The sequence below is a fragment of the Litchfieldella qijiaojingensis genome, from assembly GCF_014651875.1.
GTDB lineage: Bacteria > Pseudomonadota > Gammaproteobacteria > Pseudomonadales > Halomonadaceae > Litchfieldella > Litchfieldella qijiaojingensis.
The window spans coordinates 1-57,671 of the sequence record NZ_BMXS01000008.1 but is presented as its reverse complement, the minus strand read 5'-3'; the positions used below and the strand labels follow the sequence as shown (position 1 = coordinate 57,671).

Annotated in this window: 49 protein-coding genes and 2 tRNA genes (1 of these 51 running past the window's edge); 34 read left to right on the top strand and 17 right to left on the bottom strand. The window is 61.7% G+C overall.

Annotated features, from left to right (window positions below):
* Positions 1-652 carry the 3' portion of an aminotransferase-like domain-containing protein gene (locus IE093_RS09570; RefSeq protein ID WP_189468545.1) on the top strand. 551 nt of this gene lie to the left of the window's left edge, so only the last 652 of its 1,203 coding nucleotides appear in the window; its start codon lies off the left edge, out of view; it ends in the stop codon at positions 650-652.
* Between the two features lie 13 nt (positions 653-665).
* Here IE093_RS09570 and dusA read toward each other — a convergent pair whose 3' ends face one another.
* Entirely contained in the window at positions 666-1,661 is a 996-nt protein-coding gene (dusA, locus tag IE093_RS09565) for a tRNA dihydrouridine(20/20a) synthase DusA (RefSeq protein ID WP_189468543.1), read from the bottom strand.
* A 316-nt stretch (positions 1,662-1,977) separates the two neighbouring features.
* Between dusA and IE093_RS09560 the strand changes: the two genes are divergently transcribed.
* On the top strand, positions 1,978-2,571 hold the full coding sequence (locus IE093_RS09560) for a hypothetical protein (RefSeq protein ID WP_189468541.1): 594 nt from the start codon (positions 1,978-1,980) through the stop codon (positions 2,569-2,571).
* Between the two features lie 8 nt (positions 2,572-2,579).
* Here the strand turns inward: IE093_RS09560 and IE093_RS09555 are convergent, their stop codons facing one another.
* A complete protein-coding gene (locus IE093_RS09555; protein WP_189468539.1) occupies positions 2,580-3,173 on the bottom strand; it encodes a helix-turn-helix domain-containing protein in 594 nt (197 codons plus the stop codon).
* A 415-nt stretch (positions 3,174-3,588) separates the two neighbouring features.
* Between IE093_RS09555 and IE093_RS09550 the strand changes: the two genes are divergently transcribed.
* The 4 genes from IE093_RS09550 (at position 3,589) to IE093_RS09535 (ending at position 6,445) form a co-directional block, all read left to right on the top strand.
* Positions 3,589-4,485 (top strand): LysR family transcriptional regulator, encoded by an 897-nt coding sequence (locus IE093_RS09550; RefSeq protein ID WP_189468537.1) that lies wholly within the window; start codon positions 3,589-3,591, stop codon positions 4,483-4,485.
* A 139-nt stretch (positions 4,486-4,624) separates the two neighbouring features.
* Positions 4,625-6,103 carry a glutamate--tRNA ligase gene (gene gltX, locus IE093_RS09545; RefSeq protein ID WP_189468535.1) on the top strand — a complete coding sequence of 493 codons (1,479 nt, stop codon included), beginning with the start codon at positions 4,625-4,627 and terminating at the stop codon, positions 6,101-6,103.
* Positions 6,104-6,269: 166 nt separating this feature from the next.
* A tRNA-Ala gene (locus tag IE093_RS09540) sits at positions 6,270-6,345 on the top strand.
* A 24-nt stretch (positions 6,346-6,369) separates the two neighbouring features.
* Positions 6,370-6,445 (top strand) — tRNA-Glu (locus tag IE093_RS09535).
* A gap of 611 nt (positions 6,446-7,056) precedes the next feature.
* On the opposite strand, the gene gltA is transcribed toward IE093_RS09535, so the two are convergent.
* A complete protein-coding gene (gene gltA / locus IE093_RS09530; RefSeq protein ID WP_189468533.1) occupies positions 7,057-8,343 on the bottom strand; it encodes a citrate synthase in 1,287 nt (428 codons plus the stop codon).
* A gap of 405 nt (positions 8,344-8,748) precedes the next feature.
* On the opposite strand from gltA, the gene sdhC reads away from it, so the two are divergent.
* From sdhC to IE093_RS09480, 10 genes are all read left to right on the top strand, one after another.
* Positions 8,749-9,126, top strand: coding sequence for a succinate dehydrogenase, cytochrome b556 subunit (sdhC, locus tag IE093_RS09525; protein ID WP_189468531.1), 378 nt, complete (start codon positions 8,749-8,751; stop codon positions 9,124-9,126).
* Positions 9,120-9,467 (top strand): succinate dehydrogenase, hydrophobic membrane anchor protein, encoded by a 348-nt coding sequence (gene sdhD, locus IE093_RS09520; RefSeq protein WP_189468529.1) that lies wholly within the window; start codon positions 9,120-9,122, stop codon positions 9,465-9,467. Before sdhC ends, sdhD begins: the two co-directional genes overlap by 7 nt.
* A gap of 3 nt (positions 9,468-9,470) precedes the next feature.
* Positions 9,471-11,243 (top strand): succinate dehydrogenase flavoprotein subunit, encoded by a 1,773-nt coding sequence (sdhA, locus tag IE093_RS09515; protein WP_189468528.1) that lies wholly within the window; start codon positions 9,471-9,473, stop codon positions 11,241-11,243.
* A gap of 10 nt (positions 11,244-11,253) precedes the next feature.
* A complete protein-coding gene (locus tag IE093_RS09510; protein ID WP_189468526.1) occupies positions 11,254-11,964 on the top strand; it encodes a succinate dehydrogenase iron-sulfur subunit in 711 nt (236 codons plus the stop codon).
* 269 nt (positions 11,965-12,233) lie between these two features.
* On the top strand, positions 12,234-15,068 hold the full coding sequence (locus IE093_RS09505; protein WP_189468524.1) for a 2-oxoglutarate dehydrogenase E1 component: 2,835 nt from the start codon (positions 12,234-12,236) through the stop codon (positions 15,066-15,068).
* A gap of 41 nt (positions 15,069-15,109) precedes the next feature.
* Complete coding sequence (gene odhB, locus IE093_RS09500) at positions 15,110-16,687, top strand: 2-oxoglutarate dehydrogenase complex dihydrolipoyllysine-residue succinyltransferase (RefSeq protein ID WP_189468522.1); 1,578 nt, start codon at positions 15,110-15,112, stop codon at positions 16,685-16,687.
* A gap of 53 nt (positions 16,688-16,740) precedes the next feature.
* Positions 16,741-18,180 carry a dihydrolipoyl dehydrogenase gene (gene lpdA / locus IE093_RS09495; protein ID WP_189468520.1) on the top strand — a complete coding sequence of 480 codons (1,440 nt, stop codon included), beginning with the start codon at positions 16,741-16,743 and terminating at the stop codon, positions 18,178-18,180.
* A gap of 157 nt (positions 18,181-18,337) precedes the next feature.
* Positions 18,338-19,504 (top strand): ADP-forming succinate--CoA ligase subunit beta, encoded by a 1,167-nt coding sequence (gene sucC, locus IE093_RS09490; RefSeq protein ID WP_189468518.1) that lies wholly within the window; start codon positions 18,338-18,340, stop codon positions 19,502-19,504.
* Positions 19,504-20,376: a succinate--CoA ligase subunit alpha gene (gene sucD, locus IE093_RS09485; protein WP_189468516.1), complete on the top strand. Its 873-nt coding sequence runs from the start codon at positions 19,504-19,506 to the stop codon at positions 20,374-20,376. Before sucC ends, sucD begins: the two co-directional genes overlap by 1 nt.
* Before the next feature lie 142 nt (positions 20,377-20,518).
* Positions 20,519-21,385, top strand: coding sequence for an urea carboxylase-associated family protein (locus tag IE093_RS09480; RefSeq protein ID WP_189468514.1), 867 nt, complete (start codon positions 20,519-20,521; stop codon positions 21,383-21,385).
* A 10-nt stretch (positions 21,386-21,395) separates the two neighbouring features.
* Here the strand turns inward: IE093_RS09480 and siaD are convergent, their stop codons facing one another.
* From siaD to IE093_RS09440, 8 genes are all read right to left on the bottom strand, one after another.
* The gene (gene siaD, locus IE093_RS09475; RefSeq protein ID WP_189468512.1) at positions 21,396-22,190 is read right to left on the bottom strand and encodes a biofilm regulation diguanylate cyclase SiaD; all 795 of its coding nucleotides are present in this window, start codon (positions 22,188-22,190) and stop codon (positions 21,396-21,398) included.
* Positions 22,187-22,576, bottom strand: coding sequence for a biofilm regulation phosphoprotein SiaC (gene siaC / locus IE093_RS09470; protein WP_189468510.1), 390 nt, complete (start codon positions 22,574-22,576; stop codon positions 22,187-22,189). The genes siaD and siaC overlap by 4 nt, the downstream gene beginning before the upstream one ends.
* Positions 22,577-22,596: 20 nt before the next feature.
* Positions 22,597-23,130: a biofilm regulation protein kinase SiaB gene (siaB, locus tag IE093_RS09465; protein WP_189468508.1), complete on the bottom strand. Its 534-nt coding sequence runs from the start codon at positions 23,128-23,130 to the stop codon at positions 22,597-22,599.
* 8 nt (positions 23,131-23,138) lie between these two features.
* Positions 23,139-25,214, bottom strand: coding sequence for a biofilm regulation protein phosphatase SiaA (gene siaA, locus IE093_RS09460; RefSeq protein ID WP_189468506.1), 2,076 nt, complete (start codon positions 25,212-25,214; stop codon positions 23,139-23,141).
* A gap of 138 nt (positions 25,215-25,352) precedes the next feature.
* Entirely contained in the window at positions 25,353-26,345 is a 993-nt protein-coding gene (locus IE093_RS09455) for a glucosaminyl phosphatidylglycerol flippase (RefSeq protein WP_189468505.1), read from the bottom strand.
* A 45-nt stretch (positions 26,346-26,390) separates the two neighbouring features.
* Positions 26,391-27,509 carry an N-acetylglucosaminyl phosphatidylglycerol synthase gene (locus tag IE093_RS09450; protein ID WP_189468503.1) on the bottom strand — a complete coding sequence of 373 codons (1,119 nt, stop codon included), beginning with the start codon at positions 27,507-27,509 and terminating at the stop codon, positions 26,391-26,393.
* 127 nt (positions 27,510-27,636) lie between these two features.
* Complete coding sequence (locus tag IE093_RS09445; protein ID WP_189468501.1) at positions 27,637-29,577, bottom strand: exoribonuclease II; 1,941 nt, start codon at positions 29,575-29,577, stop codon at positions 27,637-27,639.
* A 63-nt stretch (positions 29,578-29,640) separates the two neighbouring features.
* Positions 29,641-30,270, bottom strand: coding sequence for an SDR family oxidoreductase (locus tag IE093_RS09440; protein ID WP_189468499.1), 630 nt, complete (start codon positions 30,268-30,270; stop codon positions 29,641-29,643).
* 157 nt (positions 30,271-30,427) lie between these two features.
* Between IE093_RS09440 and IE093_RS09435 the strand changes: the two genes are divergently transcribed.
* The 14 genes from IE093_RS09435 to IE093_RS09370 all read left to right on the top strand — a co-directional run bounded on the left by IE093_RS09435 (position 30,428) and on the right by IE093_RS09370 (position 48,614).
* A complete protein-coding gene (locus IE093_RS09435; RefSeq protein WP_189468498.1) occupies positions 30,428-31,162 on the top strand; it encodes a GntR family transcriptional regulator in 735 nt (244 codons plus the stop codon).
* A gap of 155 nt (positions 31,163-31,317) precedes the next feature.
* A complete protein-coding gene (gene nagA / locus IE093_RS09430) occupies positions 31,318-32,439 on the top strand; it encodes an N-acetylglucosamine-6-phosphate deacetylase (protein WP_189468496.1) in 1,122 nt (373 codons plus the stop codon).
* The gene (locus IE093_RS09425; protein WP_229803436.1) at positions 32,420-33,439 is read left to right on the top strand and encodes an SIS domain-containing protein; all 1,020 of its coding nucleotides are present in this window, start codon (positions 32,420-32,422) and stop codon (positions 33,437-33,439) included. The genes nagA and IE093_RS09425 overlap by 20 nt, the downstream gene beginning before the upstream one ends.
* Positions 33,440-33,485: 46 nt before the next feature.
* Positions 33,486-36,032, top strand: a complete 2,547-nt coding sequence (ptsP, locus tag IE093_RS09420; protein WP_189468494.1) for a phosphoenolpyruvate--protein phosphotransferase — start codon at positions 33,486-33,488, stop codon at positions 36,030-36,032.
* Entirely contained in the window at positions 36,029-37,726 is a 1,698-nt protein-coding gene (gene nagE / locus IE093_RS09415; protein WP_189468492.1) for an N-acetylglucosamine-specific PTS transporter subunit IIBC, read from the top strand. The genes ptsP and nagE overlap by 4 nt, the downstream gene beginning before the upstream one ends.
* Before the next feature lie 91 nt (positions 37,727-37,817).
* Positions 37,818-38,621 carry a Cof-type HAD-IIB family hydrolase gene (locus IE093_RS09410; protein ID WP_189468490.1) on the top strand — a complete coding sequence of 268 codons (804 nt, stop codon included), beginning with the start codon at positions 37,818-37,820 and terminating at the stop codon, positions 38,619-38,621.
* 50 nt (positions 38,622-38,671) lie between these two features.
* Complete coding sequence (locus IE093_RS09405) at positions 38,672-40,507, top strand: PHA/PHB synthase family protein (protein WP_189468488.1); 1,836 nt, start codon at positions 38,672-38,674, stop codon at positions 40,505-40,507.
* A 196-nt stretch (positions 40,508-40,703) separates the two neighbouring features.
* The gene (locus IE093_RS09400) at positions 40,704-41,426 is read left to right on the top strand and encodes a response regulator (protein WP_189468486.1); all 723 of its coding nucleotides are present in this window, start codon (positions 40,704-40,706) and stop codon (positions 41,424-41,426) included.
* Between the two features lie 83 nt (positions 41,427-41,509).
* Positions 41,510-42,895, top strand: a complete 1,386-nt coding sequence (locus IE093_RS09395; protein WP_189468732.1) for an ATP-binding protein — start codon at positions 41,510-41,512, stop codon at positions 42,893-42,895.
* A 114-nt stretch (positions 42,896-43,009) separates the two neighbouring features.
* Entirely contained in the window at positions 43,010-44,209 is a 1,200-nt protein-coding gene (locus IE093_RS09390; RefSeq protein ID WP_189468484.1) for an AGE family epimerase/isomerase, read from the top strand.
* 131 nt (positions 44,210-44,340) lie between these two features.
* On the top strand, positions 44,341-45,615 hold the full coding sequence (locus IE093_RS09385) for an ABC transporter substrate-binding protein (RefSeq protein ID WP_229803434.1): 1,275 nt from the start codon (positions 44,341-44,343) through the stop codon (positions 45,613-45,615).
* Positions 45,616-45,673: 58 nt separating this feature from the next.
* Positions 45,674-46,603 carry a carbohydrate ABC transporter permease gene (locus tag IE093_RS09380; protein ID WP_189468482.1) on the top strand — a complete coding sequence of 310 codons (930 nt, stop codon included), beginning with the start codon at positions 45,674-45,676 and terminating at the stop codon, positions 46,601-46,603.
* Complete coding sequence (locus IE093_RS09375) at positions 46,596-47,474, top strand: carbohydrate ABC transporter permease (protein WP_189468480.1); 879 nt, start codon at positions 46,596-46,598, stop codon at positions 47,472-47,474. The genes IE093_RS09380 and IE093_RS09375 overlap by 8 nt, the downstream gene beginning before the upstream one ends.
* Positions 47,475-47,492: 18 nt before the next feature.
* Positions 47,493-48,614: an ABC transporter ATP-binding protein gene (locus tag IE093_RS09370; RefSeq protein ID WP_189468478.1), complete on the top strand. Its 1,122-nt coding sequence runs from the start codon at positions 47,493-47,495 to the stop codon at positions 48,612-48,614.
* Positions 48,615-48,657: 43 nt separating this feature from the next.
* On the opposite strand, the gene IE093_RS09365 is transcribed toward IE093_RS09370, so the two are convergent.
* The 6 genes from IE093_RS09365 to IE093_RS09340 all read right to left on the bottom strand — a co-directional run bounded on the left by IE093_RS09365 (position 48,658) and on the right by IE093_RS09340 (position 54,312).
* Positions 48,658-49,098, bottom strand: a complete 441-nt coding sequence (locus tag IE093_RS09365; RefSeq protein WP_189468476.1) for a universal stress protein — start codon at positions 49,096-49,098, stop codon at positions 48,658-48,660.
* A 132-nt stretch (positions 49,099-49,230) separates the two neighbouring features.
* A complete protein-coding gene (locus IE093_RS09360; protein ID WP_189468474.1) occupies positions 49,231-50,283 on the bottom strand; it encodes a YcjF family protein in 1,053 nt (350 codons plus the stop codon).
* On the bottom strand, positions 50,280-51,683 hold the full coding sequence (locus IE093_RS09355) for a YcjX family GTP-binding protein (RefSeq protein WP_189468472.1): 1,404 nt from the start codon (positions 51,681-51,683) through the stop codon (positions 50,280-50,282). The genes IE093_RS09360 and IE093_RS09355 overlap by 4 nt, the downstream gene beginning before the upstream one ends.
* A 26-nt stretch (positions 51,684-51,709) precedes the next feature.
* Positions 51,710-52,888 carry an MFS transporter gene (locus IE093_RS09350; RefSeq protein WP_189468470.1) on the bottom strand — a complete coding sequence of 393 codons (1,179 nt, stop codon included), beginning with the start codon at positions 52,886-52,888 and terminating at the stop codon, positions 51,710-51,712.
* 10 nt (positions 52,889-52,898) lie between these two features.
* Positions 52,899-53,909: a GlxA family transcriptional regulator gene (locus IE093_RS09345; RefSeq protein ID WP_189468468.1), complete on the bottom strand. Its 1,011-nt coding sequence runs from the start codon at positions 53,907-53,909 to the stop codon at positions 52,899-52,901.
* Positions 53,910-54,096: 187 nt separating this feature from the next.
* Positions 54,097-54,312, bottom strand: coding sequence for a hypothetical protein (locus IE093_RS09340; protein ID WP_189468466.1), 216 nt, complete (start codon positions 54,310-54,312; stop codon positions 54,097-54,099).
* Between the two features lie 121 nt (positions 54,313-54,433).
* Here IE093_RS09340 and IE093_RS09335 point away from each other — a divergent pair, with 121 nt between their 5' ends.
* The 4 genes from IE093_RS09335 to IE093_RS09320 all read left to right on the top strand — a co-directional run.
* Positions 54,434-54,982: a DUF924 family protein gene (locus IE093_RS09335; protein ID WP_189468464.1), complete on the top strand. Its 549-nt coding sequence runs from the start codon at positions 54,434-54,436 to the stop codon at positions 54,980-54,982.
* A 57-nt stretch (positions 54,983-55,039) separates the two neighbouring features.
* A complete protein-coding gene (locus IE093_RS09330) occupies positions 55,040-55,282 on the top strand; it encodes a GlsB/YeaQ/YmgE family stress response membrane protein (RefSeq protein ID WP_189468462.1) in 243 nt (80 codons plus the stop codon).
* 175 nt (positions 55,283-55,457) lie between these two features.
* Complete coding sequence (locus IE093_RS09325; protein ID WP_229803432.1) at positions 55,458-57,173, top strand: ShlB/FhaC/HecB family hemolysin secretion/activation protein; 1,716 nt, start codon at positions 55,458-55,460, stop codon at positions 57,171-57,173.
* A gap of 236 nt (positions 57,174-57,409) precedes the next feature.
* On the top strand, positions 57,410-57,671 hold a 262-nt coding region (locus IE093_RS09320; RefSeq protein WP_189468460.1), incomplete at its 3' end, for a two-partner secretion domain-containing protein.

Here is a 57,671-nt window from a genome sequence, read left to right as displayed (position 1 = left end):
TGAAGCTCTTGCGGCTATTGCCCGCGAGCATGACTTGCCGATCGTCGAGGACGATCCATACGGTGACCTCGACTACCAGGGGGAGCGGCTGGCCAGCCTGCGCTCGCTGGCGCCGAAGCAGGTGATTCATTTAGGGTCGTTTTCCAAAGTGTTGGCACCGGGGCTCCGACTTGGGTATGTCATCGCTGATGACCCCTTGATCGCCAAGCTGGTGCAGATCAAGCAGGCGGCTGATCTGCATACTCCGAGTTTCACCCAGCAGGTGATCTACGAGATTGTGAGTCAAGGCTTCCTGAAGGGGCACATCCCGGGAATTCGCGCGCTCTATGCCGAACGTTGTCAGGCCATGCTCGCGGCGTTGGGGCAATACATGCCCGAAGGCGTGCATTGGAACCGGCCTGAAGGGGGAATGTTCATTTGGGTGACGCTGCCCGAGTCACTGGACAGTACTGAGCTATTGACCGAGGCGATTCGTGAACGAGTGGCGTTCGTGCCGGGGGCTCCGTTCTATGCGACGGCGCCCCAGTCCAACACGCTGAGACTTTCCTTCGTTACCGTCGAACCAGCACGCATCGACGAGGGGATTCAGCGCCTCGGGCGGCTTGTCGCCAGGCAGTTGGGTGGCACGTCGGAGCATCTGCCGCTGGTTTGATTCCGAGGCGGAGTCAAGCAAGCTCCGCCTCTCGCTGCTCGACAACCAGACCCAGGGCATCGTCGAACACGGCAAGGCCGGCACCGTCACGGTGGGCGTTTTCCGACAGATGGCGACGGAAGCGGCGCCCGCCGGAGCAGCCCTGGAACAAGCCGAGCAGGTGGCGGGTGATATGGTTGAGTCGAGCGCCTTCGGCCAGCCGTTCAGCGATATAGGGTCGCAGGGCCCGTGCCGCGGCATGGCGATTCTCGACCGGTCCTGGTTCACCGTACAATGCTTCATCCACTTGGGCCAGCAGCCAGGGGTTCTGGTAGGCCTCGCGACCCACCATCACGCTGTCGACGTGGGTGAGCTGAGCCTGGCACTCCTCCAACGTCTTGATGCCGCCGTTGATGCCAATATGCAGTTCGGGGTGATTGGCTTTCAGGCGGTACACGCGAGCATAGTTGAGCGGCGGCACCTCGCGGTTCTCCTTGGGGGAGAGGCCCTGCAGCCAGGCCTTGCGGGCATGCACGATGAACGTCTTGCAGCCGGCATCCGCCACCATTGAGATGAAACGCTCCAAGTCGGCATCTTCATCCTGGTCGTCGATCCCGATACGACATTTCACGGTCACCGGAATCGATACCGCATCATTCATCGCCTGTACCGCCGCTGCAACCTTCTCGGGATGGCCCATCAGGCAGGCTCCGATCAGGTTGTTCTGCACCCGGTCGCTGGGGCAGCCGACATTCAGGTTGACCTCGTCGTACCCCCACTCCTCGGCGATGGATGCGCATTCGGCCAACTCTCCGGCATCGCTGCCGCCAAGTTGTAACGCCAGCGGGTGCTCCACCTCGTCGTAACCCAGGAACCGCGCCCGTGGGCTACCGTACAGAATGGCCCCGGTCGTCACCATCTCGGTATACAGCAACGCGCGCCGTGTCAGCGTGCGTGCGAAGGCACGGTAATCGCGAGTGGTCCAATCCATCATCGGCGCGACGGAGAAAGCACGGTCAAGCACAGGCATAGCGAATCACGGAAGTTTACGGGCTGTAAATTCTACCAGCCCGAGCGCATGGTGCGCGATACCTTTGGAAAGGTCTCATCGTGTCTTCGGTCTAATGTCATTTTCAGTTGAAAAAGCCAGAGATAATGGGGTTGTCCCGCTAGTAAGCACTTACCGGGGCACGTTACCCTGCTTCTGGTATCGCTTCGCTTCTCTTGGCGAAGCCCCATTGCGATCTGATTGTCCTACTGTGTGAATGATAGTATTCAGGGACTTGAAGCGTTTCGTATGAGGCAAGACGGTGGCAGTGGTCCATCATGGCGCATGGAGGACACGAATGAGAGCTTGGAGCGGCTGGCTGCGTAGCCTGGGTATCCTCATGGTGGCGTCCTGGACGCTTTCCGCCTGTGGTGGTAACGGCGAAACCGGCGATTCGCTTTCAAGCGCACCTGCGGAAACCGCCGAGTCGGTGGTGGGCCCATCCGAAGAGGTCGAATCTGCTGCCTCTGAGGCGAATACTGATACTGAAGTATCCCCCTTCCCTGAGCCTGTCGATGTCACGGCAACAGGAGTGCAGCGCCCCGACGGTCGACTGAGGGTGGAAGGCCGGACCAACCTGCCGGATGCTACTGAGCTGGTGGTCATTGTCGAGCGTCGGGCAAGCGGGGTGCGCTGGCGTATCCGTACCAGCGTCAATGATGGACATTTCCTGGCTGAGCCTCTTGGACCTGGCAGCGGCCTACCTCGTGGCGAGTACTCGATCACGGTATCCATGCAGCCGGCTAGTGTTCAGCCTGGGAAAGTTCGCGCAGTGATTGGTGAGCAAGGAGAATATCTCAGAGGGCCGCTGACATCCGAGTCGAGGCATCAGGGCACCATCGTTGAGTACTCCACTCCCTTTACCTTTGACCCCAATACCGGATCGGGCTGAGTGACTGGTCACTGCAAGCGCCAACGAGCTTCCACCTTGCCGTGCACCCGCAGTGAGGCATCGACGACGATAGTGTCGCTATCGGTCTTTGATTCCCCCCTCATGCGCAATTCGCCGGTGGGGTCCTGCTGGAGGTGGCGAACCTGGATCTTGTCCCGGTGCTCGATGACGTAGAGACCGATATGCTGAAAAGTCGTCGTGGGGCTGACAGCCGCAAGATCGCCGTGGTGTAGAAAGTCGAAATCTTGGTCAGGTCCCGGTGTCACCAGGTAACAATCCCTTTGGAGTTCGGTCGCGGAGAAAAGCAACTCGAGCGGCAGTGCGATGCTGTGCTTCGCGGCCTCGTGCCACGGGACTGGCGGAGTATCGGCAAGTTGAAGCACTTTCGGCGATGGTGGGGGACGATCGTCGAGCAACTCGCTTAGGGGACACCCAAGTGCATCAGCCAGCGCGACCAGACGTTCATGTCCGATCTGCTTGATGGCGCCGGACTCCCAATAGGAAATGGTGACATCCGATACCCCCACCCGGCGTGCCAAGGCCGCCTTGTTGAGGTTGGCCTGTTGGCGTAACTGCTTGATTCGGGGACCTAGGGCATCCATCGCTACATTTCTCTAGAGTGGGTCCATGATGCTCCAGTATCCCGCTGGGATTGTGCAAGATCACGCATCAAACGCTGTGACAACTTTTTTTCACGGGAGTGCCCCATTATGGTGCGCGAGCACTCTCTTGGGGAGAGGATAGGGAGAAGCAAAAAGAAAAGCGGGCCGGATGTCTAGGTAACAACCGGCCGCGCGCAAGCAGAAATGCACTGAAGGCGTCATCCAGGCCTTGGCGGTATTGCCTTGGCCTGATGGCGTTGACGCTCGGGGGAGCTCTCATCCGAGTCCAGCACCGAACGCACAAGCAGTATAGGCAGTCGGCTTTTGCGGAATAAGTGGGTACAATCGAAAACTAGTGTTTCCAATGTGGAAACATGCTTGAATTCTCTGCCGTCGTTTGTGTAAGGAGTCCGGTGTGGCAACTCTGGATGCGTTGCGAGTCTTCGTCGAGGTAGTGCGAAGTGGAAGCTTCACCGCGGCCGCCCGGCGCATGGGAATCTCCAAGTCGCTGGCTTCCAAGCGGGTCGCCGCTCTCGAGGAGGAGCTTGGGGTGAGCCTGCTCAATCGTTCGACTCGCTCGCTGCATCTCACCGAGGCCGGGCAGATCTACTACGAGCATGGGTTGCGGATTCGCGAGGAACTCTCGGCAGCTGAAGCGCAGGTTCAATCAGTCACCGCTCGACCGCGAGGGCAACTCAAGGTCAGCGCCCAAGTCAGTTTCGGCTTCATGTACCTGGCACCACCCACCACCGCCTTCATGCGCCGTTATCCTGATGTGGCCGTGGAAATCCTGCTCGAGGATCAGCGTTTCGAGCCCATCGACGATTCGGTGGACCTGGCCATCCGCATGGGACCGTTGCCCCCCTCGAGCCTGGTGTCGCGTCCCCTTTGCAAGGTGGTATATGGCCTGTATGCCGCGCCCGAGTACCTGGCACGCGTCAACCGGCCGTTACACCCTCGGGATATCCATGAATATGACAGTATCTTCTACGGCAATTACGATCTGGGCGCCCACTGGCGTTTCTCGCTCGATGGGCAGCCGCTGGACATCGAGCCGAACTCGCGGCTGGTGATCAACAACCTGCTGGGGGTGGTGGAGGCAGCGAAGGCTGGCTTCGGGTTGGCTTACCTGCCGACCTTCGCCGCGCGTGCCGCGGTGGCCTCGGGGGAACTGGTCCCCTTGCTGCAACCCTACTGGAACGAGCACGGTAGCATGCTGGTGCTGTTTCGCTCGCGCAAGTACCTGCCCGACAAGACCCGTGCTTACCTGGACTTCATCACCGACTGGTTCCGTGAGCACTTGGTGCTATAGGCACCCAACCAAGCCGCAAGCTGCATGAGGTAAGGAGCACGCAGCGCCGATCTTCTGTCTTCTCGCTCAAAGCTGATGGGTGGCGGCCGAGTGCGTATAATGCCGGCAAGCTCATTCACCCAACGGATCTGGCAAGACAATGACCGTACGTACTCGCATCGCTCCGTCGCCGACCGGCGATCCTCATGTAGGCACCGCTTATATTGCCCTGTTCAACCTGTGCTTTGCTCGACAGCACGGCGGGCAGTTCATCCTGCGCATCGAAGACACTGACCGAGCGCGCTCAACCGATGAGTCGGAACGGATGATCCTCGATTCACTGCGTTGGCTGGGAATGGAGTGGGACGAAGGGCCCGACGTGGGTGGTCCCCATGGCCCCTATCGGCAGAGCGAGCGCAGCGAACTCTATGGTGAATATGCGCGTCAATTGATCGAGGCAGGTCATGCCTTCAAATGCTACCGCACCAGTGAAGAACTCGACGAGTTGCGCGAAGCGCGCAAGGCGGAGGGGTTGCACCTGGCGCTGAAGCCTGCTGACCTGGCTCTGCCGGAAGGCGAGGTGGCGCGTCGCGAGCGCGAAGGCTGGCCCTATGTGGTACGTATGCAGGTGCCCAACGAGGGTGTCTGTGTAGTAGAGGACATGCTGCGTGGCACCATCGAGGTGGACTGGGCGCAGGTCGATGCCCAGATTCTGCTAAAGTCCGACGGCATGCCGACCTACCATCTGGCCAACGTGGTTGACGACCATCTGATGGGCATCAGCCACGTGCTGCGTGGCGAGGAATGGATCAATTCCGCACCCAAGCATCAGTTGCTCTATGAATACTTCGGCTGGCAGATGCCGGTGCTCTGCCATATGCCGCTGCTGCGTAATCCGGATAAGTCCAAACTTTCCAAGCGCAAGAACCCGACGTCGATCAACTATTACCGGCGCATGGGCTTCCTGCCCCAGGCCGTGCTCAACTATCTGGGGCGTATGGGGTGGTCGATGCCCGACGACCGCGAGAAGTTCAGCCTCGACGAGATGATGGCGCATTTTGATATTCAACGTGTCTCGCTGGGTGGGCCGGTGTTCGACCTGGAGAAGCTGACTTGGCTCAATGGCGTCTATATCCGCGAGGACCTCGACGACGATGCCTTTCTGGAGGCGCTCAAGCAGTGGGCGTTCAACGAGGAGTACGTGCGTCAGATCCTGCCCCAGGTGCGCCCACGAGTCGAGACGCTCTCCGACGTGGCACCGCTCGCCGGTCACTTTTTCTCTGGCTTGCCGAAGATCGACGAGGGCAGTTTCGCCGACGTCAAGCTCGAGCGCGAGGAACTGCTCAAGCTGCTGCAATTCCTGACATGGCGCCTGGAAGAAGTGCGTCGCTGGGACAAGGACGCGCTACTGGCCGAGGTCAAGGCCCTGGCTGAGCTCTTCGAACTGAAAATGAAAGCCTTTCTGGCTCCCGTATTCATCGCCGTGACCGGATCCCCGAGCTCTACCTCGGTGTTGGACGCCATGGCCATTCTCGGCTCGGACATGACTCGTGCGCGCCTGCGTCATGCCATCGCAGTGCTAGGCGGCGTCTCGAAGAAGCAGGCCAAACGCTTCGAGAAGGAATACAAGCAGCTATAAGCTGGAAGACGCGGCTTCGCCGCTTGAAGCTGGAAGAAAAATCTTGACGGAAGAGTAGGTGAGAGCGAGCCTGCTCTTCCAGCTTCCAGCTTCCAGCTTCCTTTCCCGAAAAGTGTTGACGGACCCGAAGCGAATCAGTAATATGCGCTCCGTCTTCACGAGATGTGGGGCCTTAGCTCAGCTGGGAGAGCGCAACACTGGCAGTGTTGAGGTCAGCGGTTCGATCCCGCTAGGCTCCACCAATTCTCGTCTTCGATGACAGATGCGTCCCATTCGTCTAGTGGTCTAGGACACCGCCCTTTCACGGCGGGAACAGGGGTTCGAACCCCCTATGGGACGCCACTCACTCACCCTGGCTCCCGGGGTGTACCAAAGACGCCTGAGGCGTCTTTTTTTGTCGCTGCCGATTAGATTTCTCATACCCGAATCCAGCGCCGTTTCTCTATCTCCTGTGGAAGCTGCGTAGGCAGATTTTCCCCCTGTTACCCTTGACATGCCTTTCAAGTTGTCCACGTCGAAGCGTTTGGCGACGAGGCTTGTGCACAAGCCTGAGATGAGCCGCGTGGCTGTGGGCTCTGTGAAATATATCGTTTAAAATCAATGAGTTATTTTTGATTAAAAAATGATCAATCTAAGCGTAACCCGCTTGTCACGGTGATTGATGAGGGTTTTCTCAGGGTTTTGAACAGGGTTATCCACAGAAAGTGTGGAAAACGAAATATACCCGGAGCGAGCGGCCAAAACGGGGGCTGGCCTTGTTGTGATGCAGCATGAAATCGACGGATTCGTGATCACAAGGATGGGGGTGGGGAGGAAAAAAGGATGAGCGGTATCAGACTTCGGTAGCGCTGCCGAGAGGCGATCGTGGCAGACATGAGCAGGTTGTGTTCCTGACCCGCGATAAGGTTATCCAGAAAACGAACGAGGCCGCCCGTGGGCGGCCTCGTAAGCTATCACTTGGCGGGGTAGTCGCGCTGAGTGTGGCCAGTGTAGAGCTGGCGTGGGCGACCGATCTTGTAATCGCCGCTGATCATCTCGTTCCAGTGCGAGATCCAGCCGATGGTACGGGAAACGGCGAAAATCACCGTGAACATGTTGGTGGGGATGCCGATCGCCTTGAGGATAATGCCCGAATAGAAGTCGACGTTGGGATAGAGCTTGCGTTCGACGAAGTACTCGTCTTCCAAGGCGATCTGTTCGAGGCGCTTGGCAATCTTGAGCTGTGGATCGTCGGCCATACCCAGTTCGCTCAGCACCTCGTCGCAAGTTTCCTTCATCACCTTGGCGCGGGGGTCGAAGTTGCGATACACGCGATGGCCGAAGCCCATCAGGCGGAACGGATCATCCTTGTCCTTGGCACGGTCAATGAAGCGTTGAATGTTCTCCTCGGACTCATCGCCGATCTCGTCGAGCATATTGAGCACCGCCTCGTTGGCGCCGCCGTGCGCCGGTCCCCACAGGGCGGCAATGCCGGCGCTGATACAGGCGAACGGGTTGGCCCCAGTGGAACCGGCCAGACGCACCGTGGAGGTGGAGGCGTTCTGTTCGTGGTCGGCGTGGAGCATGAAGATTCGGTCGATGGCCTTGGCGAAGACCGGGTTGATCTTGTACTCCTCGCACGGGTTGCTGAACATCATGTAGAGGAAGTTTTCCGCATAGCTCAGGTTGTTACGCGGATAGTTGAACGGCTGGCCGATGTTATACTTGTAGCTCATCGCCGCCAGAGTGGGCATCTTGGCGATCAGGCGAATGGCGCTGATGAATCGATCTTCATCGCGTGTAATGTCCAGGTGGTCGTGATAGAAGGCCGCGAGGCCGCCGACCACGCCGCACAGGATGGCCATGGGGTGGGCGTCGCGACGGAAGCCTTTGTAGAAATTGGCCAACTGCTCATGAACCATGGTGTGGTTGCGAATGGTCCTCTCGAACTTGGCGTACTCGTCTGCGGACGGAAGTTCGCCGTTGAGCAGTAGATAGGAGAGTTCGACGAAATTGGAGTGATTGGCCAACTGGTCGATGGGGTAGCCACGGTGCAACAAGACACCCTTGGCGCCATCGATGTAGGTAATGGCGGATTGGCAGGAGGATGTGGCCATGAAGCCGGGATCATAAGTGAAGAGGCCTTCGGCGGTCAGGCCTCGGACGTCGATGACGTCGGGACCGACAGTGCCGGAATAGACAGGAAACTCGATTACCTTGTCTAGCCCTTCGATCGTCAACTGTGCTTTCCTGTCAGCCATGCTGGCCTCCTATATATGTATCTGGTGTCAGGCGATAAGTCGTTGTCTCGCTTGCCATGCCGGCGAAAAGGTTCGCCCACTATAGAAGCGTCCCGGCGATTGTCAATTAGCCCATGGGGCAGTTGTCTTGTACGGGGCGTGGGGTCTTTTACAAGGTTTGTATAATAGATGATGCTTTGCACCATTGTCCCCCTTTCCCGGCGTCGGTCAAGACAATGCGATGGTCGTATCTCGACTTCTTCGATTTGTCATGATTGACCCTAGTCCCTATAATCCACCCCGCGCGACTGGCAGGAACGAAGGTCGTGCCGACTTGGCAGACGGCCGAGCCCTTCCTCAAAACCACCGCCCGCTCGGGCCTAGCCCGATGCACACAGAGCGGGCCAAGAGAGTGTGTAAAGAGCCGTGAATAGCAAACGACCCGTAAACCTAGATCTCACCACGATCAAATTCCCTCTTCCGGCGCTGACGTCGATTGCCCACCGCATCACTGGCATCATCCTCTTCATCGGTCTGATCTTCGCCTTCTGGGCGCTCGACAAGTCGCTTTCCTCTCCGCAGGGATTCGCGGCAGTGAGTGACGCCTTGGCGAACAACATTCTGGTCAAGCTGATTGCCTGGGGGCTGTTGTCCGCCTTGGCATATCACTTCGTGGCCGGCATCAAGCATCTACTGATGGATATCGATATCGGCGTGACCCTGGAAAGCGGCGTGCGCAAAGCGCAGATCACCGTGGTGGTCAGTGCCGTTCTGGTGATTCTGGCAGGAGTCTGGGTATGGTAACCAACATCACGAACTTCGGTCGCAGCGGGCTTTCCGACTGGTTGATCCAGCGCATCTCGGCGATCATTCTCGCGCTCTACACTCTCTTCATCGTCGTCTATCTGCTGCTCAACCCGGGGCTGGATTACGCCACCTGGAGTGGATTGTTCGCCCAGACCTGGATGCGCATCTTCTCGCTGTTGGCTTTCGTTTCCATGGCGGCGCATGCCTGGATTGGTCTATGGACGGTGACCACTGACTATCTCAAGCACACCGGGATCCGTCTCGCTGTCCAAACCACCATCATTCTGGCCATCTTTGTCTTTCTGGTGTGGGGCATTCAAGTCCTGTGGGGAGCCTGATTCATGTCTAACATGCGTAGCCTGACCTTTGACGCAATCATCATCGGTGGCGGTGGCTCCGGCCTGCGTGCCGCTCTGGAGCTTGCCAAGTCCGGCAAGAAGACCGCCGTCCTGTCCAAGGTGTTCCCGACTCGCTCGCACACCGTTTCTGCCCAAGGTGGCATTACCTGTGCCATCGCCTCCGCCGACCCCAATGACGATTGGCGCTGGCACATGTACGACACCGTAAAAGGTGGCGACTACATCACCGACCAGGATGCCGCGGAGTATATGTGCTCCGAAGGTCCCAAGTCGGTGTTCGAGCTCGAACACATGGGCCTGCCGTTCTCACGCTTCGACAATGGCCGTATCTACCAGCGTCCCTTCGGTGGTCAGTCCAAGGACTACGGCAAGGGCGGGCAGGCGGCTCGTACCTGTGCCGCCGCTGACCGTACCGGTCATGCCTTGCTGCACACGCTCTACCAGAACAACCTGAAGAACCACACCACCTTCCTCAACGAGTGGTATGCGGTCGACCTGGTCAAGAATGCCAACGGTGATGTGGTGGGCTGCATCGCGCTGTGCATCGAAACCGGTGAAGTGGTCCACGTCAAGGCCAAGGCCACGGTGCTGGCCACCGGCGGGGCGGGGCGCATCTACGCCTCCACCACCAATGCCCTGATCAATACCGGTGATGGTATCGGCATGGCGCTGCGTGCCGGCTTCCCGATGCAAGACATGGAGATGTGGCAGTTCCACCCCACTGGTATCTACGGCGCGGGTGTGCTGGTCACCGAGGGCTGTCGAGGCGAGGGCGGCTACCTGATCAACAAGGATGGCGAGCGCTTCATGGAGCGCTACGCGCCGAATGCCAAGGACCTGGCCGGTCGCGACGTGGTGGCCCGTTCCATGGTCATGGAGATCCTCGAAGGGCGTGGTTGCGGAGAGAAGGGCGACCACGTCTACCTCAAGCTCGACCACCTTGGTGAAGAGGTCCTCGGCAAGCGCCTGCCCGGCATCGTCGAGCTGTCCAAGACCTTCGCCCATGCCGACCCGGCCAAGGAACCGATTCCGGTGGTGCCGACCTGTCACTATATGATGGGTGGAATTCCCACCAACGTGCATGGTCAGGCAATCATGCAGGATGTCGATGGCAAGGATCACATCGTCAACGGTCTGTTCGCTTGCGGCGAGGCGGCTTGCGTTTCGGTGCACGGTGCCAACCGCTTGGGCGGCAACTCGCTGCTCGACCTGGTGGTATTCGGTCGTGCCGCCGGTATGTTCATCGAAAGCGCCCTCAACGAAGGCATCGAATACCTGGATGCTTCAGAGTCCGATGTTGACGCGGCGATGGCACGCATGAGCCGTTGGAACGAGTCCGGTGGCGGCGAGTCGGTGCCATCCCTCAAGGCTGAGCTGCAGGACATCATGCAGACGTCCTTCGGTGTGTTCCGTCAGGAAGACAACATGCAGGAAGGGGTCAAGAAACTGGCCGAGCTGCGTGGGCGGATCGGCGAAGCGCACCTGGCCGACAAGTCGAACGCCTTCAATACCGCTCGCGTGGAAGCGCTGGAGCTCGACAACCTGATGGAAGTGGCCGAAGCTACCGCGATTGCCGCGCTGGAGCGTAAGGAAAGCCGTGGTGCCCATTCCCGCTACGACTATCCGGACCGTGACGATGTCAACTGGCTGAAGCACTCGATGTACTTCCCGACCGAGAAGAGGGTGGGCAAGCGCGACGTCAACTTCAAGCCCAAGACCGTCGACACCTTCGAGCCGAAAGTCCGCACTTATTAAGGGGGTCACGATGTCCGTGCTTCAGGTATCCGTATACCGGTACAACCCGGAAACCGACTCCGCGCCTTACATGCAGGAGTTCCAGATTGACACACATGGCCGCGACCTGATGGTCCTGAACGTCCTTGAGCTGATCAAGGAGCAGGACAGCTCGATGGCCTACCGTCGCAGTTGCCGCGAAGGCGTGTGCGGTTCCGACGGCATGAATATGAACGGTAAGAATGGCTTGGCCTGTATCACCCCGTTGTCCGAGGTGGTCAAGAGCAATAAGCTGGTACTACGCCCTCTGCCCGGTCTGCCAGTGGTCCGCGATCTGGTGGTCGACATGGGGATCTTCTACAAGCAGTACGAGCGTATCCAGCCGTACCTGCAGAACGATGAGCCGGCACCGGCCATCGAGCGCCTACAGTCGCCAGAGGACCGCGACAAGCTCGACGGTCTCTACGAGTGCATCTTGTGCGCTTGCTGCTCGACCTCTTGCCCATCTTTCTGGTGGAACCCGGATAAGTTCGTTGGTCCGGCCGGCTTGCTGCAAGCTTATCGCTTCCTGGCGGATTCGCGCGATACCGCGACACGCGAGCGCCTGTCCGATCTCGAGGATCCGTTCTCGGTGTTCCGCTGCCGCGGTATCATGAATTGCGTGGCGGTATGTCCCAAGGGGCTCAATCCAACCCGAGCAATTGGCAAGATTCGCGAAATGCTGCTGGCCAATGCCACTTAAATCGTGGCGCCTGCCTTGCTATCATGTACGCCGGCTTTCGGCTGTGGCCAAGTGTCGCAGCCGGGCCCGGCCCAGTTGTCGAGAGCCGGTGCCTTGCGCACCGGCTCTCGACGATGGGTGGCAAGGCTCGCGGGTCATACGTGTCACGACCCGTTGCGGAGTCCGCCGGTTATCCATATTAGCCCTTCCGGCAGGGCACCAGAAACGCCCGATGCGGCGATGCCGTATCCGGCGCCGACAACACCCCATCAGTGTAGGGTGACCGAGAGATGCAAGAAGGCATAATGGAGTTGATGTGGCGCTCTTCCCACGTGAGTGGTGGCAATGCCCACTATGTGGAAGCGCTTTACGAACAGTACCTCGTCGATCCCAATGCTGTCCCTGACGAATGGCGCAACTATTTCGATCAATTGCCCCGTCCCGATGGCAGCTCCTCCCACGATATTCCCCTGACCCCGATTCGCGACCAGTTCTACCAGCTCGGCAAGAACCGACGCGCTACCCAGGCTGCAACGGCCACCGACAGCGATGAGAGCAAGAAGCAGGTCCGGGTTCTCCAGCTGATCAACGCCTATCGCTTCCGCGGCCATCAGAAAGCCGATATTGACCCCCTCAAGCTGCGTGCTCAGGTACCGGTTCCCGACCTCGACCTCTCTTTCCATCAGCTTTCGTCCGCTGACCTGGATACCGAATTCCAGACCGGTTCCTTCTTCCTGGGTAAGGACAAGGCGCCGCTCAAGGAAATCGTCGACGCCCTGGAGCAAACCTATTGTCGCTCCATCGGCTGCGAGATCATGCACATCGTCGACACCGAGGAGAAGCGCTGGCTGCAACAGCGGTTCGAGTCGGTACGCTCGAAGCCGAAATTCAGCAATGAGGTGCGCAAGCACGTGCTGGAGCGGCTGACCGCGGCAGAGGGACTGGAGAACTACCTGGCCTCCAAGTACCCGGGTACCAAACGCTTTGGCCTCGAAGGTGGTGAGTCCTTCATCCCGATGATGGACGAGATCATTCAGCGTGCTGGTGGCTACGGCACCAAGGAAGTGGTCATTGGCATGGCCCACCGTGGCCGTCTCAACCTGCTGGTCAACCTCCTCGGCAAGAGCCCGTCCGAGTTGATCGAGGAGTTCGATGGCAAGAAAGTGATCGAGCAGGGGTCGGGGGACGTCAAGTACCACCAGGGGTTCAGTTCCAACGTCATGACGCCGGGGGGGGAAGTTCACCTGGCGCTGGCCTTCAACCCCTCGCACCTGGAGATCGTTTCGCCGGTGGTCGAGGGCTCGGTACGGGCCCGTCAGGATCGTCGTGACGACAACGACGGTGACAAGGTACTGCCGATCAATGTGCATGGCGATGCCGCCTTTGCCGGACAGGGCGTGGTCATGGAGACATTCCAGATGTCCCAGACCCGCGCCTACAAGACCGGCGGCACGCTGCATATCGTCATCAACAACCAGGTGGGGTTCACGACGTCGCATCCGCAGGATACCCGTTCCACCGAGTACTGCACCGACATCGCCAAGATGGTTCAGGCGCCGATCTTCCACGTCAATGGCGATGACCCCGATGCCGTGCTCCACGCCACCCAGGTGGCTATCGATTATCGTCAGCAGTTCAAGCGTGACGTGGTCATCGACCTGGTCTGCTACCGTCGTCGCGGCCACAACGAGGCCGATGAGCCATCCGGCACCCAGCCGATGATGTACCAGAAGATCAAGAGCCATCCCTCGTCGCGTGCGCTGTATGCCAAGCGCCTGGTCGAAGAGGGCGTGCTTTCCGAGCAGGAGGCCGAGGCCCTGATCGAGACTTACCGCGACGACCTCCTTGCCGGCAATCATGTTGCCAATGCCCTGGTCAAGGAGCCCAACAAGTCGCTGTTCGTCGATTGGGCACCGTACCTCGGTCATGAGTGGACCGGCGATGCCGATACCACCGTCGACATGAAGCGCATGCAACAGCTTGCCGCCAAGATGTGCGAGGTCCCCAACGGCATCCAGGTACAGCGTCAGGTGGCCAAGATCTACGAGGACCGCCGCAAGATGCAGGCCGGCGGCATGGCGCTCAACTGGGGTTTCGCCGAGACCCTGGCCTACGCCACGTTGCTCGACCAGGGGCATCCGATTCGCATCACCGGCCAGGACTCGGGGCGTGGTACTTTCTCCCACCGTCATGCCGTGGTGCACAATCAGAAAGACGGCAGCACCTATGTGCCGCTCGAGCATATCAAGGATGGCCAACCACGCTTCACCATCCACGATTCCTTCCTCTCGGAAGAGGCGGTGCTGGCCTTCGAATATGGCTATGCCACCACCATGCCCAACGCGCTGATCGTCTGGGAGGCGCAGTTCGGCGACTTCTTCAACGGCGCTCAGGTCGTTGTCGATCAGTTCATCTCCTCCGGCGAAACCAAGTGGGGACGTCTGTGTGGGTTGACGCTGTTGTTGCCGCATGGCTATGAGGGACAAGGGCCGGAGCACTCCTCGGCACGCCTCGAGCGTTTCCTGCAATTGTGCGCCGAGCACAACATGCAGGTCTGTGTGCCGACCACCCCTGCGCAGATCTTCCATCTGCTGCGTCGTCAGGTGATTCGCCCGCTGAGAAAGCCGCTGGTGGTGATGTCGCCCAAGAGCCTACTGCGCCACAAGGAGGCCACCTCGACCCTGGAGGAACTGGCTCACGGCAAGTTCCAGATGGTGCTGTCGGACCAGGGCAATCTCGATGCCGAGAAGGTCAAGCGCGTGGTGTTGTGCGCCGGCAAGGTCTACTACGACCTGGCTGCCTATCGCAGCGGAAACGAGCGTGCGGATACCGCCATCGTGCGTCTCGAGCAGCTCTACCCCTTCCCCAAGGAGGAGCTTTACGAGGTACTCAAGGCTTACACCAACCTGGAGCAGATAGTGTGGTGTCAGGAAGAGCCGCTCAACCAGGGAGCCTGGTACCAGAGTCAGCACCACATGCGCGTGGTCGCCGACATGCTGAGCGACGGTCTGGGCCATGGGCTCAAGTTCGCCGGTCGACCGGCATCGGCCGCCCCTGCATCGGGCTATATGTCCGTTCATGTCGAACAGCAGCGCCAACTGGTGGATGACGCCTTCAACGCCTGAGGCGTCCCACCGGACGAGAGAGAACATACAAGGGAAACGAAATGGCTACCGAGATCAAAGCGCCAACCTTTCCAGAATCCGTTGCCGAAGGCAGCGTGGCCGCTTGGCACAAACAGCCCGGCGACAGTGTTGAGCGCGACGAACTGATCGTCGAAATCGAGACCGACAAGGTCGTGCTCGAGGTAGTGGCGCCGGAAGCCGGCACGCTGTCCGAGATCAAGGCGCAAGAGGGCGATACCGTCCAATCCGAGCAGATTCTGGGCGTACTGGGTGCCGGCGCTGCCAAGTCCGGCGCCGCTAACAAGGCCAAGCCCAAGGCAGAAGCGGTGTCCGAGAACAAGAGCGAGGCCACTGCCAACAAGCCGGCAGCCGGAAACAAACCGGCTGTTGCCGGCAAGACATATGAGGTCAAGGCACCGACCTTTCCGGAATCCATTCAGGAAGGCACGGTGGCTACCTGGCACAAGCAAGTTGGTGAAGCGGTCAAGCGCGACGAGGTGCTGGCCGACATCGAAACCGACAAGGTAGTGCTGGAAGTCGTTGCGCCGGCCGATGGCGCGCTGACCGAGATCAAGGTCGAGGAAGGCTCTCAGGTCGAATCCGAAGCCATCCTGGCGACGTTCGCCGAAGGGGCGGGCGGTGACGCGGCTGCAGACGAAGCACAACCGGCAGTTGAGGCCAAGGCCGAAGAGGGTGGCGACGAGAAGATCGGTGACCGGATCCTGGCCCCGGCGGCCCGCAAGCTGGTTGCCGAGCACAACCTCGATGTGAACAAGATCGAGGGTACCGGCAAGGGGGGGCGAATCCTCAAGGAAGACGTTCAGCGAGCCTTCGAGTCGGGCAGTGCCAAGAAGTCTGCCAATAAGCCTGCCGCAGCACCTCAGGCAGCTGTTGCGGCAGCCCCGGCCATCGAGGGCGAACGTCCCGAAAAGCGCGTGCCGATGAGCCGGCTACGCCAGACCATCGCCAAGCGCCTGGTACAGGCCCAGCAGACCGCAGCCATGCTGACCACCTACAACGAGGTGGACATGGGAGCGGTAATGGAGATGCGCGCCCAGTACAAGGAAACCTTCCAGAAGGCCCACGACATCAAGCTCGGTTTCATGGGCTTCTTCGTCAAGGCAGCCAGCGAAGCGCTCAAGCGTTTCCCTGATGTCAATGCCTCAATCGACGGTGCCGATATCGTCTACCACGGCTATCAGGACATCGGCGTGGCCGTTTCCACTGACCGTGGCCTGGTAGTGCCGGTGCTGCGCGATACCGACAGCATGAAAATTGCCGATGTCGAGAAGTCAATTGTCGATTTCGGCAAGCGTGCCCGTGATGGCAAACTCGGCATCGATGAGATGCAGGGTGGTACTTTCACCATCACCAATGGCGGCATCTTCGGTTCACTGATGTCGACGCCGATTCTCAATCCGCCACAAACCGCGATTCTGGGCATGCACAAGATCCAGGACCGTCCTATGGCGGTGAACGGCAAGGTCGAGATCCGCCCCATGATGTACTTGGCATTGTCATATGATCACCGCATGATCGATGGCAAGGACGCGGTCCAGTTCCTGGTCACCATCAAGGAGCTGCTCGAGGACCCGGCACGCCTGCTGTTGGACATCTAAGCGTCGTTACGTCTGCAAACTCTCAAGCGAACCGGACTAACAGGAAGATTTTCATGGCCGATAAATTCGATGTGATCGTCATAGGTGCAGGCCCCGGAGGCTATGTGGCCGCCATTCGCGCCGCCCAACTGGGACTGAAGACCGCTTGTGTCGAAAAGTGGGTCAACAAGGAAGGCAAGACCGTGCATGGCGGTACCTGCCTGAACGTGGGTTGTATTCCTTCCAAGGCTCTCTTGGAGACCTCGCACAAGTTCGTCGAGGCTCGCGACCACTACAACGAGATTGGCATCGAGGTGGGAGAACTCGCTCCCAACGTTGCCAAGATGCTTGAATTCAAGGAAAAGGTCATCGCCAAGAATGTCGGCGGCATCAGCGCGCTGTTCAAGGCCAATGGCGTCACTGCCCTGGAGGGCACCGGTAAGGTGATTTCCAGCAAGCAGGTCGAGGTCACTGGGCATGATGGCGAGAAGGCCACCTACGAGACAGACAATATCGTCATCGCCTCTGGTTCGGTGCCGGTCGAGATCCCACCGACACCACTGACCGACGATCTGATCGTCGACTCCTCGGGAGCCTTGGAGTTCGCGGAGGTGCCCAAGCGCTTGGGGGTGATCGGTGCCGGTGTCATTGGCCTGGAGCTCGGCAGCGTGTGGAGCCGTCTAGGCAGCGAGGTCACCATGCTCGAGGCCATGGACACCTTCCTGCCGGCCGTCGACCAGACGATCGCCAAGGAAACCTTCAAGCTGCTCAAGAAGCAGGGCCTGGACATCAAGCTGGGCGCTCGCGTCACTGGCGCCGAGGTCAAGGGCACGGAAGTCGTGGTCAAGTACACCGACGCCAAGGGCGAGCAGGAAATCACCTTCGACAAGCTGATCGTCTGTGTTGGTCGCCGCCCTTACACCCAAGGCGTGCTGGGCGACGATGCCGGTGTCAAGCTCGATGAGCGTGGCTTCATCTTCGTTGACGACCAGTGCCGTACCAGCGTCCCTGGCATCTATGCCATCGGCGATTGCGTGCGCGGCCTGATGCTGGCCCACAAGGCATCCGAGGAAGGGGTAATGGTTGCCGACATCATCGCCGGCCACAAGGCCGAGATGAATTACGACGCCATTCCCAGCGTCATCTACACTGCTCCGGAAGTGGCCTGGGTGGGAATGACCGAGGAAGAAGCCAAGGCAGCGGGCATCGAGGTCAAGACCGGCTCCTTCCCGTTCGCCGCCAACGGCCGGGCTCTGGCCAACAACGCACCCGAAGGGATGGCCAAGATCGTTGCCGATGCCGAGACCGATCGGATCCTGGGCATGCACATCGTCAGTCAGCATGCCGGTGAACTGATTGCCCAGGGCGTGATCGCCATGGAGTTCGGCTCCAGCGCCGAAGATCTGGCGCTGACTTGCTACGCGCACCCGAGTACTTCGGAAGCCATTCACGAGGCGGCCCTCGCCGTCGATGGCCATGCCATCCACATGGCCAACCGCAAGAAGCGCAAGTAAGCCTTTCGCCAAGAGCTCATGCAACAACAAGCGCCACCCGCGGGTGGCGCAGCGTGCCCGGCCAAGTATCGGGCGCGAACGGGGGTGACCCGAGCGCACCATGTCGGTAGCGCTTGCGGTCATCGTTCGAGTCACATGCAACCAATGGCATGAATCGATGAACCTTCACGAGTATCAGGGCAAACAGCTGTTTGCCGATTATGGACTGCCGGTGTCCAAGGGCTTTGCCGTGGACACTCCTGAAGAAGCAGCCGAAGCCTGCAAGAAGATCGGCGGTGAGATGTGGGTCGTCAAGGCCCAGGTCCACGCCGGTGGTCGCGGCAAGGCCGGAGGCGTCAAGCTGATCAAGAGCCCGGAGGAGGCCAAGGCCTTCGCCGAGCAGTGGCTGGGCAAGAACCTGGTGACCTATCAGACCGACGAGAACGGTCAGCCGGTGGCCAAGATCCTGGTCGAGAACTGCACCGATATCGCCAGCGAGCTGTATCTGGGCGCCGTCGTCGATCGCACCACCCGTCGCGTGGTGTTCATGGCGTCCACCGAAGGCGGTGTGGAGATCGAGAAGGTCGCCGAGGAAACTCCCGAGAAGATTCTCAAGGCCGAGATCGACCCGCTGGTCGGCGCTCAGCCGTACCAGGCGCGTGAACTGGCCTTCGCCCTGGGCCTGAAAGGCGACCAGGTCAAGCAGTTCACCAAGATCTTCCTCGGACTGTCCAAGCTGTTCCACGACAAGGACCTGGCGCTGCTCGAGATCAATCCGCTGGTGATCACCGACGAAGGCAACCTGCACTGCCTCGACGCCAAGATCAACCTCGACAGCAACGCTCTGTATCGCCACCCGGATCTGCAGGCCATGCGCGACCCCTCTCAGGAGGACGAGCGCGAGGCCGAGGCTGCGGCGTGGGAACTCAACTACGTGGCGCTCGAAGGCAACATCGGCTGCATGGTCAACGGCGCTGGCCTGGCCATGGGCACCATGGACATCATCAAGCTCAACGGCGGTCAGCCGGCCAACTTCCTCGATGTCGGCGGCGGCGCCACCAAGGAGCGCGTAGCTGAGGCGTTCAAGCTCATTCTCTCCGATACCTCGGTGAAGGCCGTACTGGTCAACATCTTCGGCGGTATCGTGCGCTGCGACATGATCGCCGAGGGCATCATCGGTGCCGTCGAGCAGGTCGGCGTCAATGTGCCGGTGGTGGTGCGCCTCGAGGGCAACAACGCCGAGCTGGGTGCCGAGAAGCTGGCCTCCAGCGGTCTGAATATCATCGCTGCTACCAGCCTGACTGACGCGGCGCAGCAGGTCGTCAAAGCGGCGGAGGGCAAGTAATGAGCATCCTGATTGACAAGAACACCAAGGTCATCTGCCAGGGCTTCACCGGTGGCCAGGGGACCTTCCACTCCGAGCAGGCGATCGCCTATGGCACCCAAATGGTCGGTGGTGTGACGCCGGGCAAGGGTGGCCAGGAGCACCTGGGCCTGCCGGTGTTCAACACCGTCAAGGAAGCCGTCGAGAAGACCGGCGCCGAGGCCAGCGTGATCTACGTTCCGGCACCGTTCTGCAAGGATTCCATCCTCGAAGCCGCCAATGCCGGCATCAAGCTGATCGTATGCATCACCGAAGGCATCCCGACGCTGGACATGCTGGATGTCAAGGTCAAGTGCGACGAGCTGGGCGTGCGCCTGATCGGCCCCAACTGCCCGGGCGTGATCACGCCGGGCGAGAGCAAGATCGGCATCATGCCGGGCCATATCCACCAGCCTGGCAAGGTCGGCATCGTGTCGCGTTCCGGCACCCTGACCTATGAAGCGGTCAAGCAGACCACTGACCACGGCTTCGGTCAGTCCACCTGCGTGGGTATCGGCGGCGACCCGATTCCGGGCTCCAACTTCATCGACATTCTCGAGATGTTCGAGAAGGACCCGCAGACCGAGGCCATCGTGATGATCGGCGAGATCGGTGGTACCGCCGAGGAAGAGGCCGCCGCCTACATCAAGGCCAATGTCTCCAAGCCGGTGGTCTCCTACATCGCCGGCGTCACCGCACCTCCGGGCAAGCGCATGGGCCATGCCGGTGCCATCATCTCCGGTGGCAAGGGCACCGCGGACGAGAAGTTCGCCGCGTTGGAAGACGCTGGCGTGCGGACCGTGCGTTCCCTGGCCGAGATCGGCGATGCGCTGAAGGATGTCACTGGCTGGTAAGCCATGCCTTCCCGATACGCAAGCAAAAGGGCACCTTCGGGTGCCCTTTTTCGTAACTGGTATCGGCGGCCAAGCGTTGACGCTGTGCCCGGTATCATCCGCTAGACTGGGCTTTTCGTACTCGTCAACCAGGAGGCTTGTCATGGCCAAGGTACCCGCCGCCTACCAGGCGACAAAGGGCTCGGTGCTGGATGTCGATCGTGATTTCTATTCCCAGCTGACCGATCCTTCCGCTCGCACCCGCATCGACCAATTGACCGTGCCGATACGTGACGGTCGTGCCTGGCGAGTGCCGGCCGGCCATGTACTGCGGCTCTCCACCCAGGAGGGGCCCCAGGTTGGCGATTTCAACCTGTGGCATCTGCATAACCCACGCGAGCGCTTCTGGGCCTCGCGCACCCGTCAGTTGCAGCGTGCGCATGTTTCGACCTTCGATCGCCTGTGGTCGACGTTACCGTATCTGCGGCCGATGGCGACCATCATCGACGATACCCTGGCCGGCTATGGGGTGGATGAGGAGGGCGGACGGGTACACGATCTGCTCGGCACTCGCTGCGATCCCTACGTCAATCGGTTGCTCTCCGGCGAGGATTTTGACCACCACTGCCACTCGAATCTGGTACGGGCCGTGGCCCCTTTCGGGCTGACCGAGTTCGATGTGCATGACGTGCTCAACGTTTTCCAATGCACCGGACTCAACGAAGACGACCAGTATTTCATGAAGGCCTGCCCGGCGAGAGAGGGTGATTACTTCGAATTGTTCGCTGAGATCGACCTGCTATGCGCGCTTTCCTGCTGCCCAGGGGGCGATTTATCGGTGGACCTGTGGGGACCGAATGCCCGCGACCCGCTGACAACCTGTCACCCCATCGGGGTCGAAGTCTTCAAGCTCGATGATGACCTGCTGCAGGGTTGGCAGCAGCCGGAGTACGTCCCTTATCGTGGTGGTCATGGCATGCGTGGTCCCGATATCGACTGGAGGGCGGAAAAGGCAAGGCGATTCGGGTGATAGCTCCCGCTTACCCGTGACTGACACAGCAACGATCGCGTCCGCCGCGCTTGGCCCGCAACAGCGCCTGATCGGCGCGCAGGAGAGTCTCGCGGAGTGGATCTTCGCCGGCGCAGTGTTCGCTGAGTCCCGCACTGGCGGTGACCGATAGCGTCACATCGCCGACCACGATCGGGATCTTGGACAGGCGGCGGCGGAGTCGATCGACGATGGTGCGGCCTTCCTCGAGGTGGGTGTTGGCCAGCAACAGCAGGAACTCCTCGCCACCCCAGCGAGCGCATAGATCATAGTCGCGCAATTCCTGCTGGATGATATGAGCGATGGCCACTAGTACCTGGTCGCCCGTTTCATGACCATGGCGATCATTGATCTGCTTGAAGTGGTCGATATCGAGCATGGCCAAGGTATAACCCAGGCTACGGCGACCGGCATCATTCAAGTCTCGTTCCAGCCGTTCGCCGATCATGCGACGGTTGGGCAGCCCGGTCAGGGGATCGTGGGTCGAGTCCTGTTTGAGCGCGATGTTGTGTTCGCGCATGAGTTGCTGGAAACCGTCCGAAATGCGTGACAGCTTCTCCTGACGTCGGAGGGCCTTGTCGTAACGTTGGCGGACGGATAGATGATCCTCACGGGCGTAGCGCTGGTAATTGTCGGAAATACTGACCATGCGCTCGAGGCGGGCCTTCTCCTCGAGATGGTAGTGGTAAAGGAGTTCCAAGGCCTCGTGCAACGGATGCCGTGCATGGTTCGGGTCGGCGAGCAGCGACTCGATCCATGACAGTAATTCCGTTTCTTCACGTGTCATGTCTCTACCCGAGTCGGCGTGATCGCGAAAGGAAAGGTGCAATCTTCGCGAAACTCGTCGGCCAGTTCTGCGATTCGCTCGTTGCGCGGATCGTAGCGCCAGGTCACGCTGATTTCGCGCCCGCCGAGGTGTGCTTCCTCGAGAAGATCGAAGATATCCATCATGGCCTTGACCGAGCTGGTGTTGAGATAGACCAGCTCCAGTTCCAGCGAAAGCGGGCGTGATTCATGGCCGATGAAGTATTCGACCCAGCCGATGACCTGATCGAAGAGCTCATAGGAATTTTCAGGGTAGGAGTCGCCCTGCATGGTGAGGAGACCGGCCTGCCAATCGCTGCGGATGGCGGGGGTGGACTGGCTGCCGGGAATATTCAAATCGGTGGTCATATGATGCTTACTCGGCAGGATCAGATAGTGGCTGTCAGGCTAAAGAACCCGCGTCCATCGGGCAATGCCTTGAGCGAGGCCTGCATGGGTTGGCTGGACTTGCGGGCGATATCGAGCAGGCCCAGTCCTGCACCGGAGTTGGAGTCTTCGTCGCGAGGTTGGCGAAGCTGTTGTTTGTAGGCTTTCTTCAGCTCCTGTTTGTCGAGGTCAGCCAGTGTTTCGATGGTTGCGACCAGCTTCTCTCCGTCCTCGAGTTCGACGAGATTGCCGGCTGATACCATATAGTGCCCGTCCTCGTTCTTGGCCACCGCGACGGTGGCCGAGGCACTTTCTTCGTCGTATCCCTTGACGCGCGAGTAGTGGCGAATGTTCTGGGTCATTTCGATATAGGCAGCGAAGACATCCATTGCGGCGGAAGGTGTCGCCTGCTGAGAGTTCAGGTAATTGCGCAGGGCATTACCGATTTCTTCGATCAGGCTGCGTGAAATGGGGCCATTGAAGCACAGCATGATTCGCTGGCTGAGATAGCTTTCCCGCATGCTTAACAGGTCCATGGCACCTCCTATTGCGGTTTGCCTGGCAGAACTTGGGTATCGGTCAGCGGCGCCTGATGCCCGCCATGTTCCGGCGTGCAACTGTCCCGAGTGAATCGAAAGCCGAGAACGGTGATGTCATCGCGTTGTGGCAGATCTCCCTGATAGGCAAGCAATTCGGCTTCGAAGGCGCTCATCTGTTTGTCCAGAGGGAGGTGGGCGTTGGACTTCAGGATAGCTTCGAAACGGCCGTTGCCGAAACCGAACCCCGCGTCACCCCCCGCTTGGTCGAGGAAGCCGTCGGTGCACAGGGAATAAGTCCAGTCCAGGCGCAATGGAACGCTCTGGTTGCGGTAGTCGGTGCGGCGTTTATGGCCCAATGCTCGCTTCTGGCCCGGTAGCCGTTCCAAGTCGTTGCCATCGGTAGCGTAGAGACCGATCTTGGCGCCGGCGAAGGTCAGTTGTCGCGCTTCGAGGTCCACCCATACCAGGCCGATGTCCATGTTGGTGGCGATCGAGGCAGGCAATTGATCGGGGCGCAGCATATCGCGGCACTGGCGATCGGTTTCATTGAGGATGGCGGCGGGATCCGCAGTGCCGATTCGCAGAATGGCATGGTCGATGATCGCGCGCGCCAGCATGGTCATCAGCGAGCCTGGCACGCCATGGCCGGCACAATCGACCACGCCCAGCAGGTAGCCTTTGCTGTGGGCACGAAAGATGTAGAAATCGCCGCCCACCGTGTCGCGTGGCTTCCACAGTACCCCATAGTGGTGCTCGAGATGCAGCTCAAGCTGTTGGTCGGGCAAGATGGCACGCTGGATGATACTGGCGTACTGCAGGGAATCGTCGATCTGTTTGTACGCCGCTGCCATTTCGGCATTCGCCTGCTCCAAGGCCCGAGTGCGCTCGCGCACCTTGGATTCCAACTCTTGGGTATGGCGTTGAACCTGACCTGCCATGCTCGAGAAGGCCTGTGACAGCTCGCCGATCTCGTCGTCGCGGGAGGTAGGAAGATGTGAGTCGTAACGGCCATCGGCAATTGCCTGCGCCGAGAGTTTCAGGCGATTCAGTGGGGAGAGAATCAGCTTGTTGGTGGCATAAGCGAAAGCCATCAGAAGGATACCCAGGACCAAGGTCAGGGCGATGAGTAGTGGCCATAACCAACGACGTTCGAGGATCGGGGCGACGCTGAGGTCGAGTGCGGTGATCAGGTGCCAGTCGAGTTCGGGAATGTAGCCGACCGAAAGCAAGCGCTCGCGTTGATCAAGCGTCGCCCATAGTGTCTGGACGTGTTCGGGTGACTGTCGTGAAGCTTGCATGGCTTCGACCAGACGCTCCTGCTCTTCGGCATTGCTCAGTAGAGCCTGGACGGTCTGCCGTTCATCGACGTCGCCATCGCTGGCACCGGAGCTGAAGGCGATGCGTTCCAAGGAAGGATGAGCTTGCAGGGCGCCGTGACGATCGACGATCATTGGCGTCAATCCCGGAGCCTCGTCGCGGATGAGTTCATCGAGAAATTCGCTCAGGTCGAGTCCGGTGCCAGCGAGCCCCAGAGGGCCATGATCGCCTTGGACCACGACGTTGAACCACACCTTGGTGACGCCCAGCTTGCGATCGACATTGACATTCAGGTTGTAGGGTTCGTCGCTGCGCGTGGTCTGGAAATACCAGGCATCGTCCGGGTCATTGGAGGCGAGTCGATAGCTAGGCGCTTCCAGATTGGGTCGCTCATCGTCGCTGAAATAGTAATTGCCACTGTCATGGTCGATGACGAAATACGAATGGTCGGCGAAAGCGCGACGATAGCCTTCTGCTTCCTCGGTGAAGCGGGTCTTCGTGGCGGGGTCCGATTCGTTCTCGAGCCACTCCCGGGTCACAACGGAATCGGCGAAACGCTGTGATAGGGCCAGTTCCCGAGATACCGGGGCCAGGATCTTCTGCATGTGCAGCAGGGTATAGTTTTCGGCGTAGGCGTTGGCGAAATGTCGACGAATGTCGTCGATGGCCTTCCAACCGATGATAGCGGCGGGGATCAATGACAGAATACAGGCCAGCAGCAAGGTCGCGACCGACTTGCCTCGCAGCCCCCAGCGTGCAGCCATGATGAAGAATCCCCGCTACGATACGGTGAACGGCTTGGTAGTAGGCCGTTAACCATTCATTGACTAGTTATCTCAGTCTAAGATGCCATAAAGCCATCGTCATGGCGAGGTGGACGATGGGGGCATTGTGCGATCGTGTCAAGCGGTTCTCCACAGGACCCGCCTGGCCAAGGCCAGAAATACTGGAGCACCGGCCAACAGGTAGAAGTGATAAGTGACGAAGCGCCAGATCACCACGGCGGCAGTCGCCTGCTGTTGGCCGATCATGGGAATCAACAGCGCGCTGGACGTTAGTTCGGCACCCCCGGCTCCGCCGGGCAGCAGACTGAGTTGACCGGCCGCCATGGACAACATTTGCACCATGAACGTCCAACTCCAATCCAGTGGAGTGCCAAGGCCTCGTATGGCGAGATACAACACGCTGTAACGCAGTAGCCAGTGCATGGCACAGAGGGTGAAGATTGCTGTCAGGGTGGTGTGTGGCAGCTGCAAGGTCACTTGCAACGCGTGACGGAAATGCAATATACGTCGACCAAGCCCGCGGCGGCGATGGGGCGGAATGCCCAGGTGCGCCAGGCAGGCATTGCCGATGCGTAGCAAGACGGGCAGGTGGCTTATCAGCCACCAGGATGCTAGCAGCAGGGTCAACAGCGCCAGCATCGCTAGCCCCACCAGACCCTCGTGTCGCCACTCCAGCGTCGAGAGCGTGGCATGGGCGATGACACCGAGCAGCGCGATAAGAAAGAACAAGAGATCGCTGAGTTGATCGACCATGAACACTGCCGAGGCGTGTGCCGGTCGCAAGCCACGGCGGGCCAACAGCGCCAGTAGCGTCACGGGACCACCGCTACCCCCCGGTGTGGCGCAGATTGCGAACTCGGTGGCCATCACCATCGCCACGGCACGACGTTGGCCGAGATGCCCAGCCCGTCCGGCCAGCAGTAGTCGTAGCCGTAACGCATTGAGATTCCAGCACACCAGGATCAAGCCCAGCATGTAGACCAGTTGGCTACCTGGAAAGGTCGCTAGAGTTGCAAGTAGGCCGGTTCCTCCCAGCGCCAGTGGGACCAGGAGTGTCGCGGTCAATGCAATGACCAGGAGAATGGTGTAGCGGCTGCGCAGTAAGCTCATGGGGCAAGAAGGTCAAGTGTCCCCGGCTGAAGGTAATGCCCCCACTCATCCATACTGGTGCTGCCCACCCCTGGATGGGTCGCCGATTAGGTCTCGGTAATGGTCCAGCAGGGGGGCAATGACTCGTTGCCAACTGAAGTGGCGTTCGACATGTCGGCGAGCGTGTCGTCCCATGGCAGCGGCATCGTTGAGGAACAGCTCTTCCACTGTGCAGGCCATGGCCTTGGGAGAGTGAGGCTCGCAAAGGATGCCGCAACCGAGGGGAACGTTCTCCGCCAGGGCACCTGCCCGTGCCGCTACCACCGGCAGGCCGCTGGCCATGGCCTCAAGGGCGACCAGGCCGAATGTTTCGCGGGTACCGGCATGTATCATGGCGTCGGCACTGGCCAAGGCCCGAGCCACTTCATTGGGGGCGCAGCAGCGGTCGATCACGGTGACGTTGTCGAGGGGCGCGGCTGGCATGCCTGGCCCCATGACCAGCAGGTGATAACGTGGACCGAGCAGGCGTGCCACGGCGAACAGGACCTCGATATTTTTCTCCCGGGAATTGCGTCCGGCGAAGACCAAGAGGCGTTGCGAGTCCCGTATGCCCAGTCGGGCTCGTAGCTCGGGAGCGCGACGCCGAGGATGGAACATATCCACGTCGACACCAAGAGGCTGGACGCGAACATCGTCCACTCCCCATGCTTGAAGTCTTTCGGCCATTGAGAGGCAGGGAGCCAGAACACTGTCGAAGCGCTGGTAGAGATCGACCACGTAGCGTTGCAGCCGTCGCGAAACGAACGCCCCGAAACGGTCTCCCATCAGGCGTGGCAGGTCGGAATGGTAGAAGCCGACTACCGGCACCCCCAGCATCTGGCCGGCCTCCAAGGCTGCCCAGGCGGTGACATAGGGATCGCCGGCTTCGATCACATCGGGTTGTAGCTCGACCAGGGCATCGTGCCAAGGGCGGCGGCGCAGGGGAAATCGATAGCCCTTTCCCAATGGTAAATGCGGGGCAGGCAGGGTTTGCAGCGACCCCAGGCTTAGGCGCTCGCTGCCGGGAATCAGCAAGCTGGCGTCGATGTCCCTCAACTGGGCAAAATGGCGATGCTTGGCTTGCAGGTAGGTTCTGACGCCGCCGCTAGTGGGGGCGTGAAACATGGTGATGTCGGCGATATGCAAGGCCGTCTCCCTGACGCGCTGTATTCCGGCGTCAAGGTAACGGCGTAATGCGACAGTTTGACGACATGATAAAGAAACGGCGGCCACGCGGGCCGCCGTTTATGTACTTTGGATCGGAAACTAACCGTCAGGCAGCGGGACGCGCCACCAGCGAACGGGTTTCCTCGCGGGCTTCGGTGAGCACCACTCGGATGATGTCGCCGAGCTTGAAACGTTCCTGTCCCTCGATCTGCACTCGTCCCTCCTTGTCGTCGATCGCCACCTTGTCGCGGTCACTGTGCAGCAGTGGGGCCGGCACGAAGGCGGTGGCGCCGTTAGCGGTCAGGCGCACGCGCATGCCGCCGCGGCGGATATCGACGATCTCGGCGTCGAACTCCTGCTGCTGTTTGGCGGCCTCGGTCAGAAAGCGCACGTACAACCAGTCCTTGACGTCACGCTCGGCCATGCGGTTGAGGCGACGGCGCTCGGTGAGCTGCTCGGTCAGCGCGGCACTGGCCTTGGCCGGTGCGCTTTCCCCTGTCAGGACGCGCTTGATCAGACGGTGGTTGACCATGTCGCCATACTTGCGGATCGGCGAGGTCCAGGTGGCATAGGCGGAAAGGCCAAGGCCGAAGTGGGGGCCAGGCTGGGCGGACATGCTGGTGAAGCCTTGGAAGCGGCGCAGACGGGCATCCAGCCAGGCGTCCTCGCGGCTCTCCAGGGCACGCTTGAGTTCGCGATAGCGCGGCAGTTCGAGCAGTGCCTCGCGTTCGACCTCGATCTGCTGGCTGGTGAGGAACTCGTGGGCGGCGTCGGCCTTCTCCGGCTCGAAGGCGCGATGCACGTTGAATATGCCATGACCGACCTTGTCGGCGAGTAGATCGGCGCAACAGGCATTGGCAGCGATCATCGACTCTTCGATCATGCGATTGGCGATGCGCCGCTCCTCGCTACGGATATCCAGCACGTTGCCGGCCTCGTCAAGGTCGAACACGTAGTCGGGACGGTCCTTGAACACCAGCGCATGTTCGGCACGCCAGGCTGCGCGCGCTTCGGTGAGATCCCGTAGGGCGTTGAGCTGTTCGCCGATCTCATCCGCCGGGGCCCAGTCGCCCTGGTCTTCCAGCCAGTCGGAGACCTGGTCGTAGATCAAGCGCGCCTTGGAACTCATGGTTGCGGCGAAGAAGCGATAGTCGCCCAGGCTGCCATCGGCAGCAACATCGAGCGAGCAGGCCAGCACGGGGCGCTCCTGTCCTTCCCACAGCGAACACAGGTCGTCGGCCAGCACTTCGGGCAGCATGGTGACATTCTGACCCGGCAGGTAAACGGTGAAAGCGCGGGTGCGGGCCTCGAGGTCGGCAGCGTGGTTCTCCTCGACATAGGCAGTAGGATCGGCGATGGCCACCGTCAGGCGCCAGCCGCCTTCGGGGCGCGCCTCGACGCGCAGGGCGTCGTCCATGTCGCGGGTCTTCTCGCTGTCGATAGTAAAGAACGGCTCGGCGGTGAGGTCCTCGCGTTGGAGGCCTTCGTCGCGCAGTGGCCAGTCGTTGCCGGCTTCCGGAGACGCTTGTTCCAGGGCATGGCGGGCCAGGGTCACGCGCCATGGCACGGCTGGATCGTCGTTCTTGGCCACCAACTCGTCGATCTGGGTGAAGAAGGCGCGGTCATCGGGTTTGAGCGGATGACGCACCAGACGTGCCACGACCCAATCACCGTCGCCGATGCTCTCTTCGTCGAGGCTGCGCTTGACGCGCGCCTTGAGCGCATTCTTGATCGACGGGTGGTCGGGGATAACGGCCAGTCGGCCATCGCGTTTCTGAACGCGGGCGATGAAGCGTTCCAGTCCCGGCTCCACTAGGGTATCCGGTTCTACGCTCTTCTTGTCGCCTTCTTCCTTGAGGATGGCTTCGACACGGTCGCCGTGCAGCACCTGCTTCATGGCGGGTGGTGGCACGAAGTAGGATTCGCCGCTGTCGGTCTCGAGGAAACCGAAGCCCTTGTCGGTGGCCTTGATCACGCCCTGGACACGGGGCGTGGTTTCGCGGATCTGTTGCTTGAGCTGGGCAAGCAGCGCGTTGTTCTGCAGCATCGGACACTTTTGCTTGGCGGGAGGACAGAGGGCCACTATACGGATTCAGGCCGGCCACGCCAATCACAACAACGCCATGGCAATGCTCGACTCCCCATCCAGCAGATCGAACTCGCGGTTCTTGAGCGTCCGCGCCTGGGCCAGATAGACCAACGCATGGGCGACATTGCCGCGCGATACTTCCAGTTTCTCGGCATGACCTGCGGCGGTGGTCACCAGCCGCGTGGCCGGCTCGTCGGTCAGCCGTCCCGGCTTGAGAATCACATGCGGAATCCTGGCGCAGCGGAGATAGGCATCGGCGGCGAACTTGGCGGCCAGGTAGGGGCGCAGCTTTTCAGGCGCCGCCAGTGGGTCGCTGGCGCGCAGTGCGCTGACCATGATGAAACGCTCCAGACCCAACTCCTCGGCGCGGTCGACCGCGCGAATGGCACCGTACAGGTCGATCAACAGGGTCTTGTCGGGGCCGGTATGCGGCCCTGAGCCGGCGGTGAATATGACCTGTCCACAGCCATTGAAGGCCTGCCGCATATCCCCTTCGAGATCTCCGAGCACTGTCTCGATACCCCGTTCTCGAAACCAGGGCTGCTGGTCGGGGTCGCGGATCATGGCACGGATCGCCATGCCACCATGCGCGGCGAGTTCGCAGAACTGGCGGCCGATCTTGCCGTTGGCACCGATCACTAGGGTTTTCATCGTCACCTCCTCGCGGTGGTATGAAACTTCGTCGCCCATGCTGACAGTTTGGCATGACCTTGGAGAAGAGATTCGACCAAGGTACAAGTCATGTGGTATTCAATTGGTATTGTTAAAGGTCTATATTGGTATTGTCTCGACTCCAAGGGAAACGATCATGGATCCCCGTTTTCAGAAGCTACATCTCGACCCTGACTTGCCCACACCGTTGTACCACCAGCTTGCCCAACGCCTGGAACAGGCCATTGAAGCCGGCGCCTGGGGGGCTGGAGAGGCATTGCCTTCCGAACGCACGCTGGCCGATTCCCTCGAGGTGTCACGCATCACCGCGCGCAAGGCACTCGATCGGCTGGCCGAGATGGGGCTGATCCGACGCACCCGCGGTTCCGGTACCTTCATCGCTCCGCGCCTCAACCAATCCCTGACGCGTCTGGTCAGCTTTACTGAGATGCTGTCCCAGCGCGGTCACACGCCACGTTCGCAGTGGCTGGCGCGTTCTCTCGGTACGCCCACGGCGGAGGAAAGCATGCGCCTGGGGCTGGGAGCCGACACCGGGGTGGCACGGCTCAAGCGCCTGCGCCTGGCCGATGAGGTGGTCATGGCGGTGGAGGAAAGTTGTCTGCCCCAGACGGTGTTGCCGGAGCCCGAAGCGGTAGAGACCTCGTTGTACGCCACGCTGGAAGCGGCTGGTCGGCCGATCGCCAGAGCCTTGCAGCATGTCACCGCAGTCAACGCCAATGCCGAACTGGCGCGGTTGGCTGAAGTGCCCGAGGGCCAAGCACTGCTCAAGATCACTCGCCTGGGCTACCTGGCCGACGGTAAGCCGGCGGAGCTCACGGTCACCTACTGCCGCACCGATTATTACGATTTTATGGTCGAACTGGTCCGCTAGGTTTTATCCGAAAACTGCCTGCGCTCGCCCATACGGCGTTAAAAATCAGCTCAACATGCTCATTTACCCCACACGTAAACTCCGCTGTTTCGCTGATTTTTGCCTTGTCTGGCCATCGCTCGGCGCCTTTTCGGACAAAACCTTGGGAGGGATAGATGCTCTACGGAAATATCCTCACACTAGACGGCTGGCGGCTCGGCGAACTGAGCTGGCAGAACGGGTGCATTACTCGCCTCGATGGTGAGCTGTGCGATCCCGATGCCAACGACCACCTGCGGATCCTGCCGGGGTTCATCGACCTGCACGTTCACGGCGGTGGCGGTGCCGATACCATGGAAGGCGGCCAGGCGCTGGAGACGCTGGCACGTACCCATGCCCGTTTCGGCACCACTGGCTTGCTGGCCACCACCATGACGGCGCCGGACGCCGAGATCCGTCGTGTCCTGGATGCAATCGACACCTATATGCAGGCGCCACCTGCCGATGCCGCGCGAGTGTTGGGTGTGCATCTGGAAGGTCCCTATATCAATCCCGGAAAGCTCGGTGCCCAGCCAGCTCATGCCCGCCCAGGCATGATCGGGGAGATCGATGAACTGCTCAGACTGGCGCCGATTCGTCTGATGACCTTGGCACCCGAGCTGTCCGGACACTTGGAGCTGATTCGCCATCTCACGGGGCGTGGGGTGCGCGTGCAACTCGGTCATACCCTGGGCAGCTATGAGGAGGGCGTTGCGGCCCTCGAACATGGGGCCTGCGGTTTTACGCATCTGTTCAACGCCATGACCGGACTTCACCACCGCAAGCCGGGTATGGTCGGCGCCGCCCTGGCGCATGCCGACTACGCCGAGTTGATTCCCGATCTACTACACGTCCATCCCGGTGCCATTCGCGCTGCGCTGCGTTGCATTCCCCACCTTTATGCTGTCACCGACTCCACCGCCGCGGCCGGTATGCCTGACGGGGACTACCGCCTTGGCGAGCAGACGGTGACCAAGTGCCTGGGCGGCGTGCGCCTGGCCGATGGCACGCTCGCCGGCAGTACCCTGACCATGGATCAGGCGCTGCGCAATCTGGTGAGCATTGGACTGTCGCTGGATGAAGCCTCGCGGCGCCTGTCGCGCTACCCGGCCGACTTCCTGGGGCTCACCGATCGTGGGCGCCTGGTTCCCGGCGCCTTCGCCGATGTGGTGGTGCTGGATACCGACCTGAACCTGCAGGCCGTCTACGTGGAGGGGCGGCGTATCGAAGGAGATCATCATGTCACTGATGCTCGATGAAGCGCGAAATGCCCCGGAGCGCATACGGGGGCAACTGGAGCGCAACCGGCCCATGCTTGCCGAACTCGGCGAGCACTTGCGGCTGACCAACCCGCGCGGCGCGGTCACCGTGGCGCGCGGTAGTTCGGACCATGCCGCCAGCTACTTTGCCTACCTGTGTATGAAGAGTCGTGGCATCCCGGTGGCCTCGTTGCCGCCGTCGCTGACCACACTGGCCCGGGCGCCCTGGCAATTGCAGGGCCAGTTGGCGGTGGCGATTTCCCAGTCCGGCCAGAGTCCTGACTTGGTCGCTACCCAGCAGGCATTGGCCGCCGGAGGCGCTCGCACGCTGGCGTTGGTGAACACTCCCGAATCGCCGTTGGCCGCGGTCAGTGATATCGAGGTGCCACTGTTTGCTGGCGAGGAAAAAAGCGTGGCCGCGACCAAGAGCTACCTGGCGACGCTATCGGCCAGTACTCAGTTGCTGGCGCTATGGAATCAGGATCTGCGCTTGCAGGAAGCGCTTGCTGGCCTGCCGGAGCGGCTATCGGACGCCACCCGTCAGGACTGGTCGACGGCGATCGAGGCCCTGGCCGAGGTCGATCGCCTGATGGTGGTCGGGCGCGGTGCCGGCCTGGCCATTGCCCAGGAGGCGGCGCTCAAGTTCAAGGAAACCTGCGGCATCCAGGCCGAACCGTTCAGTGGGGCCGAGGTGCGTCACGGCCCCATGGCGCTAATCGGGCCGAACTACCCCGTGTTGGTCTTTGCCCCAACGGGGCCCGAGCAGGCGGGTTTGCTGGAACTCGCCGCCTGGCTGAAGGAGGTCGGGGCCCGGGTTCTGCTGGCCGCCGATGCCAGCGTGGCCGAGCGTCACCTGACACTGACCGATACCGGTCACGAGGATCTGCAACCGCTATCGACGATCCAGAGCTTCTACGTGATGGTCTCTGGCCTGGCCGAGGCGCGAGGCAGCGACCCGGATCGGCCACGCCATCTGCGCAAGGTAACTCGCACCCTCTGAATCTCGAGTCCCTTAGAGGCCACAATAACAATTCGTGGAGTCCATCATGACCACCCCTTCCTTGACATTGATGGCGCCGGTCGACGGTGTCATCGTCCCGCTTGCCGAGGTGCCCGACCCGGTATTCGCCGAGGGCACGCTGGGTGAGGGCATTGCCCTGGACCCCTTGGGCAGCACGCTCTGTTCTCCCTGTGATGCCGAGGTCATACAGTGTGCCCGCACACGTCACGCCGTGACCCTGCGCACCGAGAGTGGTCTGGAACTGTTGCTGCACCTGGGTCTGGATACCGTTAACCTCGATGGTCAGGGCATTGAGCTTTGCGTCGAAGTTGGCAGTCGCGTTCGGGCCGGAGACCCGCTGTGCCACTTCGATGTCGACCGCCTGGCGCGCGAAGCGACTTCGCTAATCACCCCCGTGATCGTTACCGACTCGTCGGGATGGCGTCTCCTGTCGACGCATTCGCCTGCCAGTGGCACGCAAATCCGTCGCGGCGAACCACTATTGACGCTGGAAGCCGTTGAGACGGGGGGCACCGAGGGCGCACGAGCGGAGGGGCCGGTGCTGAGCCGCGAGCTTACCCTGGCCTTGGCCGCCGGGCTGCACGCCAGGCCGGCGGCCCGCCTGCGCACCATCGCTCGACGCCATGCGGTAGCGCTCGAGGTCACGGTCGAGCAGGGCTCGGCCGATGCCCAAAGCTTGAGTGCGCTGATGAACCTGGGGCTCGTCGCACAGAGCCGGCTGACACTCACGGCACGCGGCGAGCATGCCGCAATGGCGTTGGATGAGGCCGAGGCGCTGCTGACCACGCCGGAAAAGGACGAGCACGCTCAAGGCGCGTCCACGCCCGATTTGCCGGCAGCCGCCGAGGGGCAGCTTCCCGGGTTGGTGGCAAGCCCCGGACTGGCACTGGGCCCCTTGGTCCCTTACACCCTGCCGTTGCCCCGGGTGCCCGTCGATGGTGAAGGCGAGGCCACCGAGCGCTCACGTTTGCGCCAGGCACTGACCCAAGTTGGCGAGTCCCTGCAGGCGTCGCTGCGGCGTGCCGAGCAGTCGGGGCAGGTCGCCGAGGCCGAGATCTTCGCCGCCCATCAGGCCTGGCTCGAGGATCCCGACCTGTTTGCCGCCGCCGAATCGCGCCTGCGGGCAGGACGCAGCGCCGGGCAGGCCTGGCGCGAAGCGCTCGATGATGAAGCCGAACGCCTGATGGCCAGCGGCAATGTCTTGCTGGCGGGGAGGGTCGCCGACCTGCGCGACCTACAGCGGCAAGTGATGGCCGAGCTTTCCGATGACGTGGAACAGGAAGTCGATCTGCCCGATGGAGCGATCCTGCTTGCCCGCGACCTGACGCCTTCCGAACTGGTCAGGGTCGCTTCCGAGCGACCAGCGGGAATCTGCCTGGCAGGAGGAGGCACCACCTCGCATGTGGCGATCCTGGCTCGTGCCCGAGGCATTCCCTGTCTGGTGGCCATGGGCGAAAGAGTGCTCGATACGCATGGTGATCGGGCTGTACTCGATGCCGAACGGGGATTTCTGGAGCCCGCCCCCGACGCCACACGCCTGGCCGAGGTCGAAGCCGGTATCCGTGATCGCGTCAAACGTGCTCTTGAGGCCCGTGAAGCCGCCCAGGCGCCGGCCACAACGCTGGATGGGCGCGTCATCGAAGTCTGCGCCAACATAGGTTCGGCTGCCGAGGCCCGGCTGGCAGCCGAACAGGGCGCCGACGGCATTGGCTTGATGCGCAGCGAATTCCTGTTTCTCGAGCGCCACAGCGCCCCCGACGAGGACGATCAGCAGCGTGAATACCAGGCCGCGGTCGAGGCGCTAGGCGGCAAGCCGGTGATCATTCGTACCCTGGATATCGGTGCCGACAAGCAGCTGCCCTATTTGAGATTGCCCGAGACGCCCAATCCGGCCCTGGGCGTACGCGGCGTGCGTCTGTGGCAGCGCCATCCCGAATTACTGGATACCCAACTGCGAGCCCTGCTCCAGGTCGAACCACTGGAAGCCCTGCGTATCATGGTGCCGATGGTCAGCGATGTCGGCGAACTGCGCTGGGTGCGGCGTCGCTTGCAAGGGCTTGCCGAGGAACTGGGACTTTCTGCCATGCCTAGGCTTGGCGCCATGATCGAGGTGCCGACTGCTGCGTTGTGTGCCGCCAGCCTCGCCGAGGAAGCTGACTTCCTGTCTATTGGCACCAACGACCTGACCCAGTATGCCCTGGCCATGGACCGCGAGGATCCCGGGCTGGCGGCACGTGCCGATGTTTTGCACCCCGGCGTGTTGCGGCTGATCCAGGCCACCGTGAATGGTGCTGCCGGCAAGTGTCCGGTGGGCGTATGCGGGGCCGCTGCTGGTGACCCCCAGGCCCTGGCATTGCTGGTGACGCTCGGCGTCGATGAACTCTCCGTCGAACCGGCACGGGTGCCGGCGGTGAAGGCGGCGCTACGCCAGCTCGATGCCCGGGCCCTGGCCGACGAACTACCCGCCTGGCTGATGCTGGAGGATGGCGAGGCGGTGCGCCAGCGCCTGACGGATTGGTATGAACGCGTTCAATTCGAGACAACAACAACTCCCGAGAGGATCTCATCATGACCACTGCCATCGGTTCCCGGATCATGGCCGGGCTGCAGAAGCTCGGCCGTTCCCTGATGCTGCCTATCGCCGTGTTGCCGGTGGCCGGTTTGCTGTTGCGCCTCGGCCAGCCGGACCTGCTGGATATCGCCTTCATCGCCAGCGCCGGCGATGCAATCTTCGCCAACCTGGGGCTGATCTTCGCCATCGGCCTGGCAGTGGGCTTCGCCGATGACAGTAACGGTGCCGCCGGGCTTGCCGGGGTAATCGGCTATCTGGTGCTGGACGCGGTGCTGACGACGCTGAACCCCGAGATCGACATGGGGGTGCTGGCGGGAATCATCATCGGCAGCGTGGCGGGGCTGCTCTACAACCGCTACAAGGGCATCCAGTTACCCGAATATCTGGCCTTCTTCGGCGGGCGACGCTTCGTGCCCATCGCCACGGGGCTCGCCGCGGTGCTGCTGGGCATGGCCTTCGGCGTGCTCTGGCCTTCCGTCCAGCATGGCATCGATGCGTTGGGGCAGTGGCTGATCGATGCCGGCGAGTTGGGGTTGTTCGTCTACGGCGTACTCAACCGCCTGCTGATCGTCACCGGATTGCACCATGTGCTCAACAGCCTGGTATGGTTCGTCTTCGGCAGCTTCGAGGCGGCCTCGGGTGCCGTCGCCAACGGCGATCTCAACCGCTTCTTCGCCGGCGACCCCTCGGCGGGCAGCTTCATGGCCGGTTTCTTCCCGGTGATGATGTTCGGTCTGCCGGCTGCGGCATTGGCCATGTACCATGCCGCCCCGCGTGATCGCCGCGCCCAAGTCGGTGGTTTACTGCTGTCGTTGGCACTGACCGCCTTCCTAACTGGGGTGACCGAACCCATCGAGTTCACCTTCATGTTCCTGGCCCCGTTGCTGTACGGTCTGCACGCGATACTGACCGGGATATCGATGGCGTTGATGCATTGGCTCGACGTCAAGCTGGGGTTCACCTTCTCCGCCGGGGCCTTCGACTATGCGCTCTCCTACGGGCTGTCCACCAACGGCTGGTTGATGATCCCGGTGGGACTGGCCTATTTCGCGCTCTATTACAGCGTATTCCGTTGGGCCATTGCCCGCTTCGACTTGCCGACACCTGGGCGCGAACCTGAAACCGCCGGCGCTCAGGCCGCACCGGAAGCCGCTGGCGAACGTGGTCCGGCCTTTGTCGGTGCGCTTGGCGGTGCAGCCAACCTGGCTAGCGTTGGGGCTTGCACCACCCGCTTGCGCCTGGTGCTCGAGGATGTCTCAGCTATCGATGAGGCGGCTCTCAAGCGTCTTGGGGCGCGCGGTGTGCTGCGCCTGCAAGGTGGTGGTTTGCAAGTGATCCTGGGGCCGATCGCCGATAGTGTCGCCGATGAGATTCGTGCTGCCCTGAAAACATGGGGCGCAACGCTTTCCACGCCCAAAGCGGCCAACGAAAGGCAGACTGGCGACGTCGAACCGATCGACACTGTGGCGCGTGGCGATTGGCAGCGAGCGCTGGGTGGCGAGGCCAACGTGCGCGAGGCCGCCGTGGTGGCCATGACCCGACTGCGGTTACGCTTGGCCGACTCCACCGGTCTAGACGAGGACGCCTTGAAGCGGCTCGGAGCGCACGGGGTGCAGCGGCTCGAGGAGGGCGTCGTACACGTGCTGCTCGGCGAACGCGCCGCCGCTGTGGCCAGCGGGCTGCGAGGAGAGTGATAGGGTAAGGGGCGTCCCGGGCGCCCCCTGTCGTCATGTGCCCAAGATGCGGTAGGCTGAGAGCTTGAGTGACTACCCACAGGGACCGTGCATGACGCCCCGCTTGATCGTTACCGACCTCGACCGCACCCTGCTCAACGCCGACCATGACCTGGATCCGTTGACCATCGAGACCTTCCAGGCGCTCGCGGGCCAGGGGCACCATCTGGCCATCGCTTCGGGTCGTCACTACCGGGATATCCTGGCCATTCGCGACAAGCTGGGTGTGGAGGCGCACATCATCAGCACCAATGGCGCCTATCTGCACGGCCCCGACGACACCTTGCTCTCGGCCAGGTATCTCGACGAGATCCTGGTGCGCGAACTGATCGGCCTCGAGCGCCCACATGAGATACGCCTGAACCTGTATAGCGACGACGACTGGTTGATCGACGCGCCCATGCCGGAACTGCTCGAACTGCATGCGCATACCGGCTTCTGCTACCGGGTCACGGATCTCGATGCCCTGAATGGCGACGGGATCGGCAAGGTGCTGTATATCGGCGACCCTGAACTGCTCTCGAAGCTAGAGGCCGAGGTGCGCATTCGCCATGGCGAGCGGTTACATGTCACCTACTCGATGGTCGATTCCCTGGAAGTCATGGCCGAAGGCGTCAACAAGGGCACGGCACTGCAGCGTCTGCTCGACGTCCTGGGGCTGACGCCGCGAGAGTGCCTGGCGTTTGGCGACAACCTCAACGATACCGAAATGCTGAATCTCGCCGGTCATGCCTTCGTGATGGCCAACGCCCATCCCGACCTGCCGGGCCAGGTACCACGGGCGACGCGCATCGGTCGCCATGACGAGTTGGCGGTGGCGAGGATGCTGTGCCGGCACTTCGATCTTGATATGTGAGCGCTGGTCATACGATGCTATTGGCTGAAGGGCCCGAAAAGGGGTGAGCCATGAATGACCCGAAACCTTCGTCACCGAAGCCAGGCGATCAACCCGACGAGCTGGCACGGCGCTATGCCGAGGCCCTTGAGCGATTGTCGGCCGGGTCGTCCCGGGCCTGGCAGGGCTGGCTCGAGCGTCAGACGCGTGGGGATTTCTTCACCCTGCCCGACCCGGCGGTCGCGGCCAAGGCGCTCACCAGCCTGGGCCAGCAGTTCCTGCTCCATCCGCAACGTGCCCTGGAGGTCCAGCAGCAGCTGTGGCAGGGCTATACGACACTCTGGCAGAACACCGCGCGGCGCCTGTCTGGCGAGGCGCCATCACCGGCTGTCGCCCCCGACCCGCGGGACCGGCGCTTCAAGGGGAAGGGTTGGGAGGAGAACCTCTTCTTCGATGCGCTGCGCCAGGCCTACCAGCTGACTGCCGAGCAGTGGTTGAAGGGGGTGCATGAGGTCACCGAGGAACTGGACCACGACGAGCGGGTGAAGGTCGAGTTCTACGCCCGCCAACTGATGGACGCCCTGGCCCCCAGTAACTTCGCCACCAGCAATCCGGAGGTGATCGAGGCCACGGTGCACACCGGCGGTGCCAACCTGCTGCAGGGCCTGGCCAACCTGATGGAGGACCTGGCGCGGGGCGAGGGGTTGCTGCGCATCAAGCAGAGCGATTCGGCCGGGCTGGAGCTGGGCAAGAACATAGCGGTGACCCCGGGCAAGGTCGTCTACCAGAACGAGCTGATGCAGCTCATCCAATATGCGCCGGCCACCGAGGCGGTCGACCGCCGGCCGCTGCTGATCGTCCCGCCCTGGATCAACAAGTTCTACATCCTCGACCTGACCCCGCAGCGCTCCTTCATCCGCTGGGCCGTCGAACAGGGGATGACCGTCTTCGTCATCTCCTGGGTCAATCCGGACGAACGCTATGCCGAGGTGGCCTTCGACGACTATCTCACCGAGGGCACCCTCAAGGCCATGGACGTCGTTACGGAGATCACCGGCGAGGCGTCGATCAACACCATCGGCTACTGCATCGGCGGTACCCTGCTGGCCTGCACCCTGGCGCACCAGGCCGCCCGGGGCGATGAACGGGTGCGCAGTGCCACCTTCTTCACCACGCTCCTTGACTTCAGTGATGTGGGACCGCTGGAGGTGTTCATCGACGAGGAGCAGATCCGCTACATGGAGCAACACATGGAGCAGCGCGGCTACCTGGAGGGCACGCATCTGGCCAACGCCTTCAATCTGCTGCAGTCCGCCGATCTGATCTGGAGCTTCGTGATCAACAACTATCTGCTTGGCCGCGACCCCAAGGCCTTCGATCTGCTCTATTGGAATTCCGACTCCACCCGCATGCCGAAGCGCATGCAAAGCTTCTATCTGCGCAACATGTACCTGGAAAATCGCCTCACTGAACCGGGTGGTATTTCCCTGGCAGGTGAAGCCATTGATCTGGGCAAGGTGCGCACCCCGGCGTTCTTCGTGGCGACCGAGAAGGACCATATTGCGCCCTGGGAATCCAGTTTCCGCGGCGCTCACCTGCTGGGAAGCCGCCCCAGGTTCCTGCTGGGAGGGTCGGGCCATATCGCGGGCGTCATCAACCCAGCCGACTCCCTGAAGTATGGATACTGGTCTTATGGCCGCCTGCCTCGCGATCCCGAGCGCTGGCTGGCCTCGGCCACCCATCACCCGGGCTCCTGGTGGCCGGAATGGCGCGACTGGCTCAAGCGCCACGGCGGAGGCCGGGTCGCGGCCCGCGAGCCTGGTGGTGAGCGATTCCCACCCATCGAGGATGCGCCGGGTTCCTACGTCCAGGTGCGTGTCGATGCCACGGCAAGGACTGGCACTTGAACGACGGTCGGAGCGATCGTTGCTGGATTCCCCGCAATTCCGGTGCCGGCAGGTCGTAGTACTAACACCTTGGTCGTAGACGGCTTGTCCCGATGCGGGGCTTCACCCATTATCGGGGGCAGGTAACTAGACGATAACAATACGCGATGCGACATCGCCGGTTCTGCCTGATGTCGCTCGCCAGCCTTGGCCCACCATGACAACGACTCCCGCCACCTTGATCGTGGTCGACGACGACCCGGAAATCCGCGAACTGCTGGGCGACTATCTTGGTCGCCACGGCTACCGTGCCCTGGTGGCCGAAGATGCCCAGGCATTGAGGTACCTGCTGGCTCGGGAAACGCCCGACCTGCTGATCGTCGATATCATGCTGCCCGGCGACGATGGCTTCACCATCTGCCGCGAGGTGCGTCGCACCAGCGAGATACCGATCATCATGCTTACCGCCAGCGCCGACGAGACCGACCGCATTCTGGGCCTGGAACTGGGGGCCGACGACTACCTGGGCAAACCTTTCAATCCTCGTGAACTGCTGGCGCGCATCAAGGCGGTGCTGCGGCGTACCCGCAACGGGACTCACGAACCTCCGGAGCACGCCCGCCTGGTGGCCTTCGGCGATTGGCGGCTGGACCGGGTAACGCGTGAGCTGATCGACCGCCATGGCGAGCGCAGCCCGCTTTCGGGGGCCGATTTCCAGTTGCTGCAGGTGTTCCTCGAGCACCCCGAGCAAGTGCTGTCGCGCGAAGCGCTGTATGACCTCAGCCGCGGTCGCCCGGCGCCACCGCTCGATCGCTCCATCGACGTGCATGTGTGTCGTCTGCGCCAGCGCCTCGGCGAGGATGCCCAGCATTCGCAGTTGATTCGCACCGTGCGCGGTGCCGGCTATGTGCTGGCCACCCAGGTGGAAGCCTTGCAGTGAACGATGTGGGGGCCTGGCGTCGCTTGCGGCGGCGTCTCGCGCGTTACCTGCCGCGTACGCTGCGCGGTCGTTTCGTACTGATCATGATCGTCGGTGTGCTGGGCGCCCAGCTTTCCAGCTATGCCATCTGGACCGCCCAGGCACGTTCCAGCCAGTTGGAACAGATCGACGAGCTGTCGAACAACGTGGCTTTCAGTGTCGCCTCCACGGTGCGCTTCTTCCGCTCGCTGCCGTACGAATACCGGCATATCGTCCTCGATCAGTTACGCAACATGGGCGGCACACGCTTCTTCGTCAGTATCAACGACCATCGTATTCCGGTCATCGATATCGGTGACGGCCCTGCCAAGACACTGGTGGTGGACAACTTCCAGCGGGTGCTGGCTTCGGAGCTCGGTGTCCGCGATGCGTTGGTGGAATTCTCGCGCCCCGAGGATCTGCGTCTGCTCAACAACGAGGTGTTGCTGCGCGACCTGCCGCCGCGCTGGGGGCAGCACAGCCTGTTGCTGGATCCGCTGGAGCCACCGATTCTGGTGGTGCAGTTGGAGCTCGGACCGGACGCCTGGCTCTACGTAGCGACCCTGCTGCCGGTACCGGATCTGTTCAATGAACATGGCTGGTTGTCCGAGGATCGCCTGTTCGCCGCCCTGATCGTGCTGCTGGCAGTGATCGGGCTATCGCTGCTCGGGATTCGCAGCGTCACCCGCCCGCTGGCCCGCCTGGCACGCGCGGCGCGGCAGCTCGGCGATGACCTGGATACGCCGCCGCTGCCGGAGCGGGGGCCCCGCGAGACCCTCGATACCACCCAGGCCTTCAACCGCATGCAGCAGCGCATCCGTCAACAAGTGGAGGAGCGCGAACGGCTGTTCTCGGCGATCTCACACGACCTCAAGACCCCCATCACGCGCATGCGTCTGCGTGCCGAAATGCTCGACGACGAGCGCCAGCGCGAGCGCTTCTGCGCGGCGCTGGACGAGTTGGATCTGCTGGTCAAGGGGGCGCTGGCTTCGGTCAAGGGGTTGGACCTGCACGAGAATATCGAGCGTATCGACCCGCGCCGGGTGCTGGACGACCTGGCAGATGAATTGCGCTTGCACAACGGTGAGGTGAATGTCGAGGGGCAGGCGGCGCTGCTGGCGGTCAAGCCGCTGGCCTTCAAGCGTTGCCTATGCAATCTATTGGAAAATGCTGTCTTCTATGGACGCCGCGCCGATGTGGCCCTGACCGATGACGAGCGGGCGCTAACCATCACGATTCGCGATCATGGACCGGGAATTCCCGAGACCCAGTGCGAGAGGGTCTTCGAGCCTTTCGTGCGGCTGGAGCCATCGCGCAGCCGCCACACCGGCGGCAGTGGCCTGGGGCTGGGCATTGCGCGCCATATCGTGCGCGCCCATGGTGGCGAACTCGGGCTGGGCAATCACCCTGACGGAGGCCTGGTGGTAAAACTCGAATTCCCTCACCACTAACAGGCCTTGCAACACTTTGCAGCATTAGGAAACACAGGGGGCAGCGACGATCGGGTAGTCTGACGCTATTCCTATTCCGGCCATTCCTTTGCCAGCGCCACAAGGATGCGATCCATGAACATCTACGATATCGCCTTTCTCGAAACCCATATCCGCAAGACCATGGCCTTCTACCACCCTCGGGCCATCGATCCTCACGGCGGATTCTTCCACTATCTTCGCGACGATGGCGAGATCTACGAACGCCACCATCGTCACCTGGTATCCAGTGCCCGTTACGTTTTCACCTATGCCCGCTACGGCGCCTATTTCCAGGCGCCGGAATACCTGCGTTGGGCGCGCCATGGCCTGAAATATCTGGAGCAGGTGCATTTCCAGAGCGATTACCAAGGTTATGCCTGGACGCTGCGCGATGGGCAGGTCGAGGACGACACCAACCATTGCTATGGCCTGGCCTTCGTGCTGCTGGCCTATGCCACGGCGCTCAAGGCAGGTATCGAAGACGCCCGAGAAGGACTCTACCGTGTGCATGAGCTCCAGACGCGACACTTCTGGGAACCGCAGTGGCAGCTCTATGCCGACGAGGCGGATCGCCACTGGCAGGTCTCGGACTATCGTGGCCAGAATGCCAACATGCACAGTGGCGAGGCGTTGATCGCGGCATTCGATGCCACCGGTGACGAGCAGTTCCTGACGCGGGCGCTGCAAGTGGCCCAGGCGATCTGTTTACGCCAAGCGGGACAGGATGAGCAGGGCAGGGGCTGGATCTGGGAGCACTACGACCGCCAGTGGCGCCTGGACCTGGAGTATCACCGTGACAACCCGCGTCATCTGTTCCGCCCGTGGGGCTATCAGGTTGGCCACCAGACCGAGTGGGCCAAGTTGCTGCTGATGCTGGATCGACGCCGCCCGCAAGCTTGGCTGTTGCCGACCGCGCGCCGGTTGTTCCTGAGCAGCGTCGAGGCCGGCTGGCATCCCGAATACGGCGGCCTGGTCTATGGTCTGGACCTCGAAGGCAATATCTTCGACGCCGACAAGTATTTCTGGGTGCAGGCCGAGAGTCTGGCTGCCGCGGCGATGCTCGGCAACCGTACCGGCGAGCGGCGTTTCTGGCGTTGGTACCAACGGTTGTGGGACTTTAGCTGGCGGCACATGATCGATCACCAGCACGGTGCCTGGTACCGCATCCTGAGCCCCGACAACCACCCTTACTCTGATGAGAAGAGCCCCGCCGGCAAGGTCGACTATCACACCATGGGGGCATGCTACGACGTGATCGAGACCCTTTCGCGGGGGAATGTTTCAGCCTCGTAATAAAGCCGCAACACTTTCCATTACTTGGTAACCCCTCGCCAAGTCGCAAATGGGCTAGCTTGTTACCAGCCGTTTCACGGTTTACGTCAGTTCTTGGCTACGCAGATCAATAACAAAGAGGGAGTTTCTACATGCCTGCACTCATGCCAGCACGCGCGTTTCGCAAGACCCTGCTTGGCCTGGCCGTCGCCGGGAGCCTGGGGGTTGCCCAGGCCCAGGCCGGCGATGTCGAGGTCCTGCACTGGTGGACCTCGGGTGGTGAAGCCCGTGCCGCCAACGTCCTCAAGGAGTTGATGGAGGAAGAAGGCCACCATTGGGAAGATTTTGCCGTGGCCGGCGGCGGCGGCGAGACCGCCATGACGGTACTCAAGTCGCGGGCGATGTCCGGCAATCCGCCTTCCGCCGCCCAGATCAAGGGGCCCGAGATCCAGGAGTGGGGCGATCTAGGTCTGTTGGGCAGTCTCGATGATGTCGCTGAATCCGAGGGTTGGGACGAAAAGTTGCCGGGTGTCGTTGCCGATGTGATGAAGCATGACGGGCAGTACGTGGCGGTACCGGTCAACGTTCACCGCGTCAATTGGCTGTGGGCCAATCCGGAGGTGCTCGAAGAGGCCGGGGTGGCATTGCCCACCACACTCGACGAGATGTTCGCCGCCGGTGAGGCGATTCGTGAAGCCGGTTACGTGCCGTTGGCCCATGGCGGCCAAGCCTGGCAGGACGCCACCGTATTCGAGACCGTGCTGTTGGCAACCGCCGGCAACGATTTCTACCGCCGCACCATGGTCGATCTCGACCCCGAGGCCCTGGGCAGTGAGCAGATGATCGAGGCGCTGGAGAACTTCAAGCGCATGCGCGAGCTGATGGACGATGACATGTCCGGCCGCGACTGGAATATCGCCACCTCGATGGTGATCAGCGGTAAGGCCGCCATGCAGCTGATGGGAGATTGGGCCAAGGGTGAGTTCACAGCGGCGGGGCTCGAGCCAGGCAAGGACTACCTATGTGTCCCGGCGCCGGGTACCGAGCATTCGTTCACCTTCAACATCGACAGTCTGGCGATGTTCCGCGTCAGCGAGGAGGCCGATCAGGAGGCTCAGCGCACCCTGGCTCGACTGGTACTGGAGCCCGAGTTCCAGAAAACCTTCAATCTGGCCAAGGGGTCGATTCCAGCACGCCCCGATCTCGATATGAGCGAGTTTGACCAGTGTGCCCGGAAGTCCCTCGAGGACTTCCAACGTACCGCCGACGAGGGTGGACTGGTGCCCAGCATGGCCCATGGCATGGCCGTGCGCTCCGATGTTCAGGGGGCGATCTTCGACGTCGTCACCAACTTCTTCAACTCTCCTGACATGAGCGCCGAGCAGGCCGCTCAGCGTATGGTGAGCGCCGCCCAAGCTGTCATGTGAGTCCTGCCCATGGCGCCGCCTGGTTGGCGGCGTCGTGGCGTCACGCGAGGTTATCCCCATGTCGACCGTTACAACTTCGACACGTCCGGTAGACGCTGCACCTGGACGGACGGCCGCTGCACGCCTGCAAGCCTGGTTGCCGCGCCTGGTGCTGTCGCCGTCCATCGCCATTTCACTGTTCTTCGTCTATGGCTTCATGCTGTGGACTTTCATACTGTCACTGACCAATTCGCGCATGCTGCCGAGTTATGAGTTCGTCGGCTTCGCCCAATATGCACGTCTGATGGAAAACGAACGTTGGTGGGTCGCTGCCACCAATCTGGGCATTTTCGGTGGCCTGTTCGTGATCATTTGCTTGGGGCTCGGGCTGTTGCTGGCGATTCTGCTCGACCAGCGAATTCGCCAGGAAGGCGCGTTGCGCACGATCTATCTCTACCCGATGGCACTGTCGTTCATCGTCACCGGGGTGGTCTGGAAGTGGTTGCTCAATCCCGGGCTGGGCATTCAGGCAATGGTGCGCGGCTGGGGCTTCGAGAGCTTCACCTTCGATTGGCTGATCGACCCGAAGATGTCGGTCTATACCCTGGTGATCGCCGCAGTCTGGCAGGCCTCGGGTTTCGTCATGGCGCTGTTTCTGGCCGGCCTGCGCGGGATTGACGACAGCATCATCAAGGCTGCGCAGCTCGATGGTGCGGGCTTGCCGCGCATCTATTGGCGTGTGGTGATTCCGTGCCTGCGACCGGTGGTGTTCAGTGCGGTGATGATCCTGTCGCACATCGCCATCAAGAGCTTCGACCTGGTGGTGGCGTTGACTGGCGGTGGGCCGGGCTACTCCTCCGACCTACCGGCGACCTTCATGTATACCCATGCCTTCACTCGCGCCCAGATTGGTCTGGGCTCGGCAAGTGCCATGCTGATGCTGGGCGGGGTGCTGGCGATCCTGATCCCCTATCTCTACTCGGAACTGCGGAGCCGCAAGCATGGATAACGTGATTCGTCGACGCACCCCGGGGGCGCGCCTGGCACGGGCAGTACTTTATACCGTGCTGATCCTGGCAGTACTGTTCTACTTGATGCCGCTGGTGGTAATGCTGTTCACCTCGATCAAGCCGCTTGATGAAATCCGTGCCGGCAGCTTGCTCGCGATGCCTCTCGACCCGACATTCGCACCGTGGGCCAAGGCGTGGGGCGAGGCTTGTACCGGCATGCGCTGTGAAGGGGTGAGCGTCTACTTCTTCAACTCCATTGCCATCGTGGTGCCGGCGGTACTGATTTCCACCACCATCGGGGCGCTCAATGGCTATGCGCTCACCAAGTGGCGCTTCAAGGGCTCGGAACTGGTCTTCGCACTGATGCTGTTCGGGTGTTTCATTCCCTTCCAGGTGGTGCTCTTGCCAATGGCCCAGACGCTGGGTTGGTTGGGGCTTTCGAGTTCGCGGGCGGGACTGGTGCTGGTGCACGTGATCTTCGGTATCGCCTTCACCACGCTGTTCTTCCGCAACTTCTATGTATCGGTGCCCAGCGAGTTGGTATCGGCGGCCAAGCTCGATGGCGCCGGTTTCTTCCGCATCTTCTGGCGCATCCTGCTGCCGGTCTCGGCGCCGATCATCGTGGTCTCGGTGATTTGGCAGTTCACCCAGATCTGGAACGACTTCCTGTTCGGGGTGGCGTTCTCGGCCCATGACACCCAGCCGGTGACGGTGGCGCTCAACAACCTGGTCAACACCTCCACCGGCGTCAAGGAGTACAACGTCGACATGGCCGCGGCGATGATCGCCGCATTGCCCACCCTGGTGGTCTATGTGCTGGCAGGAAAATATTTCGTCCGAGGGCTTACCGCCGGCTCGGTCAAGGGATAACAAGAAGAGGTATCTGACATGTCCGCATTGGAAATTCGTGAGGTCCGCAAGGACTTCGGCAGCACCCGGGTGCTCAAGGATGTCAGCCTGGCCATCGATTCCGGTGAATTCCTGATCCTGGTCGGCCCCTCGGGTTGTGGCAAGTCGACCCTGATGAACGCTATCGCTGGCCTGGAGCCGGTGACCTCGGGCCAGATCCTGATTGCTGGCAAGGATGTCACCTGGCAGACCCCGGCGGAGCGCGACATCGCCATGGTTTTCCAGTCCTATGCGCTCTACCCGAGCATGACGGTTCGCCAGAATATCGCCTTCGGCCTCGAGATGCGCAAGGTGCCCAAGCGCGAGCGCGAAGAGGCGGTGGAGCGCGTCGCCGACCTGCTGCAGATCTCGCATCTGCTCGATCGCAAGCCGTCCCAGCTCTCCGGTGGCCAGCGTCAGCGGGTAGCGATGGGCAGGGCGCTTGCCCGCGAACCCAAGATTTACCTGTTCGACGAACCGCTCTCCAACCTGGATGCCAAGCTGCGCGTGGAGATGCGTACCGAGATCAAGAAGCTGCACCAGCGTCTGGGTACCACCATCGTCTATGTTACCCACGACCAGATCGAGGCCATGACGCTCGCCGATAGCATCGCGGTAATGCGCGACGGTCACATTCTCCAGCTTGGCACCCCCGATGAGGTTTACAACGATCCGGTCGATATGTTCGTCGCCGGTTTCATGGGCTCGCCGTCGATGAATTTCATCACCGCGACGTTGGAGCATGAGGCCGCCGATTATCGACTCCGTGTTTCGACCCAAGGTGAAGAGGATGTACTGTTGCCCTGGCCGCAGGCGCATGAGACGCCGGTAATCGCTGAGTATGTCGGGCAGAAAGTAGTGCTGGGGCTGCGGCCCGAACACTTCAGCGAAGAGGATGAGCGTCTCGGCGAACATGCGGAAGGCACACTATTCTCGGCCCGGGTCACGGTCGTCGAGCCTACTGGCGCCGATATCCTGCTGCGTTTGCCGCTGGGTGAGAGGGAGGTGACGGCAAGAGTTGGGCCCAAGTGCCGGGTGGCGGCAGGCGAGCGTCTGGCACTGCGCATCGATATGGGAAGGGCGGTACTGTTCGACCCCAAAAGCGAGCAGCGCCTGGCGTGAAGGACGCCAGGCGCTCGTTCCGTTAGAGCGTGCCGGTGTTTCCTCAGCGCACAGTGACCACCGTGCACTTGGCGCTGTGCGTGACCTTGTGCGAGACGCTGCCCATGATCAAGCCAGCGAGATCGCCAAGGCCGCGGCTGCCCAATACGATGGCATCGACGCCCAGTTTCTCGGCCTCATTGAGGATGATACGGGCCGGGTCACCCTGGCCGAGGTGGGTTTCGATCTGGGTGGCACCCAGTTCCTGGGCGTTGGCCTTGGCCTTCTCGATGACTTGTTTGCCGGCCGTCTCGATATCCTCGGGGCTGGCTTCGAGAGGGACGGCACCAATGCCCCACACCAGGGTGGTCTCATGGGCGAGCCGCTCGGGGATATGCAGGATATGTAGTTTGGCATCGCCGTTCTTGACCAGCTCGCAGGCCACACGCAGTGCCTTCTTGGCATGTTCCGAGCCGTCGACGGCAACCAGTAACGATTTGAACATGGAGGGTACCTCTTCGCATTCGCTCGTTTATCGGGGCCAAGTCTCCTTCAGTGTTTCCTTAGCGTAGACTAAAGCGTTTCGGCATCGCTGCCTTGACCTGGATCAAGGGGTGACGTATCCCATGGCAGCGGTTCATCTCTTGTCTGGGTCCTGCTCCAAACGTCGCAGGCGTTGCCAGAGTTCGCGGCGCAGGTCAGCAATGCGCGGAGCTTCGTCCTCGGCGAAGGGCAGCGGTCGGGTGAGGCGCAGGGTACGCAAGCCCAGGCGTGCGCTGAGCAGCCCCACGCCGAGGCCTTGGCCGGCACGCGTCGACAGCTTGCCGGCCAGGTTCATGGATAGCAGCTCCATGCTGGCTTCGCTGGCCATCTCGCTGGCGCCGGCGAAGGCCATGTTGTAGAGCACGGCGCGGAACAGGCGCAGGCGGCTGGCGTAGCCGAGCTCCAGGCCGTAGAGACGGGCCAGGCGATCGAGCATAGCCAGGTTGCGCCACGCCACCAAGGCCATGTCGACCAGAGTCAAGGGGCTTACCGCGACCATGATGGCGGTGTCGCCGGACATCCGCGAGATCAGTCGGCGCGCTTCTCGATCGCGCGGTGCCAGCAGGTGATGGGCCAGCAGCGACCGCGTCTCGCGGCCATCGTGATGCGGCTGGTGAGCCTGCATGAAGCCCTGCCAATGCGGATGATCGTCGTCCAGTTCGAGCTGTCGGCGCAAGGTGTCGGCAAGCTGTCTGGCCTGGCGCGGGGACGCGCTATCGAGTGCCTCCAGGCGTTCCCGCAAATGGGTATGGCGACGCAGTCGACCAAGCCGCCAGAGTTCTCGTACCAGCGCCGAACCTCCCAGGCCCAACGCCAGCAGGCCGAGCAGGCCCCAGGCGCCACTGCTCCAGTCGCCACCCAGTGCGGCGTCATACAGGAGCTGACCAAGTTCCACGGCACCTAGGGCCAGGCCGCCCCCCAACAGCGTCAAAAGCCCCCAGCGGCGTTTGCGTGGGCGGGTTAGGCTGTCGGCGATAGCGGCTTCGGTTCGTTCTTCTGGGACTTCGTCCGGCAGCGGTCGGGTGGCCAGCTCGGGGTCGAAGACCTCGGTGGGGCGGGGATCCCGGAAGGGTGTATCACGTTCGTCTTCGTCGTCGAGGTGGAAACGCCGGCCCGGGCGTGGGTCGTCATGTCGTGCGTTACTCATTGCAATTTGTCTCCGAGCAGCCAGTCCAGCGCCGCGTCCAGGCGGATATGGGGTAGCCCACCATTGTCGCGCGGTGCCGGGCGGAAATCGCGAAAGTCGAACCCCTGGCGAGCCCAGAAAGCGGTATCGGGAAGGCGGGCCGGCACTTCGCCGGGAAATACCAATACCTCTTCGCCATCCAGGGTAGTGCCACGCAGCGCAGGGGTCCGCTTGCCCTGATGCTCGACTTCGCGGGTCTCGGTGGCACGGATCGAGGCCAGCGACATCGCTTTGACCGGGATATCGGCAAAACGCAGGTCTTGCAATGGGTCGGCCAACAATGCCTCGAGCAGGGCGACCAGGTTGGCATGCTGTTCCGGGGTGACATGGTCGGCCTTGGTGGCAGCAATGGCCAGTCGGTCGATGCGTGGCGAGAACAGCCGCGACAAAAGGCTGCGCTTGCCGTAGGCGAAGCTCTGCATCAGCGTCGCCAGCGCCTGGGACAGGTCCTCGAAGCGTTCGGGACCGGCATTCAGGGCGCTCAGCACGTCGACCAGCACGATCTGGCGGTCGAAACGCCGGAAGTGGTTGCGATAGAAAGGCTTGACGATGTGCTGCTGGTAGTGGACGAAGCGCCGGACCAGGGTCCGGTAGACACTTTCTTCGGGCAGGGTTTCCAGTGCCGTACGCTCGCTTTCGCTAAGTTCCGGCAGGGGGAAGAACTGCAGCACCGGGGCGCCCTCGAGGTCGCCAGGCAGCAGAAAGCGTCCCGGTTGCAGGTTGGAGAACCCCGCCTCGCGGGCATTGCGCAGGCCTTGGGCATAGAGCGCGGCAATCTCGGCAAGCTGCTCTTCATCGGCATCGGCGGCCGGGTCGAGCGATTCCACGCCGTCGAGCCAGTCGGCGAACAGTGCGCGACGCTCATGGTTGAGATCGGTAGCGCTGGAAAGTGGCTGGGCAAGGCTCCAACTCAGGTAGTCGTGTCCCAACAGCGGCAGGTCGAGCAGCCACTCACCAGGGTAGTCGAACAGGTCTAGCGTGAGTGTGGCGGTGTCGCCCCGGAACAGGGGTCGGCCAGCCGGGCGGTAGCGGATCGACAGGCGCAGCTCGCTGATGCCACGGGTCGGTTCGGGCCAGCGTGGCGGTGTCGCGTCGAGAGCCGCCAGTGCTTGGTCATAGGGAAAGCGAGGCACGCCAAGGTCCTGCTGAGCCACACGCTTGGCGCCCAGCAGGCGACCCTCGCGGGCGGCGGGCAGCAGGTCGAGCCGTGCCTCCAGCCCGGCGTGGCGTAGCTGGTGGACCAACGAGGTCAGAAACGCAGTCTTGCCAGAGCGTGACAGGCCAGTGACCGCCAGTCGCAACTGGCGGTCCCGGCTACGTTCGAGTAGATCATTGAGTTCGCGTGCCAGGGACTGGCGCATCAGGGACGATTCCGTTCGCAGGTATATCAACCACTAATGTGCGGGCGTTGGCCGCGTCTGGCAAGCCGTTGCCAGGTCAACAGGACGATGGGTACCAGCGACAGGGGAATTAGCAGGGCATTGAGCAGCGACCAGCCGAGCAGACTGACCAAGGGGCCGGCGAGCCAGGCGGTCACCGCCACGGTGGAGAAGACCAGAAACTCGTTGGCGGCTTGGGTGCGTGCCTTCTCGATCGGACGATAGGTCTCGGTGAGCAGGCCAGTGGCTGGCAGGAAGGTGAAATTCCAGCCCAGGCCGAGCAGGATCAGCGCAATGTAAAAGCCGGCCAATCCGGCCTCGAATTGTGCCACTACGGCACATGCCATCAGCAGTATGCAGCCGGTGGCGATCATGCGGGTCGTACCGAAACGAGCGGTGAGATGGCCGGTCATGAAAGAGGGCAGGAACATCGCCAGCACATGCCACTGGATGGTAGTGGCGACATGGTCGAAGTGGAAGCCGGCGCTGGACATGGCGAGTGGCGTGGCGGTCATCGCCAGGTTCATCACCCCGTAGCCGATCAAGGCCGAGACCACGGCGACAATGAACAGCGGCTGACGCATGATCTCGCCGAGCGGACGCGGTTGTCCCTCACCATGGGTGACCTCGGGTGGCGGCAGGCGTGTCAGGGCGAGGATCACCAGCGCCACCAGATAGAGGACGCCGAGACCAAGGAAACTGCCAAGGAAGGGTGTCTCCGCCAACTCGCGACTGACCCGGGCCAACCAGGGCCCAAAGAAGGCTGCCAGCACGCCACCTCCCATCACTAGCCCGATGGCACGGTCGCGCAGTGCCACAGGGGCAGCCTCGACGGCGGCGAAACGATAGAGCTGGCCGAAGCCGATTCCGATACCGATCAGCCAGGTACCCAGCATGAACAGGAAGAAGCGCTCGCCGATCAATGCCTGGGCGGCGACCGCTACGCCGATCAGCCCCATCAGGTTGCCGAGCATGAAGCCACGCTTGCGCCCCAGCCGGCCCATGATCAGCGACGCAGGAATGGTTGCGGTCATCAACCCCAGCCACTGGGTGGCCACGGGGGCAGTGGACCAGGCCGCGTTGGGGGCCAGGTTCGCGCCGATCAGCGGAGAGACGGCGATCAGCAGGATGTTGCCGCTGACCAGCAACGCCTGACACAGCGACAACAGGGTAACGGTAATGGGCATGAGCATGCTCCTAGGCGTCCTTGAGGAGTGAGAGCGAGCTGTTGTCGCGTGAACGATGGCCGAAGCGCTGACGATATATCGTAGGCGAGACACCGTAATAGCGCTGGAAAAGTCGACGCAACTGCTCGGCGCCACCCAATTGCCAGCGTCGGGCCAAGCGTTCCAGAGAGGGTGGCTGAGCGCTCCCGACGAGTGTCAGCCTGGCTTGCTCCAGGCGCAGACGGGTCAGGTAGGTGCCGGGCGTGGTGTTCAATTGGCGACGGAACAGCCGTGACAGATGGCGCGGTGAAACCGCGATGTAGTCGGCCATATCCTCCAGGCGATACGGCTTGGCGGGATCGGCATGCAGCCGGTCCAGTAACCGCCGCAGGGAACCACTGGCCCTCTGTTGTTGGGCCAGGACTTCGCTGAACTGTGATTGGCCGCCGGGCCGATGCAGGAACATCACCAGTTCGCGAGCCACCTGACCAGCCAGCTCGCTGCCTTGATCGGCTTCGAGCAATGACAGTGCGAGGTCGATGCCCGCCGTGACACCGGCACTGGTGTATAGGCCCGAGGATTCCAGGTACAGGGCATCGGCGAGTACTTCGACGCCTGGGTAGTCCTTGGCAAGGCGTTCGCAATGGCGCCAGTGGGTAGTCGCCCGGCGTCCGTCCAGCAACCCGGCGGCGGCAAGCAGAAAAGCACCGGTACACACGGAGCCCAGGCGTCGCACCGCCTTGGACTGATAGCGGAGTATCTGTAGCAAGGCCGGATTTTGACATTGCATCGCCACTCCGCTGCCCCCGGCGATCAGCAATGTATCGAGGGGAGCGAGGCTATCGAGTTCCTGCCAGGCAAGGTCGGCTAGCAGGGGCAGGCCTCCATTGGTGGTCACTGGGCCCACTCGTTCGGCTACCAGATGTAGCCGATAGGGCGTGTGTCCGCTCAGTTGGTTGGCAGAGGCAAAGACCTGCCAGGGGCCACTGACGTCCAGCAGTTGGCAGTCGGGATAAGCCAGCAGGGCAATGGTACGGGACATGGCAACATCTCGGGTAGCGGTCCCAAGAGTGTCGGCCCTGGATGGCATGTCCGCAATGACCGGTATCCCACCGATAAGGACATTGCCATGGAAAAAACCACAACCGTCAGGGTTGGGCGCTTCTCAATCGCCACAACGTCTCTGTTATGAGCCTTTAGTCGTAAAAAATGGCAATATTAGCGAAACATCACTGAGGAATGATCGGCGCGGGAGGAGGTGACACCAGTCCGAAGAGCTGTGCCAGCATCGGGCTGGCGGCGATCAGGAAGCCGAGCACGGCAAGGCCGGCTCCCAACACCTTGCGGCGCCGGTACTTGACCAGTGACAGGCCGGCCAGGCAGACGAGCAGCCCCACGATGTTGAACGCAATCTTGGCCATGTCCAGCAGTTCATAGGCTGACATGTGAGCTCCTTGGAATATCATGTGATGATGCGAGCGGATATCGTCATCGACTACCTTCAGTGAAACAAGTGTGACCTTGCCCCCGCGGGAACCGTCCGGGGGCCCAACCGGGGAACTTGCCATGAGCGAGACGGCCATACAGGAAGTGCTGTCATTCTGGTTCGATGAACTGACACCGCGTCGATGGTTCGCCAAGGACGAAGCACTCGATCGCGAGATCGCCTTGCGTTTTTCGTCGCTGCTCGAGGCTGCCCGTCAGGGCGAGCTATGGCAATGGCGTCTCTCTGCCAAGGGACGACTGGCCGAGATTCTGGTGCTCGACCAGTTCTCGCGCAATATCCACCGCGACACGCCGGCATCCTTTGCCCAGGATCCCCAGGCACTGGTGCTGGCTCAGGAAGCGGTGGCCAATGGCACTGATCGCCGCCTGGACGCCTCGCACAAGGTGTTCCTTTACATGCCGTACATGCACAGCGAATCGCTGTTGGTTCATGACGAAGCGTTGCGTCTGTTCGACCAGTCAGGGCTGGAAGAGAATCTGCGTCACGAGCGACGGCACCGCGACATCATCGCCCGCTTCGGGCGTTATCCTCATCGCAATGCCATTCTAGGGCGGGAATCCACGCCGGAGGAAATTGTCTTTCTGCAGGAGCCGGGGTCCTCGTTCTGAATCTTCCGGATCAGACGTGGGCCCATTCGATATGGAGTAAGGAAAAAGGAGAGACAGATGGGTTTGATTCTGTGGTTGATCATCGGTGGCCTGGCGGGCTGGATCGCCGGCAACGTCATGCGTGGCGGCGGTTTCGGCATCCTCGGCAATATCGGGGTGGGGATCGTCGGTGCGCTGGTGGGCGGTTTTCTGTTCAGCCTGCTGGGACTGCAGTCGGGCGGCTTCATCGGCTCTCTGGTGACCGCGACAGTGGGCGCCGTGGTGCTGCTGTGGGTTATCGCCAAGGTCAGAAATGGCTGAGATGGTGGGCTGCATCACCCGGGCAAGTGAGCGGTGATGTACTTGGCCGCCCAGAGTGAGTCCCAACAAGGCCTGCTTCCGACGAGGAAGCAGGCCTTGTCAATTTTTTCCTAAAGTTTCTCTCCCTGCTGCCGTTACTGCCCTCAAGAAGCAAGTGCGTAGCAGGGAATGCATCGTGGAAAAACGTCGAATAGGGAGCTGTCTCGGGACGCTGGCGCTGTGCCTGTGGAGCGCCATGGCCGTCGCGGCCGACTTGCCTCCCGACGTGAACGCGGGATCCGCCGACCGGAACTTCATTCGCGGCGACCAACAGCGCCTGCTGGACGAACAGCAGCGCAAGCTGCAGCAATTGCAACGCCTGCCGGGCGAACGCGACGCGCCGTCGGCATCCCCTGAGTCGCCCCAGGCGCTATGCCTGCCGATCGATACCATCGAGCTGGAAGGCGTCGCGTTGCTCAGCGACAGCCTGCAACACGAGTTGAGTGCCCCCTTCGCCGGGCGTTGCCTGACGGTGGATGAGCTCAACGAACTGCTGCGGACAATCACCCAGGCCTACACCGAGCGCGGTTTTGTCACCTCGCGGGCCTACCTGCCGCAGCAGGATCTGTCCCAACGGCACTTGCAGGTGGTGGTCGTCGAGGGTCATATCGAGGCGCTGGAAAGTAGCGGGAACGTCCCGACACCTCGCGAATTGGCCATGGCCTCGCCGGCCGAAGTGGGCGAGGCCCTCAACCTTCGCGATCTCGAACAACTGATCGATCAGTTGAATCGCCTGCCGTCGCGTCAGGCCACCATGGAACTGGTGCCGGGCGAGACGGTGGGCGGCAGCCGGGTCCAAGTCACCAGCGAGGCAAGCCGACCGGTCAGGGTTTCGCTGGGACGCAACAATGACGGCAGCACCGGGACCGGCGAACAGCAGTGGAGCGCGAGTGTCGAGTGGGATAGTCCATTGGGACTCGCCGACCAGTTCGTCGCCCAGTGGGGGCACGACGTCACGGGCCAGTCCGATATCGGCTCGAGTAGCCGCTATTTCGGTTATAGCCTGCCGTATGGCGATTGGACCTTCTCTTATAGCTACACCGATAGCGATTATCTCACCGTTGCCGAAGCCAACGGCTTCATCTTCACCCTCGATGGCAAGAGCGAGCGGCACCGGCTGCAGGCCGAGCGGCTGCTGTGGCGCGATAGCGTCAGCAAGACGGCCGCGAGTGTCGGCCTCAGTCGTCTGTCGACGCGCAACTACATCGATGGCGCGCGCATCGAGGTCAGCAGTCAGCGCCTGAGCGAGCTGAGCCTCGGCCTCAACCACGGCCGCCGTCTCGGCAAGGCGCTGGTCAATGCCGACCTCGGCTGGCACAAGGGCCTGACCATGCTCGGCGCCCAGGGCGATGGTTCCGATATTCCCGGCACGCCACGGGCGCAGTTCGAAAAGACCACCCTGACGCTGAGCTATCGCCAGCCCTTTGCCCTGTTCCAGCAGTCGTTGAGTTTCTCGAGCCTGCTGCATGGCCAGTGGAGCGATGACGTCCTTTACAGCCCGCAGCGCCTGAGTCTCGGCGGCCAAAGTTCGGTGCGTGGCTTCAAGGAGCAGTCCCTGAGCGGCGACAGCGGCGGGTACTGGCGTAACCAGGTCACCTGGCAACACCCGCTCGATGCCGCCCGTCCCCTCTTCGACAGCGTCGAGGCCTCGCTGGCCTATGACGTGGGCGTGATCCACCACGGTCGCCACAACCCCGAGCTCCACGGTCGCCTGAGTGGCTATGCCCTGGGCCTCGGCCTGCGCGGTAAGTACCTCGCCGCCAATGTCAGTGTCGCCCACTCGCTCGAACGCCCCGACGTGCTGCCCCGGCGGGAAACGCCGCTGGCCTTCAGCGTCACGGCGTTCCTGTAAGCGACATACCGCCAGGGTGGGGTCGTGAATGACCACGGGAAAATGAACAGAACGAACAACCAAGGAAACGCTGAAGAAATCGACGAGCATGCTCAAGCGCAAGGCGCACGGAGCACAGGAACCGGAGCATATGGGGTATATGTGAGGATTCCGCGCACCGCGCAACGCAGCGATTGAGGAGCGCAGGCATTTATTCAGTGTTTCCCTAAAAATAGTGATGCAGGGACGCAACCACCATGAACATCCGTAGCCCGTTGGGCCGTTACGTTGCCATCCTCCTCATCAGTGCCCTGTTCTGGCACCCGGTCATCGTGCTGGCCGACGGCATCGTCGTCGCCCCCGGCAGCGGCAACACCGCCCTCGACCGGGCGGGCAACGGCGTGCCGGTGGTCGATATCGCCACCCCCAACCGGCGCGGGCTGTCGCACAACCGCTTCACCGACTACAACGTCGACAGCCGTGGCGTCATCCTCAACAACGCCACGCGCAAGCTGCAGG

Coding starts and splice junctions, on each gene's coding strand:
- IE093_RS09350 (WP_189468470.1), bottom strand. CDS start 52,888: ATGCCCATTACCGTTACCCTGTTGTCGCTGTGTCAGGCGTTGCTGGTC.
- IE093_RS09435 (WP_189468498.1), top strand. CDS start 30,428: ATGGATCCCCGTTTTCAGAAGCTACATCTCGACCCTGACTTGCCCACA.
- IE093_RS09340 (WP_189468466.1), bottom strand. CDS start 54,312: ATGTCAGCCTATGAACTGCTGGACATGGCCAAGATTGCGTTCAACATC.
- IE093_RS09330 (WP_189468462.1), top strand. CDS start 55,040: ATGGGTTTGATTCTGTGGTTGATCATCGGTGGCCTGGCGGGCTGGATC.
- sucC (WP_189468518.1), top strand. CDS start 18,338: ATGAACCTTCACGAGTATCAGGGCAAACAGCTGTTTGCCGATTATGGA.
- odhB (WP_189468522.1), top strand. CDS start 15,110: ATGGCTACCGAGATCAAAGCGCCAACCTTTCCAGAATCCGTTGCCGAA.
- IE093_RS09560 (WP_189468541.1), top strand. CDS start 1,978: ATGAGAGCTTGGAGCGGCTGGCTGCGTAGCCTGGGTATCCTCATGGTG.
- IE093_RS09425 (WP_229803436.1), top strand. CDS start 32,420: ATGTCACTGATGCTCGATGAAGCGCGAAATGCCCCGGAGCGCATACGG.
- IE093_RS09375 (WP_189468480.1), top strand. CDS start 46,596: ATGGATAACGTGATTCGTCGACGCACCCCGGGGGCGCGCCTGGCACGG.
- IE093_RS09405 (WP_189468488.1), top strand. CDS start 38,672: ATGAATGACCCGAAACCTTCGTCACCGAAGCCAGGCGATCAACCCGAC.
- gltA (WP_189468533.1), bottom strand. CDS start 8,343: ATGGCTGACAGGAAAGCACAGTTGACGATCGAAGGGCTAGACAAGGTA.
- IE093_RS09345 (WP_189468468.1), bottom strand. CDS start 53,909: ATGTCCCGTACCATTGCCCTGCTGGCTTATCCCGACTGCCAACTGCTG.
- IE093_RS09455 (WP_189468505.1), bottom strand. CDS start 26,345: ATGAGCTTACTGCGCAGCCGCTACACCATTCTCCTGGTCATTGCATTG.
- gltX (WP_189468535.1), top strand. CDS start 4,625: ATGACCGTACGTACTCGCATCGCTCCGTCGCCGACCGGCGATCCTCAT.
- siaB (WP_189468508.1), bottom strand. CDS start 23,130: ATGGACCTGTTAAGCATGCGGGAAAGCTATCTCAGCCAGCGAATCATG.
- ptsP (WP_189468494.1), top strand. CDS start 33,486: ATGACCACCCCTTCCTTGACATTGATGGCGCCGGTCGACGGTGTCATC.
- siaC (WP_189468510.1), bottom strand. CDS start 22,576: ATGACCACCGATTTGAATATTCCCGGCAGCCAGTCCACCCCCGCCATC.
- IE093_RS09360 (WP_189468474.1), bottom strand. CDS start 50,283: ATGAGTAACGCACGACATGACGACCCACGCCCGGGCCGGCGTTTCCAC.
- IE093_RS09445 (WP_189468501.1), bottom strand. CDS start 29,577: ATGCTGCAGAACAACGCGCTGCTTGCCCAGCTCAAGCAACAGATCCGC.
- IE093_RS09555 (WP_189468539.1), bottom strand. CDS start 3,173: ATGGATGCCCTAGGTCCCCGAATCAAGCAGTTACGCCAACAGGCCAAC.
- nagA (WP_189468496.1), top strand. CDS start 31,318: ATGCTCTACGGAAATATCCTCACACTAGACGGCTGGCGGCTCGGCGAA.
- sdhA (WP_189468528.1), top strand. CDS start 9,471: ATGTCTAACATGCGTAGCCTGACCTTTGACGCAATCATCATCGGTGGC.
- IE093_RS09480 (WP_189468514.1), top strand. CDS start 20,519: ATGGCCAAGGTACCCGCCGCCTACCAGGCGACAAAGGGCTCGGTGCTG.
- sucD (WP_189468516.1), top strand. CDS start 19,504: ATGAGCATCCTGATTGACAAGAACACCAAGGTCATCTGCCAGGGCTTC.
- IE093_RS09395 (WP_189468732.1), top strand. CDS start 41,510: ATGATCGTCGGTGTGCTGGGCGCCCAGCTTTCCAGCTATGCCATCTGG.
- IE093_RS09380 (WP_189468482.1), top strand. CDS start 45,674: ATGTCGACCGTTACAACTTCGACACGTCCGGTAGACGCTGCACCTGGA.
- IE093_RS09365 (WP_189468476.1), bottom strand. CDS start 49,098: ATGTTCAAATCGTTACTGGTTGCCGTCGACGGCTCGGAACATGCCAAG.
- IE093_RS09370 (WP_189468478.1), top strand. CDS start 47,493: ATGTCCGCATTGGAAATTCGTGAGGTCCGCAAGGACTTCGGCAGCACC.
- IE093_RS09410 (WP_189468490.1), top strand. CDS start 37,818: ATGACGCCCCGCTTGATCGTTACCGACCTCGACCGCACCCTGCTCAAC.
- nagE (WP_189468492.1), top strand. CDS start 36,029: ATGACCACTGCCATCGGTTCCCGGATCATGGCCGGGCTGCAGAAGCTC.
- sdhD (WP_189468529.1), top strand. CDS start 9,120: ATGGTAACCAACATCACGAACTTCGGTCGCAGCGGGCTTTCCGACTGG.
- IE093_RS09355 (WP_189468472.1), bottom strand. CDS start 51,683: ATGCGCCAGTCCCTGGCACGCGAACTCAATGATCTACTCGAACGTAGC.
- siaD (WP_189468512.1), bottom strand. CDS start 22,190: ATGACACGTGAAGAAACGGAATTACTGTCATGGATCGAGTCGCTGCTC.
- dusA (WP_189468543.1), bottom strand. CDS start 1,661: ATGCCTGTGCTTGACCGTGCTTTCTCCGTCGCGCCGATGATGGATTGG.
- IE093_RS09510 (WP_189468526.1), top strand. CDS start 11,254: ATGTCCGTGCTTCAGGTATCCGTATACCGGTACAACCCGGAAACCGAC.
- IE093_RS09400 (WP_189468486.1), top strand. CDS start 40,704: ATGACAACGACTCCCGCCACCTTGATCGTGGTCGACGACGACCCGGAA.
- IE093_RS09505 (WP_189468524.1), top strand. CDS start 12,234: ATGCAAGAAGGCATAATGGAGTTGATGTGGCGCTCTTCCCACGTGAGT.
- IE093_RS09335 (WP_189468464.1), top strand. CDS start 54,434: ATGAGCGAGACGGCCATACAGGAAGTGCTGTCATTCTGGTTCGATGAA.
- IE093_RS09440 (WP_189468499.1), bottom strand. CDS start 30,270: ATGAAAACCCTAGTGATCGGTGCCAACGGCAAGATCGGCCGCCAGTTC.
- lpdA (WP_189468520.1), top strand. CDS start 16,741: ATGGCCGATAAATTCGATGTGATCGTCATAGGTGCAGGCCCCGGAGGC.
- IE093_RS09385 (WP_229803434.1), top strand. CDS start 44,341: ATGCCTGCACTCATGCCAGCACGCGCGTTTCGCAAGACCCTGCTTGGC.
- IE093_RS09390 (WP_189468484.1), top strand. CDS start 43,010: ATGAACATCTACGATATCGCCTTTCTCGAAACCCATATCCGCAAGACC.
- siaA (WP_189468506.1), bottom strand. CDS start 25,214: ATGGCTGCACGCTGGGGGCTGCGAGGCAAGTCGGTCGCGACCTTGCTG.